47 protein-coding genes (1 of these 47 only partly in view) are annotated in these 57364 nt (G+C 68.8%); 31 read left to right on the forward strand and 16 right to left on the reverse strand.

Features of this window, described 5'->3' with window-relative positions; genetic code table 11:
* Positions 1-70 precede the first annotated feature (70 nt).
* The 6 genes from ACFFJK_RS09570 (at position 71) to ACFFJK_RS09595 (ending at position 6472) form a co-directional block, all read left to right on the forward strand.
* Positions 71-1303 (forward strand): 3-methyl-2-oxobutanoate dehydrogenase (2-methylpropanoyl-transferring) subunit alpha, encoded by a 1233-nt coding sequence (locus ACFFJK_RS09570; RefSeq protein ID WP_379678880.1) that lies wholly within the window; start codon positions 71-73, stop codon positions 1301-1303.
* Between the two features lie 65 nt (positions 1304-1368).
* Positions 1369-2382: an alpha-ketoacid dehydrogenase subunit beta gene (locus ACFFJK_RS09575; RefSeq protein ID WP_446686055.1), complete on the forward strand. Its 1014-nt coding sequence runs from the start codon at positions 1369-1371 to the stop codon at positions 2380-2382.
* 2 nt (positions 2383-2384) lie between these two features.
* A complete protein-coding gene (locus tag ACFFJK_RS09580; protein ID WP_379678881.1) occupies positions 2385-3755 on the forward strand; it encodes a dihydrolipoamide acetyltransferase family protein in 1371 nt (456 codons plus the stop codon).
* Positions 3756-3759: 4 nt separating this feature from the next.
* Positions 3760-5184, forward strand: a complete 1425-nt coding sequence (lpdA, locus tag ACFFJK_RS09585) for a dihydrolipoyl dehydrogenase (protein WP_379678882.1) — start codon at positions 3760-3762, stop codon at positions 5182-5184.
* 215 nt (positions 5185-5399) lie between these two features.
* Positions 5400-5906 carry a porin family protein gene (locus tag ACFFJK_RS09590; protein WP_379678883.1) on the forward strand — a complete coding sequence of 169 codons (507 nt, stop codon included), beginning with the start codon at positions 5400-5402 and terminating at the stop codon, positions 5904-5906.
* 59 nt (positions 5907-5965) lie between these two features.
* Complete coding sequence (locus ACFFJK_RS09595; RefSeq protein WP_379678884.1) at positions 5966-6472, forward strand: outer membrane beta-barrel protein; 507 nt, start codon at positions 5966-5968, stop codon at positions 6470-6472.
* Between the two features lie 100 nt (positions 6473-6572).
* On the opposite strand, the gene ACFFJK_RS09600 is transcribed toward ACFFJK_RS09595, so the two are convergent.
* Positions 6573-7205, reverse strand: coding sequence for a TetR/AcrR family transcriptional regulator (locus tag ACFFJK_RS09600; protein ID WP_379678885.1), 633 nt, complete (start codon positions 7203-7205; stop codon positions 6573-6575).
* Between the two features lie 111 nt (positions 7206-7316).
* On the opposite strand from ACFFJK_RS09600, the gene ACFFJK_RS09605 reads away from it, so the two are divergent.
* From ACFFJK_RS09605 to ACFFJK_RS09620, 4 genes are read left to right on the forward strand one after another with little or no spacing between them, the layout of a single operon-like run.
* Positions 7317-8846 (forward strand): flavin-containing monooxygenase, encoded by a 1530-nt coding sequence (locus ACFFJK_RS09605; RefSeq protein WP_379678886.1) that lies wholly within the window; start codon positions 7317-7319, stop codon positions 8844-8846.
* On the forward strand, positions 8843-9652 hold the full coding sequence (locus ACFFJK_RS09610) for an SDR family NAD(P)-dependent oxidoreductase (RefSeq protein WP_379678887.1): 810 nt from the start codon (positions 8843-8845) through the stop codon (positions 9650-9652). The genes ACFFJK_RS09605 and ACFFJK_RS09610 overlap by 4 nt, the downstream gene beginning before the upstream one ends.
* The gene (locus ACFFJK_RS09615; protein ID WP_379678888.1) at positions 9649-10623 is read left to right on the forward strand and encodes an alpha/beta fold hydrolase; all 975 of its coding nucleotides are present in this window, start codon (positions 9649-9651) and stop codon (positions 10621-10623) included. The genes ACFFJK_RS09610 and ACFFJK_RS09615 overlap by 4 nt, the downstream gene beginning before the upstream one ends.
* A complete protein-coding gene (locus ACFFJK_RS09620; protein WP_379678889.1) occupies positions 10620-11198 on the forward strand; it encodes a GNAT family N-acetyltransferase in 579 nt (192 codons plus the stop codon). Before ACFFJK_RS09615 ends, ACFFJK_RS09620 begins: the two co-directional genes overlap by 4 nt.
* A gap of 15 nt (positions 11199-11213) precedes the next feature.
* Here ACFFJK_RS09620 and ACFFJK_RS09625 read toward each other — a convergent pair whose 3' ends face one another.
* Positions 11214-11642, reverse strand: coding sequence for a hypothetical protein (locus ACFFJK_RS09625; protein WP_379678890.1), 429 nt, complete (start codon positions 11640-11642; stop codon positions 11214-11216).
* Positions 11643-11909: 267 nt separating this feature from the next.
* Between ACFFJK_RS09625 and ACFFJK_RS09630 the strand changes: the two genes are divergently transcribed.
* Positions 11910-14702 (forward strand): sensor domain-containing protein, encoded by a 2793-nt coding sequence (locus ACFFJK_RS09630; RefSeq protein ID WP_379678891.1) that lies wholly within the window; start codon positions 11910-11912, stop codon positions 14700-14702.
* A gap of 45 nt (positions 14703-14747) precedes the next feature.
* Here ACFFJK_RS09630 and ACFFJK_RS09635 read toward each other — a convergent pair whose 3' ends face one another.
* Positions 14748-15389: a PEP-CTERM sorting domain-containing protein gene (locus ACFFJK_RS09635; protein ID WP_379678892.1), complete on the reverse strand. Its 642-nt coding sequence runs from the start codon at positions 15387-15389 to the stop codon at positions 14748-14750.
* Between the two features lie 270 nt (positions 15390-15659).
* Between ACFFJK_RS09635 and ACFFJK_RS09640 the strand changes: the two genes are divergently transcribed.
* Entirely contained in the window at positions 15660-16616 is a 957-nt protein-coding gene (locus tag ACFFJK_RS09640; protein ID WP_379678893.1) for a 2-hydroxyacid dehydrogenase, read from the forward strand.
* Between the two features lie 14 nt (positions 16617-16630).
* Positions 16631-17659 (forward strand): alpha/beta hydrolase, encoded by a 1029-nt coding sequence (locus tag ACFFJK_RS09645; RefSeq protein WP_379678894.1) that lies wholly within the window; start codon positions 16631-16633, stop codon positions 17657-17659.
* Positions 17660-17676: 17 nt separating this feature from the next.
* On the opposite strand, the gene ACFFJK_RS09650 is transcribed toward ACFFJK_RS09645, so the two are convergent.
* From ACFFJK_RS09650 to ACFFJK_RS09680, 7 genes are all read right to left on the reverse strand, one after another.
* Positions 17677-18642, reverse strand: coding sequence for a glycoside hydrolase family 43 protein (locus ACFFJK_RS09650; RefSeq protein ID WP_379678895.1), 966 nt, complete (start codon positions 18640-18642; stop codon positions 17677-17679).
* A gap of 39 nt (positions 18643-18681) precedes the next feature.
* On the reverse strand, positions 18682-21507 hold the full coding sequence (locus ACFFJK_RS09655) for a TonB-dependent receptor (RefSeq protein WP_379678896.1): 2826 nt from the start codon (positions 21505-21507) through the stop codon (positions 18682-18684).
* A gap of 168 nt (positions 21508-21675) precedes the next feature.
* The gene (locus ACFFJK_RS09660) at positions 21676-22692 is read right to left on the reverse strand and encodes a LacI family DNA-binding transcriptional regulator (protein ID WP_379679006.1); all 1017 of its coding nucleotides are present in this window, start codon (positions 22690-22692) and stop codon (positions 21676-21678) included.
* Positions 22693-22738: 46 nt separating this feature from the next.
* Positions 22739-23875, reverse strand: a complete 1137-nt coding sequence (locus ACFFJK_RS09665) for an ABC transporter ATP-binding protein (protein WP_379678897.1) — start codon at positions 23873-23875, stop codon at positions 22739-22741.
* Positions 23876-23915: 40 nt separating this feature from the next.
* The gene (locus ACFFJK_RS09670) at positions 23916-24749 is read right to left on the reverse strand and encodes a carbohydrate ABC transporter permease (RefSeq protein ID WP_379678898.1); all 834 of its coding nucleotides are present in this window, start codon (positions 24747-24749) and stop codon (positions 23916-23918) included.
* Entirely contained in the window at positions 24746-25627 is an 882-nt protein-coding gene (locus ACFFJK_RS09675) for a carbohydrate ABC transporter permease (protein ID WP_379678899.1), read from the reverse strand. The genes ACFFJK_RS09670 and ACFFJK_RS09675 overlap by 4 nt, the downstream gene beginning before the upstream one ends.
* A 9-nt stretch (positions 25628-25636) precedes the next feature.
* The gene (locus tag ACFFJK_RS09680) at positions 25637-26944 is read right to left on the reverse strand and encodes an extracellular solute-binding protein (RefSeq protein ID WP_379678900.1); all 1308 of its coding nucleotides are present in this window, start codon (positions 26942-26944) and stop codon (positions 25637-25639) included.
* 164 nt (positions 26945-27108) lie between these two features.
* Here ACFFJK_RS09680 and ACFFJK_RS09685 point away from each other — a divergent pair, with 164 nt between their 5' ends.
* Complete coding sequence (locus ACFFJK_RS09685) at positions 27109-28158, forward strand: DMT family transporter (RefSeq protein ID WP_379678901.1); 1050 nt, start codon at positions 27109-27111, stop codon at positions 28156-28158.
* Here the strand turns inward: ACFFJK_RS09685 and ACFFJK_RS09690 are convergent.
* Positions 28081-29904: a glycoside hydrolase family 43 protein gene (locus ACFFJK_RS09690; protein ID WP_379678902.1), complete on the reverse strand. Its 1824-nt coding sequence runs from the start codon at positions 29902-29904 to the stop codon at positions 28081-28083. The two genes, ACFFJK_RS09685 and ACFFJK_RS09690, sit on opposite strands and share 78 nt — an antisense overlap.
* 309 nt (positions 29905-30213) lie before the next feature.
* Here ACFFJK_RS09690 and ACFFJK_RS09695 point away from each other — a divergent pair, with 309 nt between their 5' ends.
* The 4 genes from ACFFJK_RS09695 to ACFFJK_RS09710 all read left to right on the forward strand — a co-directional run bounded on the left by ACFFJK_RS09695 (position 30214) and on the right by ACFFJK_RS09710 (position 38483).
* Positions 30214-32463, forward strand: coding sequence for a TonB-dependent receptor (locus ACFFJK_RS09695; RefSeq protein WP_379678903.1), 2250 nt, complete (start codon positions 30214-30216; stop codon positions 32461-32463).
* Between the two features lie 148 nt (positions 32464-32611).
* Positions 32612-33985, forward strand: coding sequence for an oxygenase MpaB family protein (locus ACFFJK_RS09700; RefSeq protein ID WP_379678904.1), 1374 nt, complete (start codon positions 32612-32614; stop codon positions 33983-33985).
* 20 nt (positions 33986-34005) lie between these two features.
* Positions 34006-37524, forward strand: a complete 3519-nt coding sequence (locus tag ACFFJK_RS09705; RefSeq protein WP_379678905.1) for a hybrid sensor histidine kinase/response regulator — start codon at positions 34006-34008, stop codon at positions 37522-37524.
* The gene (locus tag ACFFJK_RS09710; protein WP_379678906.1) at positions 37521-38483 is read left to right on the forward strand and encodes a diguanylate cyclase; all 963 of its coding nucleotides are present in this window, start codon (positions 37521-37523) and stop codon (positions 38481-38483) included. Before ACFFJK_RS09705 ends, ACFFJK_RS09710 begins: the two co-directional genes overlap by 4 nt.
* A gap of 269 nt (positions 38484-38752) precedes the next feature.
* Here the strand turns inward: ACFFJK_RS09710 and ACFFJK_RS09715 are convergent, their stop codons facing one another.
* Positions 38753-39982 carry a hypothetical protein gene (locus tag ACFFJK_RS09715; protein WP_379678907.1) on the reverse strand — a complete coding sequence of 410 codons (1230 nt, stop codon included), beginning with the start codon at positions 39980-39982 and terminating at the stop codon, positions 38753-38755.
* A gap of 90 nt (positions 39983-40072) precedes the next feature.
* The gene (locus ACFFJK_RS09720) at positions 40073-40675 is read right to left on the reverse strand and encodes a DedA family protein (RefSeq protein ID WP_379678908.1); all 603 of its coding nucleotides are present in this window, start codon (positions 40673-40675) and stop codon (positions 40073-40075) included.
* Between the two features lie 166 nt (positions 40676-40841).
* Here ACFFJK_RS09720 and ACFFJK_RS09725 point away from each other — a divergent pair, with 166 nt between their 5' ends.
* Positions 40842-41771: a LysR substrate-binding domain-containing protein gene (locus ACFFJK_RS09725; RefSeq protein ID WP_379678909.1), complete on the forward strand. Its 930-nt coding sequence runs from the start codon at positions 40842-40844 to the stop codon at positions 41769-41771.
* A 55-nt stretch (positions 41772-41826) separates the two neighbouring features.
* Here ACFFJK_RS09725 and ACFFJK_RS09730 read toward each other — a convergent pair whose 3' ends face one another.
* Positions 41827-42528, reverse strand: coding sequence for a pirin family protein (locus tag ACFFJK_RS09730; protein ID WP_379678910.1), 702 nt, complete (start codon positions 42526-42528; stop codon positions 41827-41829).
* 238 nt (positions 42529-42766) lie between these two features.
* Here ACFFJK_RS09730 and ACFFJK_RS09735 point away from each other — a divergent pair, with 238 nt between their 5' ends.
* From ACFFJK_RS09735 to ACFFJK_RS09745, 3 genes are all read left to right on the forward strand, one after another.
* Positions 42767-43288, forward strand: a complete 522-nt coding sequence (locus ACFFJK_RS09735) for an ankyrin repeat domain-containing protein (protein WP_379678911.1) — start codon at positions 42767-42769, stop codon at positions 43286-43288.
* 116 nt (positions 43289-43404) lie between these two features.
* On the forward strand, positions 43405-45288 hold the full coding sequence (locus tag ACFFJK_RS09740) for a putative bifunctional diguanylate cyclase/phosphodiesterase (protein ID WP_379678912.1): 1884 nt from the start codon (positions 43405-43407) through the stop codon (positions 45286-45288).
* An 88-nt stretch (positions 45289-45376) separates the two neighbouring features.
* Complete coding sequence (locus ACFFJK_RS09745) at positions 45377-45856, forward strand: hypothetical protein (protein ID WP_379678913.1); 480 nt, start codon at positions 45377-45379, stop codon at positions 45854-45856.
* Here ACFFJK_RS09745 and ACFFJK_RS09750 read toward each other — a convergent pair whose 3' ends face one another.
* Positions 45857-46372, reverse strand: a complete 516-nt coding sequence (locus ACFFJK_RS09750) for a GNAT family N-acetyltransferase (protein ID WP_379678914.1) — start codon at positions 46370-46372, stop codon at positions 45857-45859.
* A gap of 150 nt (positions 46373-46522) precedes the next feature.
* Between ACFFJK_RS09750 and ACFFJK_RS09755 the strand changes: the two genes are divergently transcribed.
* From ACFFJK_RS09755 to purU, 5 genes are all read left to right on the forward strand, one after another.
* Complete coding sequence (locus tag ACFFJK_RS09755) at positions 46523-47749, forward strand: sensor histidine kinase (protein WP_379678915.1); 1227 nt, start codon at positions 46523-46525, stop codon at positions 47747-47749.
* Positions 47746-48492 (forward strand): LytR/AlgR family response regulator transcription factor, encoded by a 747-nt coding sequence (locus ACFFJK_RS09760; RefSeq protein ID WP_379678916.1) that lies wholly within the window; start codon positions 47746-47748, stop codon positions 48490-48492. The genes ACFFJK_RS09755 and ACFFJK_RS09760 overlap by 4 nt, the downstream gene beginning before the upstream one ends.
* A 121-nt stretch (positions 48493-48613) precedes the next feature.
* Positions 48614-50368: a histidine kinase famiy protein gene (locus tag ACFFJK_RS09765; RefSeq protein ID WP_379678917.1), complete on the forward strand. Its 1755-nt coding sequence runs from the start codon at positions 48614-48616 to the stop codon at positions 50366-50368.
* Between the two features lie 20 nt (positions 50369-50388).
* The gene (locus tag ACFFJK_RS09770; protein WP_379678918.1) at positions 50389-50730 is read left to right on the forward strand and encodes a response regulator; all 342 of its coding nucleotides are present in this window, start codon (positions 50389-50391) and stop codon (positions 50728-50730) included.
* A gap of 199 nt (positions 50731-50929) precedes the next feature.
* Positions 50930-51817, forward strand: a complete 888-nt coding sequence (purU, locus tag ACFFJK_RS09775) for a formyltetrahydrofolate deformylase (RefSeq protein ID WP_379678919.1) — start codon at positions 50930-50932, stop codon at positions 51815-51817.
* Between the two features lie 11 nt (positions 51818-51828).
* Here purU and ACFFJK_RS09780 read toward each other — a convergent pair whose 3' ends face one another.
* Positions 51829-53628, reverse strand: coding sequence for an ABCB family ABC transporter ATP-binding protein/permease (locus ACFFJK_RS09780; RefSeq protein WP_379678920.1), 1800 nt, complete (start codon positions 53626-53628; stop codon positions 51829-51831).
* Between the two features lie 268 nt (positions 53629-53896).
* On the opposite strand from ACFFJK_RS09780, the gene ACFFJK_RS09785 reads away from it, so the two are divergent.
* The 4 genes from ACFFJK_RS09785 to ACFFJK_RS09800 all read left to right on the forward strand — a co-directional run.
* On the forward strand, positions 53897-55078 hold the full coding sequence (locus ACFFJK_RS09785) for a GGDEF domain-containing protein (RefSeq protein ID WP_379678921.1): 1182 nt from the start codon (positions 53897-53899) through the stop codon (positions 55076-55078).
* 162 nt (positions 55079-55240) lie between these two features.
* Positions 55241-55792: a (2Fe-2S)-binding protein gene (locus tag ACFFJK_RS09790; RefSeq protein WP_379678922.1), complete on the forward strand. Its 552-nt coding sequence runs from the start codon at positions 55241-55243 to the stop codon at positions 55790-55792.
* On the forward strand, positions 55789-56829 hold the full coding sequence (locus ACFFJK_RS09795) for an FAD binding domain-containing protein (protein WP_379678923.1): 1041 nt from the start codon (positions 55789-55791) through the stop codon (positions 56827-56829). Before ACFFJK_RS09790 ends, ACFFJK_RS09795 begins: the two co-directional genes overlap by 4 nt.
* Positions 56826-57364, forward strand: partial view of a xanthine dehydrogenase family protein molybdopterin-binding subunit gene (locus ACFFJK_RS09800; RefSeq protein ID WP_379678924.1) — the start only. The gene runs 1780 nt beyond the window's last position; the window shows 539 of its 2319 coding nt (coding positions 1-539); its start codon is at positions 56826-56828; its stop codon lies off the right edge, out of view. The genes ACFFJK_RS09795 and ACFFJK_RS09800 overlap by 4 nt, the downstream gene beginning before the upstream one ends.

Below are 57364 nucleotides of genomic sequence, written 5' to 3' on the forward strand. Positions count from 1 at the left end.
AACGCATCGTGCGCGGGGTCGCAGGTCTCATAATACTTGCCGCAATTCACCTTACAAAGGGGTAGCGTTTATGAGTCAGAGTAAGCCTCTGTCGCTGCATGTACCGGAGCCTACCGGCCGCCCGGGCTGCAAGACCGATTTTTCGTACCTGCAATTGAGTCCCGCCGGGTCCGTCCGGCGTCCGACCGTCGACGTGGCGCCGCTCGACACGAGCGACATCGCGAACGGCCTGATCCGTGTCCTGGACGAGAACGGCGACGCCGTCGGTCCCTGGGCGCCCGAGGTCGATCCCGAGCTGCTGCGCTTCGGGCTGCGCACCATGATGAAAACCCGCATCTTCGACGCGCGCATGGTCATCGCCCAGCGCCAGAAGAAAATGTCGTTCTACATGACCTCGCTCGGCGAGGAAGCCATCGGCACGGCTCAGGCGCTGGCCCTGGAAGATGGCGACATGCACTTCCCGACCTACCGCCAGCAAAGCCTCCTGATCGCCAAGCAGGTGCCGCTGGTCGAGATGATCTGCCAGCTGCTGTCCAACGAGCGCGATCCGCTCAAGGGCCGCCAGCTGCCGGTGATGTACTCGGTGCGCCGCGCCGGTTTCTTCACCATCTCGGGCAACCTCGCCACCCAGTACCCGCAAGCGGTGGGCTGGGCCATGGCATCAAGCATCAAGGGCGACACCAAGATCGCTTCGGCCTGGATCGGCGACGGCGCCACCGCCGAATCCGATTTTTCGACCGCCCTCACCTTTGCCCATGTGTACCGCGCGCCGGTCATCCTCAACGTGGTCAACAACCAGTGGGCGATCTCGACCTTCCAGGCCATTGCCGGCGGCGAGAGCGTCACTTTTGCCACCCGCGGCATCGGCAGCGGCATCGCCTCGCTGCGCGTGGACGGCAACGACTTCCTGGCCGTGCTTTCGGCCTCGCGCTGGGCCGCGGAACGCGCGCGCAGCAACCTCGGCCCGACCCTGATCGAATGGGTCACCTACCGCGCCGGTCCGCACTCGACCTCGGACGACCCCTCGCGCTACCGCCCGGCCGACGACTTCCAGCACTTCCCGCTGGGCGACCCGGTCGCGCGCCTGCGCCGCTACCTGACCAAGCAGGGCTGGTGGTCGGACGAGGAGCACGACAAGGTGCAGGCCGAGCTCGAAGCGGAAGTCCTCGCGGCCCAGAAAGAGGCCGAATCGTACGGCATCCTGGGCGACGAGCGCGCGCCGAGCGCCGCCACGATGTTCGAGGACGTGTACAAGGACATGCCGGCGCACCTGCGCCGGCAGCGCCAGGAACTGGGAGTATGAGCATGGCACGCGACGAGCAAACCATAGACAAGGACAGCGACGGCAAGGGCGGCGACACCGCGACCATGCCGATGACCATGATCCAGGCCCTGCGCTCGGCCATGGACGTGATGATGGAGCGCGACCCGAACGTGGTCGTGTACGGCCAGGACGTCGGCTATTTCGGCGGCGTGTTCCGCGTCACCGACGGCCTGCAGGCCAAGTACGGCAAGTCGCGCGTGTTCGACGCGCCGATTTCCGAAGGCGGCATCGTCGGCACGGCGGTCGGCATGGCCGCCTACGGCTTGCGGCCGGTGGTCGAGATCCAGTTCGCCGATTATTTCTACCCGGCGACCGACCAGATCGTGTCGGAAGCGGCGCGCCTGCGCTACCGCTCGGCCGGCGAATTCACCTCTTCGATGGTGATCCGCATGCCCTGCGGCGGCGGCATCTACGGCGGCCAGACCCACAGCCAAAGCCCGGAAGCCTTCTTCACCCACGTGTGCGGCCTGCGCACCGTGATGCCGTCCAATCCCTACGACGCCAAGGGCCTCCTGATCGCGTCGATCGAGAACGACGACCCGGTGATCTTCCTGGAACCAAAGCGTTTGTATAACGGCCCCTTCGACGGCCACCACGACCGTCCGGTGGTGCCCTGGTCCGGCCACGCCCTCGGCAACGTGCCGACCGGCTACTACAAGGTGGACCTCGACAAGGCGGCGATCGTCCGTCCCGGCAACGACGTGACGGTGCTGGCCTACGGCACCATGGTCTGGGTCTCGGAAGCGGCGGCACGCGAAAGCGGCGTCGACGCCGAAGTCATCGACCTGCGCAGCATCTGGCCGCTCGACCTCGACACCATCGTCAATTCGGTCAAGAAGACCGGACGCTGCGTGATCGTGCACGAGGCGACCCGCACCAGCGGCTTCGGCGCCGAACTGGCGGCCCTGGTGCAGGAACACTGCTTCTACCAGCTGGAGGCGCCGATCGAGCGCGTCACCGGTTGGGATACCCCTTACCCGCATGCGCAGGAATGGGCTTACTTCCCGGGTCCGGACCGCGTTGCGGCCGCCCTGAAACGTGCGATGGAGGGTCGTTGAACATGGGCATTCACGTCATTAAAATGCCGGACCTGGGCGAAGGCATCGCCGAGGTCGAAGTGGTGGCCTGGCACGTGCAGCCGGGCGATACGGTCAAGGAAGACCAGGTGCTGGCCGACGTCATGACCGACAAGGCCACCGTCGAAATCCCCTCGCCGGTCGCGGGCACCATCACCAGCCTGGGCGGCGCTGTCGGGCAGTCGCTGGCCGTGGGCGCGGAGCTGATCCGCCTGGAAGTCGAAGGGGCCGGCAACTTCTCGGGCGAGAAGGCGAAGCAGGAGCCGGCGAAATCGGCCGCGGCCACTGCGCCCGCCGAGGAAGTCGGCGATCCGCAGCTGGAAGCGGTGGCGCAAGCCGAGGCAGCGTCAGGTGCGTCGGCGAAAGCGGCAGCTCCCGCTGCGCCGCCTGTCCCGCCTCCCTCGCCTGCACCGAAGGCGCCGGCACCGCAGCAACGCAGCTACCAGAATGGCCCGGCGCCGATGCGCGCCGAAGGCGACAAGCCGCTGGCCGCGCCGGCCGTGCGCCAGCGCGCCTGGGACCTCGGCATCGAGCTGCAGTTCGTGCACGGCACCGGTCCGGCCGGCCGCATCACCCACGCCGACCTCGACGCCCACGTGGCGGGCCGCCGCGGCGCCGCCCAGGGCGGCGCCAGCGACAACCGCTATGCGAAGCTGGAGGGCGAGCATGCCGCGCCGGTCATCGGCCTGCGCCGCAAGATCGCCGAGAAGATGCAGGAGGCCAAGCGCCAGATCCCGCACTTCACCTATGTGGAAGAGATCGACGTCACCGAACTGGAAGCCTTGCGTGCCCAGCTCAATGCGCGCTACGGCGCCGAGCGCGGCAAGCTGACCTTCCTGCCCTTCCTGATGCGCGCCGTGGTGCTGTCGATCCGCCAGTATCCGATGATGAACGCGCGCTACGACGATGCGAACAACCTGCTGACCCAGTACGAACCGGTCCACCTGGGCATCGCCGCCCAGACCGAGGCCGGCCTGATGGTGCCGGTGGTGCGCCATGCCGAGGCGCGCGATCCCTGGTCGAGCGCGGCGGAAGTCGCACGCCTGGCCGAGGCTGCGCGTACCGGCAAAGCCACGCGCGAGGAGCTGACCGGCTCGACCATCACCATCACCAGCCTGGGTCCGCTGGGCGGGATCGTCACCACCCCGGTCATCAACCGGCCGGAAGTGGCGATCATCGGCACCAACCGCATCGTCGACCGGCCGGTGATCAAGGACGGCGCCATGGTGGCGCGCAAGATGATGAACCTGTCGTCCTCGTTCGACCACCGCGTCATCGACGGCCAGGTGGCGGCCAAGTTCGTGCAGACGATCCGCGGCTATCTCGAAACCCCGGCCACCATCTTCGTGGAGTAAAGGCATGGAGACCCTGCATACGACACTGCTCATCATCGGCGGCGGACCCGGCGGCTACGTGGCCGGCATCCGCGCCGGCCAGCTCGGCGTGCCGACCATCCTGGTCGAAGGTGCTTCGCCCGGCGGCACCTGCCTGAACATCGGTTGCATTCCGTCCAAGGCCCTCATCCACGCGGCCGACGAGTTCTGCAAGGCGCGCAGCTATGCGGCCGAGACCTCGCCGCTGGGCATCACCTTCGGGGCGGCCGCGGCCGAGCCGCGCATCGACCTCGAGCGCACGGTGGCCTGGAAGGACGGCATCGTCAAGAAGCTCACCGGCGGCGTCGGCGCCCTGCTCAAGAAGAACGGCGTCAAGCTGGTCAGCGGCTGGGCCACGATCCTGGACGGCAAGACGGTCGAGGTGCGGCAGGACGGCGAAACCGAGGCATCGGTACGGATCCGCTGCGAGCACATGCTGCTGGCCGCCGGCTCGGTGCCGGTCGAGCTGCCCTTCATGCCATTCGGCGGCCCGGTGGTCTCGAGCACCGAAGCGCTCTCGCCCGGCGAGGTGCCGCAGCGCCTGGTCGTGGTCGGCGCCGGCTACATCGGCCTGGAGCTCGGCACCGCCTACAGGAAGTTGGGAGCGCAAGTGACGGTCGTCGAAGCGGCGGACCGCATCCTGCCCGCCTACGACGCCGACCTGGTCAAGCCGGTGGCCGCAGCCCTGGGACGCCTGGGCGTCGAACTACGCCTGGGCACCTCGGTGCTGGGCATGGACGGCGAGGACGGGCAACAGCGCGTCCGTGTCCGCGACGCCTCCGGCGTCGAAGCCCTGCTGGAAGCGGAGCGCGTGCTGGTGGCCGTTGGCCGCAAGCCGCGCACGCTCGGGTGGGGCCTGGAAAACCTGATGCTCGACATGGATGGCCGCGCCGTCAAGGTCGACAACCAGTGCCGCACCTCGATGCGCAACGTGTGGGCGATCGGCGACCTGGCCGGCGAGCCGATGCTCGCGCACCGGGCGATGGCCCAGGGCGAAATGGTGGCGGAGATCGTGTCCGGCAAGCGCCGCCACTTCGAGCCTGCCGCGATTCCGGCGGTGTGCTTCACCGATCCGGAAATCGTGGTGGTCGGGATGTCCCCGGCGGACGCCGACAAGGCGGGCATGGAAATCGTTACCGCCAACTTCCCGTTCAGCGCCAACGGCCGCGCCATGACCATCGAGAGCACGGATGGCTTCGTGCGGGTGGTGGCCCGCAAGAGCGACCACCGCATCGTCGGCTGGCAGGCCGTGGGCGGCGCGGTGTCGGAGCTGGCGGCCGGCTTCACGCAGTCGATCGAACTCGGCGCCCAGCTCGAGGACATCGCCGGTACCATCCACGCCCACCCGACCCTCGGCGAAGCCGTGCAGGAAGCCGCCCTGCGCGCGCTCGGCCACGCGCTGCACATCTAAGTACCATTCCCCGGCCGCCGTCCGCTCGGACGGCGGCACTTCCCCCTTCCTGCGTTTGCCCTGGCTGCTGCACAGGCAAACAAAACATGCATACATTGTTACAACTGCAAACAATATTTGCAAAATTGTGCCTAGTGCAAAATTGCGATCGACGCAATAATCGCACCGCGCTCGGGAATTACCCCAGTGCATCACTACGATAAAGGCACAACAACATGTTCAAGAAAATCGCAGCCGCAACCGTCCTGATGATCGCGTCGGCCACCACGTTCGCCGCACAACCGAATACCTTCTATGCCGGCGGCGACGTCGGACGTACCAAGTCCGATTTCATCCCCGATCGCGACACCAGCGTCGGCGCCTTCGTCGGCTACAACATCGACCAGACCTTCGCCGTCGAAGCGGGCTACCGCCGCCTGCTCGACCGCGACTACCAATGGCCCGATATCCGCGCCAATACCCGCGTGAACCAGGCGTCGCTGTCGCTGGTGGCCAGCATGCCGGTCGGCGAAAGCTTCAGCGTCTACGGCCGCCTCGGCGCGGCCCGCCTGCAGAACCGCTTCACCAGCAACGAATTCGTCGGCAAGCTCTCGACCACGAAGGCCCTGTACGGCATCGGCGCCGGCTATGCGTTCAGCCCGGCCGTGTCGGCCCGTATCGAAGTGCAGAAGGCGGAAAACGAAGCGACCAACCTGAGCACCGGCCTGTCGTTCCAGTTCTGAATCCCCCGGGAGGCGCGCCTCCTTTCGACATCACCCATTTGACAATCAAGGTTTCAACCATGTTCAAGAACATCGCCGCCGCTGCAGCACTGGTCGTCGCTTCCTCGACCGCTTTCGCCGCCCAGCCGGGCACCTTCTACGCCGGCGGGGACGTCGGCAAGACCAAGCTGGAAAACCAGTCGGGCCGTGCCACCAGCGCAGGCGCATTCATCGGCTACAACTTCCACCAGAACTTCGCGGTCGAAGCCGGTTACCGCCGGCTGGGCGACTACGACTTCCACGCCTTCGGCGTGCACGGCGACGTGAACGTGGACCAGGCGGCCCTGTCGCTGGTCGGCACCCTGCCGCTGAGCAGCGGGTTCAACCTGTTCGGCCGGGTCGGCTACAACCGCCTCGAAGTCGAAGGCAGCGCCAACGGTTACCACGCCAAGGATTCGGTCTCGAAAGCGCTGATCGGCGTCGGTGTCGGCTACGCGTTCACGCCGACCATCTCGGCGCGGATCGAGCTACAGCGTCCGGCCAGCGACACCCACAACGTCAGCGCAGGCGTCGCGTTCCAGTTCTAAGCACTCGCGCGCGACTGCCGACGCGGCTTGCATGGCACGCCGGCAGCTTCGGGAACAGCCCGGTCCATGGACCGGGCTTTTTTCGTGCAGGCAGCCGCGCTCATCGGCGCGGCGCAGACCTGCCCGGCGAGGAAGCGAGCACCATGCCCAGCTTGAGTGCAGATTCGACCACCGCCTCGGTCGGCGGTGTGTAGCCCTGCGCGATCCAGCGCAACGCGATGTGGATGACGCCGCCGACCACGCCGGCCTGCAGCAATTGGTCTTCCTGGGCGCCGGGCGGCGCGACGATGCGCGCCACTTCCTGGCCGATGGCGCGCAAGGCCGCATCGAACGCCTGGTCCACCGCCCGGCTCACGCCGCGGATCTCGACCAGGAACACGCGCGCCGACTGCGGCTCGCGCTGCAGTGCTGTGAAATAAGCATGCAGCATGGCGCGCGAACGGGCAATGCGTCCGCGTCCGGCGCCCTGCGCCGCTTGCCGGATCTCGCCCAGCACCGAAAACGTGACGGCATTGAAGCAGGCGATCAGGAGCGCTTCGCTGTTGGCGAACGACTCGTAGAAGTAGCGTTCGGTCAGGCCCGCCGCCTCGCAGACGGCCTTGACGGTCGCCTGGTGGTAGCCCCGCTCGCCGTACACCGCAATGGCGGCCGCGATCAGGCGCGACCGGCGTTCGGCGCGCCGCTCTTCCTGCGACAGTCCGCGATAGGACCGGGTGGTGAGCTCGGCTTTCATGGCGACATTCTACACAGAAACTTGTCAGCGTAAATTTGACAATGTACAGTGTCAGTCTCAATATCGGTACGCAGTATCGGTATCAACGAAAAACACAACAAACGAGACACCATGCATTCCCCTGCACCTTCATCGGCGGCGGGGCCGGACGATGCGCTGGACGTCCTGATCGTCGGCGCCGGCCTGTCCGGCATCGGCGCGGCGGCGACCCTGCGGCAGCGCTGCCCCGGCAAACGCTTTGCCATTCTCGAGGCGCGCGACGCCATCGGCGGAACCTGGGACCTGTTTCGCTACCCGGGGATCCGCTCCGATTCCGACATGTACACGCTCGGCTACGCCTTCCGCCCCTGGCGCGACCCGAAGGCGATTGCCGACGGACCCGCGATCCGGGCGTATGTCGCCGAGACCGCGCGCGAGCACGGCATCGACGCGCACATCCGCTTTGGCCACCAGCTCACGAAGGCCAGCTGGTGCGGCGCGGCGGCGCTCTGGACCGTGGAAGCCCGGCTGGCCGGCGGCGAGGTCCGCACGCTGCGCACCCGCTTCCTCTACCTGTGCTGCGGCTACTACAGCTATGACCAAGCCTACCGTCCGTGCTTCGAGGGCGAAGAAGCGTTCGCGGGCCGCATCGTGCAGCCGCAGTTCTGGCCCGAAGACCTCGACTACGGCGGCAAGCGCGTGGTCGTCGTCGGCAGCGGCGCCACGGCGGTGACGGTGGTGCCGGCGATGACCGACCGCGCCGCCCACGTGATCATGCTGCAGCGCTCGCCCACCTACGTGGTGGCGCGCCCGTCGCGCTACCGTTTCGCCCAGCGCATGCGCGCGCTGTTCCCGGAGCGGCTGGCCTACGCGCTCACGCGCTGGCGGGTGATCGGCGAAAGCATGTTCCTGTACTGGCTGGCGCGCAGCAAGCCGGAACTGGTCAAGCGGAAGATCGTCGCCATGGCCGGTCGGCAGCTCGGCTCGCGCGAAGCCGCCGCCGCCCATTTCACGCCCGGCTACAAGCCCTGGGACCAGCGCGTCTGCGTGGTGCCCGACGGCGACCTGTTCAAGGCGCTGCGCGCCGGGAAGGCCAGCGTGGTCACCGACCACATCGCGCGCTTCACCCGGCACGGGATCCTGCTGCGGTCGGGGCGCGAGCTGGAGGCGGACGTGGTGGTGATGGCCACCGGCCTCACCTTGCAGCTGTTCGGCGGCGCCAGCCTGGTCGTGGACGGGCGCAGCGTCGATCCGAGCCGCGCCATGTCGTACAAGGGCATGATGCTGAGCGACGTGCCGCACTGCGCGCTGGCATTCGGCTACACGAACGCCTCCTGGACCCTGAAGGCCGACCTGACCGCCGAATGGGTCTGCCGCCTGCTGCGCCACATGGACGCGCATGGACAACGGCTTGCGGTGGCGCCGCGTGACCCCGCGGTGCCGGAAGCGCCCTTCCTCGACTTCAATTCCGGCTACGTGGAACGGGCCCGGCACCTGCTGCCCAAGCAGGGTGCGCGCAAGCCGTGGCACGTGTACCAGAACTACCTGCGCGACCTGTTGACGATCCGCTTCGGGCGCATCGACGATGGCGTGCTGCGCCTGCTGCCGCGCGGTGCCGCACAAACGCATGCGCAGTCGGCTGCGCATGGAGACCGCCCATGAAGCTCGCCAACCGTGTGGCGGTGGTGACCGGCGCCGGCGGCGGCATCGGCCGCGCCATCGCGATTGCCCTGGCGCGGCGCGGCTGCCACCTCGCCCTTGCAGACATCGACGGCGATGCCGCCGCCGACTGCGCCCGCCACGCCCGGGCACTGGGGGTGCGCGCCTCGGTGCACCCGCTCGACGTGGCCGACCGCGCCGCGGTGCGCGCCCTGCCCTCGCAGGTGGACGCGGTCCACAACCGGGTCGACCTGGTGGTCAACAATGCCGGCGTCGCGCTCGGCGGCAGTTTCGAACAGGTCGGCGAGGACGACTTCGACTGGCTGATGGAGATCAACTTCCACGGCGTGGTGCGCATGACGCGCGCCTTCCTGCCGCACCTGCGCCTGAGCAACGACGCGCGCATCGTCAACGTCTCGAGCATCTACGGTATCATTGCGCCGCCCGGCCAGAGCGCCTACGCGGCCAGCAAGTTCGCGGTGCGCGGCTTCAGCCACGCGCTGCGCCACGAGCTGGAAGGCAGCACGGTCGCGGTCAGCGTCGTGCACCCGGGCGGCGTGGCGACCGCGATCGCGAAGAATGCGCGCGCGCCGGCCGGCGCGCCGCCGCACGAGATCGAAAAGGGACGCGCCATCGCCGAGCGCCTGCTGCGCATGGCGCCGGAGCAGGCCGGCGAGATCATCGTGCGCGGCATCGAGCAGCGCCGCGCCCGCATCCTGGTCGGCAGCGACGCGAAGATCGCGGCGCTGCTCGAACGGCTCAGCCCCGTCCACTACTGGCAACTCATCAGGAAAGCGACCGCGCGATGACCACGACCTTGTCGATCCTCTTCGGAGGGCTGCTGCTGTTCATGGGCGCACTGGCACTGTTCAGCTGGCGTACCGCGCGGCGCATCGAGGCCTTCCTGCCGCCGGCGGGGAGCTTCGTCGACGTCGACGGCGCGCGCCTGCATGTCCGCGACGAAGGCAGCGGCCCGGCCCTCCTGATGCTGCACGGCCTCGGGGGAACGATGGCGCACTTCAACTACGGGGCGGTACGCGAGCTGTCGCAGCACTTCCGCGTGGTGACGGTCGACCGCCCCGGCTCCGGCTACTCGACCCGCGCCGGCAGCGCGCCGGCCGACCTGTCGACCCAGGCGCGCGCCATCGCCGCGCTCGTCGAGCGGCTCGGCCTGCACCGGCCGACCGTGGTCGGCCATTCGCTGGGCGGCGCCACGGCCCTCACGCTCGCGCTGGAGCACCCGCACTGCGTGGGCGCCCTGGCCCTGGTCGCGCCCCTGACCCATGCGCCCGGATCGGTCCCGCCGGCCTTCCGCGCGCTGACCATCGAAACCGGGTGGCTGCGCAAGCTGTTCGCCTGGACGCTCGCAGTCCCGGCCAGCATCGCCACCGGCAAGGGCATCCTGGCCGAGGTGTTCGGCCCGGACCCGGTGCCGCGCGACTTCCCGACACGCGGCGGCGGGCTGCTGAGCCTGCGGCCGCAACAGTTCCTGGCCAGCTCGGCCGACCTGCAGGCGCTCGCCGGGCACATGCCGGGGCTGGAACAAGCCTTTGGCCGGCTGCACGTGCCCCTGCACGTGCTGTTCGGCCGCGACGACCGCATCCTCGACTGGCGCGCGAATGGCCGGGCGCTGGTCGACAAGGTACACGGTGCGCGCCTGGAACTGGTCGAGGGCGGCCACATGTTGCCCGTGACGCACCCGGCGCTGACGGCCCGCTTCATCGAGGAATCCGCCGCGACGGCGCAAGGGTGCGCGGGGCGGGAGAAGGCCGGCCGATGAACGCAGTCGCCGTGCTCCGCACCGAGCGGCTGCTGCTGCGTACCTGGGAACCCGGGGACGCCGCCGCTTTCCTCGCGCTCAACCAGGATCCGCGCGTGACCGAATTTCTTCCCGGGCCGCCCAGCATGGAGCAGGTCCATGCCTTCTTCGCCGCCCAGCAGGCACTGTTCGAGCGCAGCGGCGCATGCTATTTCGCCGCGACGGTGGCGGCGACCGGCGAACTGGCCGGCTTCGTCGGGCTGAAGCGCCACGAGGCGCGGCCGCAGGCCGGGCCGGAAGGCGGCCTCATCCCCGCCCTGCCGTTTGCCCCGTGCACCGACATCGGCTGGCGCCTCGGCGCCGCCCACTGGGGCAAAGGGTATGCGCTCGAAGGCGCGCGTGCCTGCGTGGCCTTCGGTTTCGGCTCCCTGGGGCTGCCGGAGATCGTCTCCTTCACGGTGCCGGCCAACCTGCGCTCACGCGCCCTCATGGAAAAGCTGGGCATGCGCGAGGACACCGGGGGCGCGTTCGCGCACCCGGCCCTGCCGCCAGGGCATCCGCTGTCGCGCCACGTGCTGTATCGCTTGCGGCGCTGAAGCTCCCGGCGGCGCTCAGCGCTCCGGCGCCGCCGTACCCTGGTCGTACTGGTCGGGGTCGGTCCCGGTCGTGGGCATCGCGCCGGAACCCTGTTGCTCCATGCCGCCCTGCCGGGCCGCCGGCTGTCCCGACTGCTGGCTGGCCTGCTGGCCCGACTGCCGGTTGCCGGCGGCGTCGCTGCGCTTGCCGATTCCTTCCATTCCGGTCTGCAGCTGCCCCGCGTTCGCGTTGCTGCCGAACGCCTGGTCCGCTTCCTGGTGCGTGGTGTCGCCGGCGAGCAGGTCGTCCGAGCGGCTGGCCGACTGCTGGCTGCCCTGGTCGGGCATGGCCCCGATATCGCCGGTACCGCCGACCCCCATGCTGCCGGCGCTGCTGCTGCCGTCCCGCGTGACCTGGTCGTAGTTGCGCCCCTTGGCGTCCTTGCCTTCGCTTTGCATCGACATGATGGCCTCCTTGTTGTCAGGTGAGCAGGATGCCATCTTGGGCGAACTTGCGGCGCGCGCCAATCAGCCGCGGCCCGCCCTCGCAGGACCGGGCCGTCACGTGCTGCGGCTACCTTGTCCTTCTGTCATTCCGGGCATGGCGATTGCAGCCCAAGTGTCGCAATTTCGCCTCAGGCGCTCAAAGTTTCCATGTGGAAAGGATATACTGGCATCCACGCGCCGAAGCGCATCCCTTACCCGCAGCTAGCGCACCAACCGCCACACATCTTGAACACCACCCTTGCCTCGACCGATGCGCTTGCGCAGCTTGCGGAAGAAAACGCGGCCCTGATCGACAACGCCCTCGACCTGCTGGTCGTGCTCGACCCGGCCGGACGTATCCTGCGCGCGAATGCCGCGGCGCGCGCACTGCTCGGCTACGAGCCGGACCAGTTGGTCGGCCAGCACTACAATGCAATCGTCCACCCGGACCAGCATGACGAGGCCCTCACCATCGAACACAGCCTGCACCGCGAGCATCCGGAACGGGCGAACGTGCGCATGCGCCTGCGGCACCGGGACGGTCGTGTCGTGCTGATGTCGGTTGCGGCGCGCTGGTCCGGGGTCCACGGGCGCATGTTCCTGACGGCGCGCGACATCACCGAGCAGGAGCGCGCGCGCGAAGGCCTGGAGCGCTCGGAAGCGGCCCTCAACAGCATGCTCGAGAGTATTGGCGACGCCTTCTTCGCCATCGACAGCGGCTGGCGCCTGACCTACGCCAACCAGAAGGCCGGCGATTTCGTCGGCGTGACCGCCGCCGCCGCGATCGGCCACCCGCTGCTGGAGATCGCGCCCGACCTGCGGCATTCGTCCTCGCTGCCGCGCTACCAGCGCGCCATGGAGACGCGCCAGCCGGATGCCTTCGAAGTGTTCTGGGAGCCGCGCCAGGTCTGGATCGAGGTCCGCGTGTATCCCAACGGCGACGGCATCTCGGTGTACTTCCATGAGATTACGGCCAAGCGCGAAGCCGAACAGGCGCTACGCAAGAGCGAACAGCGTTTCCGCAAGCTGTTCAACCAGGCGGGCGACGCCATCATGATCGTCGACAGCAAGATGGACATCGTCTCGGTCAACGACCGGGCTTGCGCGCGCTTCGGCTATCGCTACGACGAATTCGTCGGCATGCAGGCGGCCGACGTGTGCCTGGGGCGCGAGCAGGCGCGCGAACTGCTGCCCGGGCTGCGCGCCGGGCATTCGCAGTTGCTGCGCATGCAAAAGCGGTGCAAGGACGGCTCGACCTTCCCGGCGGAAGTGCAGATCTCGCGCTTCGACGACGACGGCGAGGAATTCTTCCTGGCCGTGATCCGCGACCTGAGCGACCGCGAACAAGCCGAGCGCCAGCTGCGCGAGAGCGAGCAACGCTTCCGCGAAGTGATCGAGATGACTCCGGCTGGCTACCTCCTGGCCGGCCGCGACGGCGCCCTCGAAGACGCGAACCCGGCGCTGTGCGCGCTGTCGGGCTACCCGCGCGAGATGCTGCTGGCGCTGCGCCTGGAGCAGCTGTTCGTCTCCTTCCCCTGGGCCAGCCTGCAGGACCCCGACGGCCCCACCGCCGTTCAGGGAATGGAGGCGGTGCTGCGCCACCGCAACGGCTACCAGATCCACGTCCTGTTCAACGGCAGCATCCGGCGCGACGCCGCCGGCCGGGTGCTGTCGCTGACCGGCCTGATGGCCGACATCACGGGGCGCAAGGCGGCCGAGAGCCGCCTGCAGGAGCTGGCGACCCACGACACCCTGACCGGGCTGCCGAACCGGGCGCTGCTCGGCGAGCGCGTGCAGCAGATGCTCGACGCCTGCCCGCATGGCGGCGCGATCGCAGTGATGTTCCTCGACCTCGACCGCTTCAAGGAGGTCAACGACTCGTTCGGCCACGAGATGGGCGACGTGCTGCTGTGCGAGGTCGCGGCGCGCCTGCGCCGCGTGATCCGTCCGAGCGACGTCATTGCCCGCCTCGGTGGCGACGAATTCGTGGTGGTCGCCTACTGCGCCAACGGGCAGGCCGCGGCCGCGCGCATCGCCGACAAGCTGCTCGAGGTGCTGACGGCGCCGGTGACGGTGGGCGGGATCGACGTGATCGCCGGCGCCTCGATCGGCATCAGCATGTATCCGCAGGATGCGCAGACCCGCGAAATGCTGTTCCAGACCGCCGACACCGCCATGTATCGCGCCAAGGGCGCGGGACGCAACCGCTACCGCTTCTTCGAGGCGGAAATGACGGTCGCCACCCAGGTGCGCATGGCGCTCGAGGTGTCGCTGCGCCCGGCGCTGGCGCGCGGCGAGTTCGAGCTGCACTACCAGCCGCGCATCGACCTGGCCGACATGGCCCTGTACGGGATGGAGGCGCTGATCCGCTGGAACCACCCCGAACGGGGCCGCGTCCCGCCGCAGCAGTTCATCGGCATTGCCGAGGAAACCGGCCTGATCGTGGCGATCGGACGCTGGGTCCTGCTCGAAGCCTGCACCCAGACCCGGCGCCTGATGGACGCGTACCGGCGCCAGGTCGTGGTGTCGGTCAACGTCTCGGCACGCCAGCTCGCCCTGCCCGGCTTCGTCGACGAGGTGCGCGAGGTGCTGGCGCGCACCGGCCTGCCGCCCGGCTGCCTGGAGCTGGAACTGACCGAGAGCGCCCTGATCGAGGACATCGAGCGCACCGCCTCGATGCTGCGCGAACTGAAGCGCCTGGGCGTCGCGCTGGCGGTGGACGACTTCGGCACCGGTTACTCGGGCCTGGCCTACCTGCGGCGCTTCCCGATCGACGTGCTCAAGCTGGACCGCTCGTTCGTGCAGCAGCACGACGAGGACGTCTCCACCCTGGGTTTCGTGAAAGCCTTCGTGGACATGGCGCACGCGCTGGACCTGGCAGTGGTCGCGGAAGGCGTCGAAACCGCCGAGATCCTGGAATTCCTGCGCGCCGCCAGGTGCGACCAGGCCCAGGGCTACTACCTGGCGCGGCCGATGCCGCTGGACGACTTGCGCGGAGTGATCGAGGCGCACGGGGCGCCACGGCTGCAGAACAGCTAGCGTCCCCGGGCGCCGCGGCAGCCGCGCCTGCCTCCGAATCGGCTCTTACGTCTGGCGCGAACGCCGCGCACCGATGGCGCCTGCCATCACCAGTCCAGCCAGGACGATTCCCATGGAACCCGGCTCGGGTACCGCGGCTTGGGCGACAAGGCTGTCCAGCCGCGCCGACATCATGACGTAATGCCTATTCGACGGGTTCGTCCAGCTCATGTGGATGCCGCTTTGGGGGAAGGCGGCGAGGCTCAGGACCGAGGGGATCGTGAGGCTTTCCAAGGCAGTTGCCGACTGATCCATGAAGGTCAGGGAAGCGTTGTTGCCGCTATTGGCAAAGAAGGACACCGCATCGTAGCCCCAGATGCCGTTTTCTACCGAGATACCATTGGTCGTGAAGGCATACTGCAGGTCCTTGCCTGTAAAACTGAACTGGACCGAACCCGGGCTCATGAACCAGCCGGTGCTCCATTCGCTGGCTTTCGCCGCATCGTCGAACGACAGCCGGCCCGTGAGCTTGTCCTCGAGACGGATCGATATACCCGGGCTCCAGCTTTCCAGCGGATTAGGATAGGTGTACGTCGTGGCATCGCCGAGCCAGGTGACGCTGGCCGTAAAGTCGTAGGTCTGGACGGCGGCCTGCGCAGTTCCGAATGCGGCGAACCCCAGGGTCAACGCGACAAGCTTGTTTTTCATCGTTTCCTCATTAAGTATTTACAAAGTAATTGTATTTGAACATTGCAATTAATAAAACTTATTTGTGAAAAGGATGACAACACAGCGTTGCCGGACGGCGCATTGCATCCACCCGTACTGGCCTCTGACGGCGAGCAGGCAGGTGTGCCATGCCGATGCCGCCGAAACCGTCGCTTTCACGCCAGCGCACGAGCCGCTGGGGGAAGTCCGCATGGCCCCCGCCGCGAATCGTTGTACGATGTGGCCCTCACATGTTTGCGTGGATGGGCAATGAAACCTGCAATCGCGGTCCTGGGCGCGGTCTGGTCGGACGAAGTGCTGGCTCGACTTGACGAGCAATTTAATTGTCACAAGCTGGCGCGCATGCCGGCAGCGCAGCGCGCGCGCTTCATGGAAACTGATGCCGGGGCCGTGCGGGCGATCCTCACCACCGGCACCGTCGGCATCGATGCCGCGCTCGCGGCCGCTTTCCCCGCGCTCGAGATCGTCTCCGTGCACGGCGCCGGTCTCGACGCGGTCGACCTCGACGGCCTTGCCGCGCGCGGGATCGTGGTCACCAATACGCCCGACGTCCTCACCGACGACGTTGCCGACTTCGCCGTGGGCCTGCTGCTGGCGGCGGTGCGCCGCATTCCCCTGCTCGACCAGTATGTGCGCGCCGGCCACTGGGTGGAGAAGCGCCCGCTCCTTCCCGCGCGCAGCCTGACCGGCAAGGTGGCCGGCATCTACGGGTATGGGCGTATCGGGCAGGCGGTCGGCATGCGCCTGCGCGCCTTCGGCATGCACCTGCGCTACTACCAGCGCAGCGCCGGCCCCGAACCGGCAATGCGGGCAGCGTCCCTGTTGGAGCTGGCGCAGCAGAGCGACGTGCTGGTGGCCTGCACGCCCGGCGGCGCGCAGACGCGCCACGCGCTGGACGCGGCGGTGCTGGCCGCCCTCGGGCCGCAGGGCACCGTGGTCAACATCGCGCGCGGCTCGGTGGTGGACGCGCGGGCGCTGGCCGAGCTTCTGGCCACGGGACGGCTCGGGGCGGCGGCGCTCGACGTGTTCGAAGAAGAACCGGACGTGCCGGCCGCCCTGCTCGCGCTGGACAACGTGGTGCTGACCCCGCATGTCGGCAGTTTCACGGTGGAGGCAAGGCGGGCGATGGCGGAGCTGGCGGTGGCCAATCTTTCGGCCTGGTTCGGCGGCAAGCCGCCGCTCACGCCGGTAGCCCATCCCGCTTGAGGGGAGCCTGGCCGATGCCGATGACGGTCGACAGGCACATGCTGGAAGACGCGCGCCGCTTCAACCGCAAGCTGGCGCTGGCGCCCCGCTTTGGCGTGGGGCAGCGTTTTACCCGCCTCATGCCCGTGCTGGGCCAATCGCTGCTGCGCCTGACCCAGATCGGCGCCGATGCCCGGCTGCGCCGGGCCGGTATCGTCATCGAGCGCCGTGACGCCAAGGGCGGCGATGCATCAGTCCCGGTGCGAATCCTGCGTCCCGGCAATACCGCTGCCGGCGCTGTCCGTGGCGTCGTGCTCGACTTCCACGGTGGCGGCTGGGTGATCGGCAACCCGGAAATGAACGACGCCCTCAATACCGCGATCGTGAAGGAATGCGGCGTCGCCGTGGTATCGGTCGACTACCGCCTCGCCACGCATGCCCCCGTCGCGGCCCTGATGGACGATTGCCTGCTTGCCGCACGCTGGCTGCTGGACGGGGGCCTGCCCGGATATGCCGGGCTGCCCGTGGTGGTGGTGGGCGAATCGGCGGGCGCCCACCTGGCCGCCGCCACCCTGCTGCGGCTCAAGGCATGGCCGGCGCTGCTGGAACGGATCGCGGGCACGGTGCTCTGGTACGGGGTGTACGACCTGGCCGGGAGCGCGAGCGTGCGCGCCGCCGGGCGCGCCACCCTGGTGCTCGACGGCCCGCGCCTGCTGCCCGCCCTGCGCATGCTCACGCCCGGGCTGGACGACGCGACGCGCCGCCAGGCGCCGCTGTCGCCGCTATTCGGCCAGCTGGACGGGATGCCCCCGGCACTGATGTTCACCGGCACGCACGATCCGCTGCGCGACGACACCCTGGCGCTGGCCCGGCGTTGGCAGGCGGCCGCCGATGTCGAGCTCAACGACCTGCCCGAAGCACCGCACGGCTTCATCCACTTTCCGACCGCGATGGCACGCGCCGCCTGCGGCCATGCCCACGGCTGGATCCGGGCACGGGTGGCGCAGGCCGCCGCGCTTGCCGTCCGCTTGCCACGCCACCGGCCGCACCGGCGCACCGGCTGAGGCGCCGGCGGCCCCGCTCAGGTAACCAGGCCAGCCGGCGCGGGCTGGCGCGTGAAGGTCGGCCCGTCGGTCGACGGCCTGTCCCCGTCCCACACCAGCCGGTCGATGCACATGCGGCGGCCCGTCATCGCGGTGTCCCAGGCGTGATACACGATCCAGTCCTGGCTGCCGTCCGGCGAGGTGGTGAAGGAGTTGTGGCCGGGCCCGATGACCTGCCCTGGCCGCGAGCGCATGAGCAGTGCCTCCTGGCTGCCCTCGGGACGCCGGTACGGCCCCAGCGGGTGCTCCGCGATAACGTAGCTGACGCCGTAGTTCTCCTTCTCCCATGCGCCGCCGCTGTAGAAGCAGTAGTACTTGCCGCCGTGTACCAGCACGGAAGCGCCTTCCACCGTGTGCCAGTCGTACACCGCGTCGTACATCGTCCGCCCCTTCTTGAACAGGTGCCAGTCGGCGTGCGGACGCGCCACCGTGCGCGGCTCGCCTGCCAGCCGGTCCATGGCCGGCAGGCGGTCGACCACGATGCCGGTGCCGATGCGGTGGTCGTCTTCGAATTCGAGGAAGTCGACGCAGTAGTACAGGTACCACTGGCCGTCCGTGTCGCGGAACGGATGGGCGTCGATCGAGAACGGCTGGTCCGGGACGAGCAGCACGCCGCAGTCCTGGAACGGCCCGATCGGGTCGTTCGAGACCGCCACGCGCAGCTTGTGGGTCTTGCCTTCGAAATCGCCGCGCGAGTAGTACATCCAGAACTTGCCCTCGCTGTAGGCGACTTCCGGCGCCCAGTAGTGCTCGCCGCCCGGCTCCAGCAGGGCGTAGCCGGCGCGGTGCCAGTCGACCATGTCGTTCGACACCAGCACCGGGAAGCGCCCCCCGCCGGGCCCCTCCGGCGCGGTTCCGTAGGCGTAATACCGCCCCTCGTGCCGCAGCACGAAGGGGTCGGCCATGATCTCCGGATAGACCGGGTTGCAGTAGGTTTTCTGCATGGTTCCTCCTACCTTTCCTGATGCCGTTTCCTCCGTACCTTACATCTGGTAGCGCAGGCTCAGTCCGTAAGTGGTCGGCGAATAGCGGATGTCGCGCGGGCGGATCGGGTCGCCCAGGTAGCTCTCGTAGCGTTCCTTAGTCAGGTTGATCGCGTCGAAGTTCAGCGACAGGTTGGGCGTGAGCGCATAGCCGATGCTCAGGTCGACATAGGTCGAGGCCTTGACGATGCGGTCCTGGCCGAAGCGCGGCTCGGCGATCTGCTCGACATACTTGCCGCGGCGGGTGGCCGCCAGGCGCCCGGTCCAGCCGCCGTATTCGTACAGCAGCGCGAAATTGAAGTTCTGGCGGGCCACGCCGACCAGAGCGGTCGTGGTGTAGGTGCCGCTGTCGAAGGCGGTGCGGGTCTGGTTTTCGCCGTCGATCCAGGTGTAGTTGAATTGCGTGCCCAGGCCGCTCCAGGCGCCCGGCAGGAAGTCGAAGAACTTCTGGATGCCGAACTCGGCGCCGCGCAGCTTGCCCTTGCCCGAATTCTGCGGACGCGTCACGCGGTAGGTCTGGCCGTTGATGCTTTCGGCCTGCTCGAAGGTCTGCAGGTAGCCGTCGATATCGCGGTGAAACAGCGCGATCTGGGCGTAGCCGTTGTTCTGGAAGTAGTACTCGAGGGTCGCGTCGCTGTTGATCGACTCGGTCGGCGACAGGCCCGGGTTGCCCGCGGAGCCGGTGCCAGGCGCGTTCACGGTCGGCGGAATCAGGGACAGGGCAGGATTGAGCTGGGAAAACTCGGGCCGCGTAATGGTCTTGCCGACGCTCAGGTGCGACTGCAGGCGGTCGGTCCAGCTCACCACGGCCGATACATTCGGCAGGAAGTCGGTCCCGTCGCTGTCCTCGCTGATCGGGGTGACGATGTCGCCGATGCGGCGGTTGCCTTCCAGCTTGCGCTCGACCTTGACGAGGCGCCCGCCGACATTGCCGGTCACGCCGACCGTGCCCAGCGCGGCCTTCCAGCGCGCGCCCAGGTGCAGGGTCGCGGTGCGCTCGCGCTGCTCGAACAGGCGCATCGGGTCGTCCGGCACGCGGCCGGCCGGCTGGCCGTAAAAGGCGCGCACCGCATCGGCGTTGTGGATCAGGAAGTCGCGCGACGGCGTGTACCACGGGCCTCCCAGGCGGTCCAGGCCGGGCGAGAGCATCTGGAAATCCCGTCCGAAGGCGGCGACCGGCGACGGGCGCACGCTGCCCGCCGGCAGGTCGCTGGCGCGCTCGCCGCTATGGAAGCTGACGTCGCGGGTAGACAGGCGCACGCCCCCGGTCAGCGCCGTGACGAAGCCGTCGCCGCCCAGGCGGTACACGGCGTCGGTACGGAACTGGGCCTGCTTGCCGCGCGACTCCGCCCAGTTCTGCACCATGCCGCGCAGGACGAATTCGTTCGGATTGCGCAGCGGGTTGGCGCTGGTGCGCGAGGTGACGGCGTTGTAGCCGCCATGGCCGTCGCGCCCATGGGTGTAGACCGCCGAGCTTGCACCGGGGATCTGCTGGTCGACGATCACGGTATCGTTGATGACGTCCGAACGCGTGAAGGCCAGGTTGCTGTCCACCGAGAGCCTGCCTTCGCGGTACTTCAGGCCGAAGTTCGCGAAGTGGGTGTCGGTGCGCTCCTTGACGCCCCAGGTGCTGGTAGCAGTGTACGGATCCCAGTCGTAGGGTCCGCCGAACTGCGCGGCCGGGGTGGTGGCCGACTGGATCGGGCAGACCACGCCCTGCGGCGTGTTGCAGTACGCTCCTTGCGGCGCCAGCACCACGTCCCGCAGGCGCGGCGCCCAGGTGGCGATGTTCAGGATGTAGTCGACTTCGCTGCGGCCGCGGTAATTGGTGCCCAGGTACTGGGCGGTGAACTCGGTGGCCGGGTTGATCTTCCACTGGAAGGCCGCCTGCACGCTGCCGCGTTCGCGGTCGCCCGCGTTGTAGATGCCGCCGATGTTCGGCAGTTCGCCCAGGCGATCCCCGGGGCGCAGCGGCGCGACCGGCTGGTCGTCGTTCAGCCGCGTGGCGGTGCCGTCGGGGCTGACCGAGAAGATGCGGTCGGGCCGGTCCACCCACTGCACCGGCATGGCCCAGTCGTTCCTGTTGTAGGCGACACCGACCAGCACGCCCACCTCGCCGACGTCGGTCTGCCAGCGGTTGCTGAGCAGCACCCCGCCGCCGGGATTGTTCTTTGCCTTGCTCGCCTCGCTGCCCTCGACGTCGCTGCGGCGGTTTTCGAGGTAACCGGTGGCGGTGTAGCCCTTGAAATCGAAGGGCGCGCGCAGGCGCACGTTGACCGCGCCGGCGATGCCGCCCTCGAGCTGGGTGGCGGTGGCCGACTTGTACACGTCCAGGCCGGCGATCGACTGCACCGGCAGGTCCTGGTAGGACAGGCGGCGCCCGGTACCGGTGACGATCTCGTTGCCCTCGATGGTGGTGGCCACGTCCGGCAGGCCGCGGATGATGACGTTGCTGGTCTCGCCCAGGTTGCGCCCCACCTGCACGCCGGCGACGCGCTGCAGCGCGTCGCCGGCCGAGCGGTCGGGGAACTTCCCGATGTCGTCGGCATTGATCGAGTCCACCACCTGTTCGGCGTCGCGCTTGATCTGTTCGGCCGAACGGATGCTGCTGCGCAGGCCGGTCACCTGCACCGTGGCGACGCCGCCGCCGGCCGGCGCCGGGGCCGCCGCGGCCGCGGGTCCGGCGCTGGCGCGGGCGGCTTCTTCGGCCGTGGGCTGGGCGGCGGCCTCGGCGCCTTGCGTAGCGGATTGCGCGCTGGCGAAGCCGATGTGGGCGCAGAGCAGCATGGCGGCGGCGCAGACCGGCCGGACTTGGAAGGTGGTCATCGAGGGTCTCCTGGGGTTCGGCGGCAATGCCAGCGCACGCGGCGCCAGGGCATCGCGGACGGGCTTGCCAATCGTTGAAATCCTTATTAGTCATAATTTATGACCAATATGACAAAACTTATCCGAAATCGGTCCGCCATGTCGCACTCGTGGCGAGCTCGGCAATGGTCAGGAAGGCCTGTACGGACCCACGGAATCGCGCTCCACCAGAGGGCAATCCATCTTCATGCTGGTACGCCGGAGCACGCCGCCGTTGACCTGGGCAATCAGGTTTTCGGCCGCCCAGCGTCCCATTTCGTAGTTTGGCAACAACACTGTCGTCAAGGGCGGCTGGGTGTAGCGCGCGATATCCTGGTCGTCGTAACCCACCACGGACACGTGTTCGGGCACGGACAGTCCGTGTTCGCGTACCGCCTCGAGAGCGCCGACGGCCATCAGGTCGTTGGCGCAGAACAGCGCCGTCGGCGGCTGCGCCAAGCTCAGGAGCCCCAGAGCATGGGCGTGGCCGCTGCTGACCTGCCAGTCGCCCTCGCGCACCAGTTGCGGGTCGAACGGGATGTCGCGCGTCGACAGGGCCTGGCGGTAGCCCTTCAGGCGTTCGGCCGCCGCTTCGATCCAGCCTTCACCGTTGATGAAGCCGATGCGGCGGTGCCCCGCCTCCAGCAGGCGCATGGTCGCGGCATAGCCGCCCAGCACCTCGCTCGGCACCACCGACGAGCACTGCCGCTCGCGGCGATCCTTCGTATAGCAGTTCAGCAGGACGGTCGGCACCTGCGCCAGGGCGGCGGGCACCGTGACGGTGCGCGTGAAGATCGTCGCGTACACCACGCCCAGCAGCGCCGGGCTGGCCAGCAGCCGCGCCAGCACCGCGCCCTCGTAGTCCGGATCGTTGCGGGTGGCGAACACCGACAGCAGGCAGTCGTGCTCCCACGCCCCGTCGCGGGCGCCGTCGATGGTCAGCATCGCGTGCGGGCTGGTGGAGAGCTCGTCGGTGAGATAGACGATCAGGTTGCGCTCCTGCGCGGGCCAGGCGTGGCCATGCCGCTCGACCGGGTAACCCAGCTCGTGCGCGATGCGCAGCACCTTCTTCCTGGTCTCGGCAGAGACCTTGGCGCCGCTCATGTGGTTGATCACCAGCGACACCGTCGATTGCGACACGCCGGCCAGCTTGGCGATGTCGGTCATGGTCGGCCGCTTGCTGCGCCCGCCTCCTCCGGCCGTGCTCACCGGCTCACTCCGGCGGCAGCAGGTGCGGCGCGATGTGCTGCGAAATGCGCGGCAGCGCGGCGCCGTCGGCGTCGAACAGGTGGCCGTGGCCGGGCTCGAACGCGAGCAGCACCCGGTCGCCCGCCCTTGGCCCGGGCTCGTCGGCGCGGCACTTGAGCGCGACCATGTCCGCCACGCCGTCGGCATGGACGTGGACGATGGTGGCGTCGCCCAGGTATTCGACCAGCGCCACGGTGGCCGGGATGCCCCCCTCCTGCGCGCCGGCGCCCGCCAGGCGCAGGTGCTCGGGACGCACGCCCAGCGTCACGGGCGCCCCGGGCGCGGCGCGCGCGGCGTCCGCCGCCACCTGGACCTGGGCGCCGCCGGCCAGGCGCACGTGCACCGCATTGCCCTCTTCCCCGGCAAGCCTTCCCGGCAGGAAGTTCATGCGCGGCGAACCGAGGAAGCCGGCCACGAACAGGTTGGCGGGCCGTTCGTAGAGCGCGAGCGGCGTGCCGGCCTGCTCGATGCGGCCGGCGTTCAGGACCACGATCTTCTGCCCCAGGGTCATCGCCTCGACCTGGTCGTGGGTCACGTAGATCATGGTGGCGCCCAGATCACGGTGCAGGCGCGCCAGCTCGACCCTGGTCTGGCCGCGCAGTGCGGCGTCGAGGTTGGACAGGGGTTCGTCGAACAGGAACACCTCGGGCTTGCGCACGATGGCGCGGCCGATCGCCACGCGCTGGCGCTGGCCCCCGGACAAGGCCTTGGGGCGGCGCTCGAGCAGGTGCCCGATCTGCAGGATCTCCGCCGCGCGCGCGACGCGTTCGGCGATCTCGGCGCGCGGCACGCCGGCCAGCTTGAGCGCAAAGCCCATGTTCTCCGCCACCGTCATGTGCGGGTACAGCGCATAGCTCTGGAATACCATCGCGATGCCGCGCTTGGCCGGTTCGACGTGGGTGCAGTCCCGGCCGCCGATCTCGACCGTGCCGGTGGTGACATCCTCCAGCCCGGCGACGATACGCAACAGGGTCGATTTGCCGCAGCCCGAGGGGCCGACCAGCACCACGAACTCGCCGTCCGCGATGTCGAGGTCGACTCCCTTGATCACCAGGTTGTTGTCGTACTGTTTCGTGATGCCTTGCAGGCGCACAGATGCCATGGAGTCTCCGTTATTGTTCTTGGACGTGCTATCGGCCCGATCAGCCTTTCAGGCCGGTCGCCGCCAGGAAGCCGTGCGTGACGCGGCGCTGGAACAGCACATAGGCCAGCGCCACCGGCAGCGCGCCGAGCAGGGCCGCCGCCATCAACTGGGCGTAGCGCACGCCAAAGGCGTCGTAGGTCTGCGTCAGTCCCAGCGGGATCGTCATCATGTCGTTCGAGGTGACGATGATGAAGGGCCACAGGAAGTTGTTCCACGCGCCGATGAAGGTCACGATCGCCATCGCCCACACGATGTTTCCCGACACCGGCAGGTAGACGCTCCACAGGATGCGCAGCGGGCCGGCGCCGTCCATCACCGCGGCCTCGCGGAAGTCGGCCGGGACGGCGTCGAAGAACTGCTTGAACACGTAGATGACCACCGGCGCCACCACCTGCGGCAGCACGATGCCGGCGTAGCTGTTGATCAGGCCGAGCTGGTTCATCATCCGGAACAGCGGCACCAGCAACGCCTCGAACGGCACCAGGAAGGCCAGCATCGTGATCCCGAACACCAGGGTGCGCCCGCGGAAGCGCAACTGGGAGAACGCGTAGGCCGCCATCAGGCTCAGCGCCATCGTCGCCAAGGTCACCAGCAGCGCCACCAGCGCGCTGTTGAACAGCCAGCGCCCGACGTTGCCGGCCGCGAGCACCTTGGCGAAGGCTTCCAGGGTCCAGTCCTGCGGCAGCCAGTGGAACACGGCCGACACGGTCTCGTGCTCGGGGCGCAAGGCGGTGCTCAGGGCCCACAGCAGCGGCGCCACCCACATCGCCGCCAGCAGCACGGCAGCCGCCGCGCCGATCACGGTCCAGGCCAGGTTCGATCGCGCTTTCATCCGTTCCTCCGGCCCAGCCAGCGCACCAGAGCGGCCTGGGCCAGCGAGAGCGCGATCACGATCGCGACGAAGGCCATCGCGATGGCGGCGGCGTAGCCGGCGTCGCTCTGGGTGAAGGCGGTCTCGTACATGTAGTGCAGGGTCACGCGCGTGGTGTTGAAGGGCCCGCCGGTGGTCAGGATGTAGGTCTGTCCGAACACCTTCATCGAGGCGATCAGCTGCAGCACCAGCGCCATGCCGACCACCGGCCGCAGGGCCGGCCAGGTGATGGCCCGGAACAGCGTGAAGCCGCGCGCCCCGTCCAGGCTTGCGGCCTCGTACAGGTCGGCCGGGATGTTGCGCAACCCGGCCAGGAACATCAGCATGTTGAAGCCGACGGTCCACCAGATGGTACCGATCGCCACCATCGGCATGGCCCAGGTGAGGTCGGCCAGCCAGGCGCGCTGCATCCCGAGCACGTAGTTGACGACGCCGGACGAGGGCTGCAGCATCCAGTCCGCGATCAGGGTCATCACCGAGATCGGCAGCACGTAGGGCAGGAAGAAGGCGCCCTGCAGCCAGCTGCCGGCGCGCGTGAAGCGGTTCACCAGCAGGGCCATGACCAGGCCGAGCGCCGTCAGCGGGACCACGGTCAGCAGGGCGAAGTAGAAGGTGTTGCCGACCGCCGCCCAGAACGACGGGTCCTGCACCAGCGTCGCGTAGTTGTCGATGCCGACGAAGGCGTTGGTGCGCGTCAGGCTGCTCTCCGTGAGGCTCATGTAGAAGGTGTCGAGCGCCGGCAGCAGGAAGAACAACAGGAAGGCCAGCGCGAACGGTGCCAGCAGCAAGGCGGCGGGCAGCGTGTCGCCGCGTTTCACGAGGGTGTCGGTTGCCGGCATGCGGTCCTTTCAGTAGCGCGGCGCGCGCTTGCGGATCATGCGCGCCGCCTCGGTCTCGAACATCCGCAGCGCCTGCGCCGGGGTCAGTTGGGACGACAGCGCGGCCGGCAGGTACTTCGAGGCCATCGCTTCGAGCGGGCCGGCGGCGCCCATGTACCAGGCATCCGGATCGTAGATGACGTGGCGCGGCACGTCCGCATACAGGCGGTTCGGCATCAGGGTCTGGACGGCGGGCGATTCGGCCACCGGGCGGTAAGCGAGCACGTGGCCGCCCTCGGCCCAGCCGAAGGAGTTCCTGCTCACGAAGGCGATGAAGCGCAGCACGGCGCGCGCCTTCTGCGGCGACAGCGGCCGGCCCTCGTTGGCGGGAATCGCGAACGCATGCGAATCGGCCCAGACGCTGTCGTTGCCGTACATGCGCGGCAGCGGCACGATGCCGTACTCGAAGCCGAGGGTGCCGCGTTGGGTGGCGCGCACCATCTCGGGCACTTCCCAGACGCCGTTGATCATGAAACCGGCATTCCCGCCCATGAACTGGCTGGTCGATGCAGGATAATCCAGGCCGGGCTGGGCATAGCCCTGCCGGAACCAGTGGCTGACCCGCGCCAGCGAGTCCACACCGGCGGGACCGTAGGCAAAGCGACCGTTCTCGATCAGTGGCGCGTTGCGCTGGGCCAGCATCGAAATCCACAGGCGCCAGATCGCATACGAACTCTGGCTGCTCTCCATCGTCATGCCGGGCCGGCCGGTGGCCTGGCGTACGGCGCGAAACGCATTCGTCAGCGCGTCGATGCCTTCGATCGGTTTCAACTGTCCCGTTTCGTCCAGCAGGCCGGCATGGCCGACCAGGGTCTTGTTGTAGTACAGGACCAGCGGATGCAGGTCGAGCGGGACCGCGTAGGTACGGCCGCCGTGCTGCGCCTTCTGCCACTGGCGCGGGTAGAAGTCTGCAGGGTCCAGGCCGGCCTCGCGCAACTCGGCGGGCGCGATCGGGCGCAGCACCCCGCCGCCGGCGAGGTTGGTCATGCGCGACAGGTGCACGGTGGCGATGTCCGGGCCGGCGCCGACGACCGAGGAGGTGATCAGCTTGGTGTAGAACGGCTCGCCCCACTTGAGGGTGGTGCTGACGACGCGCACCTCGCGCTGGCTCGCATTGAAGCGTTCGACCAGCGCCGCCATGCGCGCGCCGTCGCCGCCGCTGAGCAGCGTCCACATCCGGACTTCGACCTGCGCGAGGGCAAGCGCGGGGGTGCACAGCACGGCGCACAGTGCAGTCGCGCGCATCGCGCCGGCAAGGCGGGCCAATGTTGGGGCCAAACCTGTCTCCTGGGTTATGTTGTCTTGATGCCTGGTTTTATAAATTAATACTAGCAAATAATTATTATCCGGGGGTGTCCTGATGGCATTCGTGCCGCCGGGGTAGAATCGTCCCTTTTGCGACCGGCGCGGATTGACGACGGGCCGGCGCGGACGGTGTCGATATGTGGATGGGTGTGCTGTGCGGCCTGCTGGCCGGTGCGTTGTGGGGCATGGTGTTCGTCGTGCCGGAACTCCTGCGTGCGTTCTCGCCGCTGGAACTGGCGGTCGGCCGTTACGTGGCCTATGGTGCGATGGCCTTCGTCCTGTTGCTGCCGCGCCTGAAAACCCTGTCCGCCACCCTGGTTCCCAGCGACCATGCGGCACTGCTGCGCCACGCCCTGGCCGGAAACATCGTGTACTACATGCTGCTTGCGGCCGGGGTGAAGCTGGCCGGCGTGGCCCCGACCTCGCTGATCGTGGGGATGCTGCCGGTGGTCGTCACCCTCCTGGGACGCAACGACCACGGCGCGGTGCCGCTGCGCCGGCTGGCCCTGCCGCTGCTGCTGGTCGGGCTTGGTATCGCCTGCATCAACGTCGACACCTTTGTCCATGCCGGCGCGGCCCGGCCTGCGGGGTCAATCGCACTGGGCGTGCTGTGCGCCACGGGCGCACTGCTGTGCTGGAGCTGGTATGCGCTGGACAACGCGCGCTACCTCAAGCGCAACCCGCAGTTCTCGAGCGCGCAATGGTCGGCGCTGTACGGAATGGCCACCGGCCTGATCGCCCTGCTGATCGGGCTTGCTGCTTTGGCCTGGACCTGGGCCTGGAACTGGATGGGCGCCGGAGCCGGCGGGCCTGCCGCCGCTCCCGCCCGCGACTGGACCCTGTTCTGGACCTGCAATGCCCTGCTGGCGCTGGGTGCGTCTGTGATCGGCAACCAGCTCTGGAACGTGGCCAGCCGACGGGTGCCGGTCACGCTGTCGGGCCAGCTGATCCTGTTCGAAACCCTGTTCGCCCTCCTCTACGGCTTCGTGTACCGCGGCCACGGCCCGCGCGCCCTCGAACTGGCTGCGATCGTCCTGCTGGTGGCGGGCGTGACCTGGTCGGTCCGGCTGCACGCCGCGCCGGCCGCCCCACGCGCGCCTGCGCCGCAGTCAGCGCGCGAGCCGCTCGACACTGACCCGCTCGAACGTGACCGCGTGGCCGGCGCCGCCCATCGCCACCAGGCCTAGCTTCGCGCCGCTCCCGAGCTTGTGGGTCCAGGTGCCGCCCCGGACCCATGCCTTGCCGTCCTGCTTCGACCAGGCGGTGTAGCGCTCCTCGCCGCCGCCGTCGCGCAGGATGTCGATCCTGAGCGTGGTCCACTCGCCCGGCGTGCCGACCACCGTGTTGCCATAGCGCGGATAGCCCCTCGGCACGGGGCCCAGTTCCTTGCCGAACTCGACCTGCCGCAGTCCCTGGTATGCCAACTCCACCAGCTTGACGTAGTTGTCGTCGTCGCGCATGACCACGATCCCCGCCTGCACCGGCAGCGCGCAGCAGTCGAGCGGCGCATCCAGGCGGATGCGCGCCTCGACGCGCAGGTCGCCGTCCGGCAGCGCTGCCGCCAGGACCGCCGCGTTGTTGGTGTCGACGTGGAGGTCGGCCTGGCGCGTCGCCATGCGCAGCCCCGGCTGGTTCGTCGCCCAGCTGCCGGCCGCTTCCGGCCGAACCCAGCGCCAGCGCGGATCGAGCCTGCCGCCGTCGAAACGTTCGGTCCACAGCGGTGTGGTGACCGGCGCAGTGGAGGGCGGCACAGCGGGGCCCGGAAGCGCGCCGGTGCGCAGCGGTTCCCTGCTGGTGGCCGGGCGCGGCTGCGCGCTGTCGGACGGTCCCTTGCCGCTGTTGATGACGGGCCAGCCGTCCACCCAGTCGATCCGGTCGAGCAGCAGCGGGCGGCGCGTGAGCTTGTCCTTGACGCTGAAATAGCCGTTGTTGCGGTCGACCGCGTGATAGAAGGTCCACCACTGTCCGGCTTCGTCCTGGAACACGGTGTTGTGCCCGGCGCCGACCCAGCGGTTGCCGTTCTGCTGCAGCACCGGCGTCCCGCCGGCGCGCGCCGCCGCCATGTCGTTGCCGTCCCGGTCCAGGAAGGGGCCTTCGGGACTGGCCGCACGGCCGACATACAGCGCATAACCGGTGAGCGGGCCCCGGCAGCAATCGGTGGCCGAGGCAAACAGGTACCAGTGCTCGCCATGCCTGACCACTTCCGCGCCTTCGTAGCGGCCGCTCGCGGCGATGCGCACCGGATCGCCCTCAACCCGCAGGCCGTCCTGCGACAGGCGCTGCACGAACATGCCGCCGCCGTAGCTGCCGTAGTACAGGAAGCGGTCCCCCTGGCTGTCCTCGACCACGTCGGGATCGAAGGTCCAATGGAAGTTGCAGCCTGCCCCCGCACGGCGCGGGGGCACCACCAGTTGCGCGGCCGGCGTCCACGGGCCGGCGGGCGAGGCGCTGGTAGCCACCCCGATGCCGCTATCCGACGCGCAGCCCTTCTCCGGGCTATGGGCGTCGGCCACGTCGGTGATCGTGAAATACAGGTAGTAGCTGCCGTTCTGGTAGACCGGTTCCGGCGCCCACAGGCCGGCCCGGGGCCCGGCCAGGCCGGCCGGCAGCCGGTCGAAGGCGTCGCGCACGAAATACCAGTTGACCAGGTCCACCGATCGGTACACCGGCATCATCCGGAACTTCCAGCCCTTGCCGTCGCGCTCCTTGCGGCTCACCGGGTCCGTCGTGCAATACATGTACCAGACAGTGGGCGCCGATGTGCGGTCGCGCAGCAGCGCCGGGTCGGCGCAGCTTTCGGCCAGGCTGCCGTCGGCCAGGCGCAGCGGCACGGGATTGGTATAGGTGGCCACAGCGCTGCCGCCGCCGGCAGCGGCGCTCGCCGTGCACGCCAGCAGCAAGGCCGCCAGCCCAGGTCGTAGTGCTCGGGTCATCCGCTCTCCTCGAAGATTGCATCGTTGCGGCCGCCACGAGGCGGCAAGCATCTAGTTGCCGTAAAGATAATCCAAAACGGCAACGTTGCGGCGCACGCGTGGCGCCGGCCTCATGGCAGGAGCGTTGTAGCGGCGCCCCACTTTTGTTCATTTTTTCTTTGTTAAGGTTATAGAGCTATTTCCTAATGTCACTACCTGCTAGACTTCCGGACTGCATCTCCAGCGCAATTGAAGTTGCCCGATTAGAACAAAAACAGGATGCCGCCCCATGCAGGGCGTGCAACGAAAAAAACCAGGGAGCTGTTTCTGATGAAAGCAAAGCAGGGCCGGCCGGCGCGGAAGTTGCTGGCCGTCGCAGTATCGGGTATGTCGTGGAGCCTGGTGCAGGCACAGGACCTGCCCTCCACCACGATCGAGGAGAACGCCGTGCCGGAGGTCGTGGTCACGGCCCAGCGCACCGCCACGCTGGCGTCGCGCACGCCGGTCGCGATGAGCGTCCTAAGCGGCGAAGCGCTGCGCGATATCGGCGCCGACAACCCTGTCTCGCTCGGCCCGCGCCTGCCGAACGTCCACGTGGACCAGGCCTTCTCGGGCCTGCGCGTGACCATCCGCGGCATCAGCAACAACGACACCACCGACAAGGGCGATCCGTCGGCCGCCTTCATGGTCGACGGCGTGTACATCGCGCGCCCGGCTGGTCAGACCGCGAATTTCCTCGATGTCGAGCGCATCGAAGTGCTGCGTGGCCCGCAGGGCACGCTGTACGGCCGTAATACCACCGCCGGCCTGGTCAACGTGATGTCGAACGCGCCGACCGCGCAGCTGGAAGGCCGGGTTGCCGTCGAAGCCGGCACCTATGGCAACCGCAAGCTCGAGGGCGTGGTCAACGTCCCGGTCGGGGATGCGCTGGCCTTGCGCGCAGCCGTCAGCCAGCGCCGCCAGGACCCGTTCCTGAAAAACGGCCAGGGGACTTCCCTCCGTCCCGGCATGGACCGCGACGACCGCGACGCGCGCCTGAGCGCGAAGCTGGCCCTGGGCCGCGACGCGTCGCTGCTGGTGCGCTACGACCACAGCGCAGCCGCGGGCAACAACGACCGCTTCGTCCCCGACACCAACTTCTACACCGGCATCGCGACGGGCGCGCCGGTGTGGCGCGCCGGCACGACCGAGGAGCGTCTGAGCAACCGCTTCCGCCCGGCGAACATCGCGCCGGTGCAGGGCATGCAGGACCGCCGCGCGCGCGGGCTGTCCGCCGACCTGAGCTGGAACCTGGGGCCGGCCACCCTCTATTACCTGGGTTCGCACCGCCGGCTCGACCAGGAGATGGTCAACAACTACTACTACCGTATCTCGCCGGCGATCGCGCTCGGCGTGATCAACACCTACGATGGCGCCAACCGCCAGGATTCGCACGAGCTGCGCATCGCCACCAACGGGGGCGGGCCGCTCAGCGCCCAGGGCGGCCTGTACTATTTTACGGAGGAGTCCGACACCGCGTATGCGTTCCAGGGCCTGCGCCCGGTCGGCCTGCCGCCGTACTATGCCTTCCCGCTGGTGACCGATGCGCGCAGCAAGGCCGTGTTCGGCCAGCTGACCTGGCGCGTGCGCGACGACCTGCGCCTGACAGCCGGCGCACGCCGCACCCAGGACCGGAAGGAACGCGTGGGCTCGACGGACTTCCAGCAGGGTCCGGTGTTCAATCCGGCCACCGACCGCCGCCTGCTGAACGCGGCCGCCCTGGCAACCTCGCGCACTACCTGGCGCCTCGGCATCGAAGGCGACCTGGCACCGGGTACCCTGGCCTATGCCAGCCTGGCGACCGGCTACAAGGCCGGCGCCTTCAACGACGGCTGCGTGGCCGGTACCAGCGCGCGCGGCATCCCCTGCCCCGCGGCCGTGGCCGTCACGCCCGAGTTCCTGTACTACCAGCCGGAAGAGCTGCGCGCCTGGGAAGCGGGCCTGAAGTCGCGCCTGCTGGGCGGGAGGATGAGCGTCAATGCCGCGCTCTTCCACTACGACTATACCAACCTGCAGCTGACGGGCAACGCGATCGTCGCCGGGGCGCCGCGCCTGCTGACCCGCAATGCTGGGGCCGCCCGCAGCCGCGGTGTCGAACTCGACGGCGAGCTGCGCGTGGGCGGCGGGGGGCGCCTGAACTACGGCCTCACCCTGCTCGACGCGCGCTACGTGACCTATGCGCCGGCGCCCGGCGCGAACTGGGCGGGCCGCGAGCTCGACCGCGCGCCGAGCCACGTGTTCAACCTCGGCTATGTGCAGCGCTTCGCCGCGGCCGGCGGCCAGTTGGCCGCAGGCGTGTTCGTACGCGCCAGCGCCGGCTACGTGCTGACCGTGCCGAGCCAGCAGCTGGCCTACGGCGTGCCTTCGCACACCAGCACCGACGCGACCCTGAGCTACCAGCCGCTGGGCGCGAACTGGAGCCTGCTGGCGCGCGTGCGCAACCTCGAGGACAAGGTGCGGCCGACGATCATCGACAGCTTCGGCATGACCACGCCGTCCGCGCCGCGTACCGCCGACCTGCGCCTCGATGTGCGTTTCTGAGAGCCCGGCTTGCGGCGTGCGCAGCACAGGCATGCCGGCAAAGCGCGTCGCCGCCACGCTCGCACCTGACCGCCCGGCCCCGGCCGGGCATCCGCTCCACCACTGAACCCTGTCCGCACCCGCTGTCCACCCTTCCCGAGGAGGTTGTATGAATCGCGATGCCATCCACCCGCAGCTCCCGTCGCTGCGCGCCGACCCGGCAGCCGACGACACGGTCGCCCGCATCCTCGGGGGCGCGTGCGGCCCCCATGCGCTGGCCGAGCGCATCGCCGCGGTCAACCGCGAGATCGTGCGCTGGGAAACCAATGGCGGCCTGCGTTCCTGGCAAGCCGGTGCGGATACCGACCCCCGCATCGCGACGGCCTTGCAGGACTACCTGGCGCAATGCCGGTCGCTCCCGGGCTGGGCCGACCCGATGAAGATGGCGCGCGCCGAGGCGCTGTTCATGGACATGAGCATGCTGTCCTGCACACTGCTGTTCTGTGCCAGCCTGCCGGAATGCTACGTGCTGCCGGACCTGTCGGCCGTGCTCCACGCTGCCGGCCAGCTCGAACAGCACACCGACTACCGCATCCGCTCGACCGCCGCCATGATCTTCCCGGTGATGCTACGCGGCGGCCTGGGCACGCCGGAAGGCGGCGGCGTGGCGCAGGCACTCAAGGTGCGACTGATCCACGCTACCATCCGCCACCTGGTGCTGCGCGGCGCGCCGCCGGCTGCGGGAGCGGGGCTGGCGCCGGCCGCGCTGCCGCCGCTGGCCCCGGCGGGCGGCGGCATGTACCACGCGCTGTACGCCCACGGGTGGGACAGCACGCGCGACGGCCTTCCCTGCAACCAGGAAGAGCTGGCCTATACCCTGCTCACCTTCAGCTACGTGTTCCTGCGCGGCCTGCGCCGGCTCGGCCTGGGCCTGCCGCGCGCCGACGAGGAGGCCTATCTGCACGCCTGGAACGTCCTCGGCCACGTGCTCGGCATCGAGCATGGGTTGATGGCCTGGACGATGGAAGACGCCGAGGCGCGCTTCGCCGGCATCCAGGCCCGCGGCCGCGCCCGCGGGCGCCGGCCCGACCCGCGCCCGGCCCTGGCGGCGGCACTGATGCGAACCATGGAGGAGCAGATCCCGGTGCGTCTGCTGAAGCCCTTCCCGGTCCTGCTTACCCGCCTGCTGTGCGGTCCCGCAGCCAGCGCCGACCTGGGCCTGACTGCGCGCGTGGCACTGGTGCCGCGCCTGCTGTTCGCGGGCGGCTTCGCGGCCATACGCGCCTTCGACACGGCGGTGCGCCTGTTCGTGCCGGGTTTTGCGATCAGCCGCATGCTCACCCGCGTAGCCGGCTACCGGCTCGTGACACGCTTCCTGCTCGACCAGACCCGCCCCCTTCGCCTGCCCGACGCCCTGCTCGGCCAGGTCGACGACGCGGCGCGGGCATGGCGCCATGACCCGCAGGCGCCGCGCTGGCTGAACGGCATCGAGGCGCGCCTGGCCGGACATCCCGCCGGGCCTGCCGCCGGCCACAACGCATGAGCCTTTGCACGGACCGATCCATGAACGCTGCCCTTCGCATCCCTTCCATGCGCCACGCGCTGCGCGGCCTGCTGCTCCTGGTGCTGCTGGCACTCCTGGCGTCGGCCATGGTCCCGTCCGCCGCACGGGCGGCAAGCGCCCCGCTCGAGCTCGAACGCGGCGCCCGCACCATCGACGCCTGGCCGGCCGTCACCCTGCTGGTCGACGAAGGCGCCCGGCTCGACGCGCAAAGCGTGCTGGCGCAATCGCGCCGTTTCTTCCGGCCGACCCTCGCCGCCGGAGTGCTTGGCGTCGACGAGGACCCGACCTGGATGCGCATTCCGTTCCGGGTCGCGCCGGACGCGCCGGGCGACTGGGTGGTGCAGATCGATTTCGGCATTCTCGACTACGTCGAGTTCTACCTGGAGGAGCGCGGCAAGGTGCGCAAGCTGGCCGCCAGCGGGCGGCGCCTCGACGAAACCGGGGCGCTCAAGGGCCGCGTTCCGGCGGTCGCGCTGACGCTGCAGCCCGGCGCCGAGTACACGCTGCTGGTACGGGTGCAGGCAAGGGGCCCCCGTGTGGCGCCGGTGAGCTTCATGCAGCCGGACGCGTTTCACCAGGTGTCGCTGGCGGAGCAGATGCTGCAGGGACTGCTGCTGGGGATCGCCGCCTGCCTGATCGCCTACAGCGCCGGGCAGTGGATCACCATGCGCGAGTCGCTGTACCTGAAGTACGCCATGTATGTGGGCGGCCTGACCCTGTATTCGGTCGTCTGGTTCGGCCTGGGCGAGCAATTCCTGTGGCGCGGCGACGAGTGGCCCAGCAAGCACATGATGGGATTGTCCTCGATGCTGGCGTCCACCGGCGCCTACCTGTTCGTCGAGCAGATCCTGGCCCGGCCGGGCATGGACCGCGGCTTCAGTCGCATGATGAAAGGCGGCGCCGTTCTCTGCACCCTGGCAGGCGTGCTGTGGGCGTTCGACCTGCTCGACCACCGGGTCCTGATCGTCTTTACCGTCACGGTGGGCAGCGCACCGATGTTCCTCGGCCTGCCCGGCGCATGGCGCCGGCTGCGCGCCGGGGACGCAATCGGCGCCTACTTCCTGCTCGGATGGTTCCTGAGCGCCGGCGGCGCCGTGGTGCAGTCCCTGATGGTTGCCGGCAAGTTGCCGGCCAACTTCTGGACCCTGCATTCGCTGCAGCTCGGCGTCACCGTCGACATGCTGCTGTTCCTGCGCATCCTCGGCCTGCGCGGCAAGGCCGCCAGGGAAGCGATGCTGCGCGCGGAGACGGAAGCGCGCATGAAGTCGGCGTTCCTCGCCAACATGAGCCATGAAATCCGCACCCCGATGAACGCCATCATCGGCATGAGCCGGCTGGCGCTGATGGGCGATCCGCCGCCCCGGCTGCGCAACTACCTGGGCAAGATCCTGGGAGCCGGCGAGCACCTGCTGGGCCTGGTCAACGACATTCTCGACTACTCGAAGATGGAGGCAGGCAAGATGGCGATCGAGAAGGTCCCGTTCGCGCTCGACGAGGTGCTCGAGCACCTGTCGAGCGTGACCGGCGTCAAGAGCGATGCCAAGGGCGTGGAGCTGATCTTCCGTGTCGGTCCGGGGGTGCCGCAGCACCTCGTCGGCGATCCGCTGCGCCTCGGCCAGGTACTGGTCAACCTGGCGGGCAATGCCGTCAAGTTCACCGAAAGCGGCGAGATCGTCGTCGCGGTCGAGGCCGCCCAGGCCGGCGCAAGCGCGCCCGGCCAGGTCACGCTCGCCTTTTCCGTCAGCGATACCGGCATCGGCATGACGTCCGAACAGGTGGCCGGCCTGTTCCAGTCCTTCAGCCAGGCCGACAGCTCGACCACGCGCAAGTACGGCGGCACGGGACTGGGGCTGTCGATCTCGCGCCAGCTGGTCGAGCTGATGGGGGGCGAGATCGCAGTCGCCAGCACCCGGGGCGTCGGCAGCCGCTTCAGCTTTACGATTCCGCTCGGGGTCGGCGACGGCCAGGCCGCAGCCGGGCCGGCGCCTTGCTGCGCGCTGCACGACGTGCGCGCCCTGGTGGTGGACGACAGCGCCACTGCGCGCTCGGCGCTCGCCGAAATGCTCGCGGCCCTGGGCGTTCGCACAGACACCGTGGCCTCCGGCGAGGATTGCCTGGCGGCGATGGCGCAGGCCCACGCTGCAACCGACCCCTACGGCATCGTCCTGATGGACTACCTGATGCCGGGACTGGACGGGATCGAGACCATCCGCCGCATCCGCACCAGCGCTCCGGGCCAGACGGCGCCAGCCATCCTGATGGTGTCGGTGTGTACGCGCGATACGGTGCTCGCACAGGAGGGCGACCTGCGGGTCGACGCCTTCCTGCACAAGCCGGTCGGGCCTTCGCTGCTCTATCACAGCCTGCTGCAGGCGCTGCAACCGGACCTGGCGCCACCCGCGGACGCGGCGCCGGCGCTGGCGGCGGCATCCGACATTCCGCGCCTGGACGGCGCGCGCATCCTGCTGGCCGAGGACAATGCCAACAACCGCGAGGTGGCGCTCGACTTCATGGCCGCCGCGCGCATGCAGGTCGATGTCGCCTTCAACGGCCGCGAAGCGCTGCGCATGGCCAGCGCAGGCGACTACGACCTGGTCCTGATGGACATCCAGATGCCCGAGCTCGACGGCCTGGACGCCACCCGTGCGATCCGCAGCGATCCACGCCTGCGCACGCTGCCGGTCGTCGCCATGACCGCCCACGCGCTGCCGGCCGACCGCGTCAAGAGCCTGGCGGCCGGCATGAACGACCACGTCACCAAGCCGATCGACCCCGACCTGCTGTTCTGCACCCTGCTCAAATGGATCGACCCGGCGCGCCTCGCCGGCCGCCCGCTGCCGCCGCGGCGCGACGCATGCGCCGCGCCGGACGAACCCGCCCCGCCGGCCGCCCTGCCACCCGTGCTGGCCACGCTGCCTGCGGTCCCCGGCCTCGACTGGCGCGTGGCGCTGGACCATGTGGATGGGCAACGCAGCCGGCTGGAAAAGCGCGCCAGCAGCTTCGTTCGCGAGTATGCCGACGCCCGGAAGGTCCTGCGCGAGGCACTTGCCGGCGGCGACTATGCGCGTCTCCAGTGCCTGGCCCACAATCTCAAGTCCAGTGCCGCCTACGTGGGCGCGTTTGCGTTGTCCGCCGCCGCGGACCGCGTCGAGCAGGCGCTGCGCGCCGGCACCGTGGAGGGTCTCGGCCGCCTGTTGCCGCCCCTGCTCGACGCCCTCGATGCGGTGCTGGCCGGACTGGCCCGGCTGGCCGGCGCGGGTGGAACCCACCGGGTCCCGGTGCGCACGCCGGCGCAGGTGGCGCAATTGCTGGCACGCTTGCAGGACCACCTGCGCGACGACGACGCGCGCGCCGAATCCGCGCTGTCCGAGCTGGAAGCCCTCCTGCCGGGCAACGCGTATGCCGCAGTCCTGGCACGTATACGGCGCGCCGTGGAGGAGATCGAGTACGCTGCCGCGGTCGAGCCGCTTGCCGTGCTGGCGGCGGAGCTGGAGCAGAAGATGGAGAACGATGCATGAACCCGGTGGAGATGCAGAAGGTCCTGGTGGCCGACGACGACGCGATCAACCGCGAGGTGCTGGGCGAACTGCTCATGCCCGAGTACACCGTGCTGCTGGCGAAGAACGGGGCCCAGACGCTCGAACGCGCCGCGCGCCACGCGCCGGACCTGATCCTGCTCGACGTGATGATGCCCGACATGGACGGCTACGAAGTGCTGCGCCGCCTGCGCGCCGACCCGCAGACCGCGCACATCGCGGTCATCTTCATCTCCGGGCTCGACCGTCCCGAGGACGAGGCCAACGGCCTGAAGATGGGCGCGGCCGACTACATCACCAAGCCCTTCAATGCCACCGTGGTGATGGCGCGCGTGGCGTTGCACCTGCAGGTGGTGCGCCAGCGCCGCATGCTGGAACGGCTGGCCAACGTGGACGGCCTGACCGAACTGGCCAACCGCCGCCGCTTCGACGAGGTCTACGGCATGGAATGGCAGCGCGCCCGGCGTTCCGGCCGTCCGTTGTCGCTCGCCCTGCTCGATATCGACGCCTTCAAGCAGTACAACGACCGCTATGGCCATCCGGCCGGCGACCGGGCGCTGCGCTCGGTGGCACGCACGGCCGGCGCCGCCATGCGCAGGCCGGCCGACCTGGCGGCGCGCTACGGCGGTGAGGAACTGGTGCTCCTGCTTCCGGAAACGGGGGCGCTGGACGCGCGCGAGCTGGTGTCGCACCTGCGCGACGCGGTGGCCGGCCTGGCGATCGCGCACGAGTCCTCGAGCGTGGCACCGGTACTGACCGTCAGCGTGGGTGGTGCAAGCTGGTACCCGGGCAGCGCGGAACAGCCGGCCGAGCTGGTTGAGGCCGCGGACGCCGAGCTGTACCGCGCCAAGCAGGCGGGACGCAACCGCGTGTCCTGGCGTGAAGCGACCGGCAACGACAACTTCCCGGCCTGGCATGCCCCCTGGTCCGGGGCGCTGTAACGGCGCCAGGCATCCCGACGCCATCGATGGCTGGATGATGCAGCCCGACTTCGCATTGCCCGACGAAGTCGACGTCCACCTCGTCTCGCCCGAGGGGCTGCGCCACGTCGCCGGCCTGGACCGGCGCCATCCGGCGCGCGGTCGACGACATCGAATACATCGCTGCGCTGGCGCCATGCGAGGCCGCCGGCGGACGCCGCGACTCACCGCGACCAGCAAGCGCTGACCGAAACACCGGAAGGCGGCCCCGGTGGCGCCGGCGCCTGCACTCAGCCACGGCAGACGAGGCCGAAACGGGTTGCCTCGCACCCGCGCTTGATGCACGCGGTGGCGTGGTAGCCGGCGGCACGGCACAAACGCAGCGTTTCGGACAGCGCTCCCTCGGCAGGCGGCTGGGCGGGCGGCGCGGGCGGCGCAACGGGCCGGGGCGCAGGACGCGCGGGCGCATCGGCCGTGCGTGCCGCCAGGCGCTCGCGCGACTGCTCCGGGTTGCGCTTCGGCGCGGATTTTTCCTCGACCTGGCCAGCCCGGCTGCGTGCCGGCGAACCGTCGGCGGCGACACGCTGCTCCCTTGCACGGCTGGCGGCCGGCGGCTTCGCAGCCTGCTTGCGCGCCCCGTCCGGCGCCGCTACCACCGGCGCGGCACGCGAGGCCGTCCCGTCAGCCGATCCTCGAGTCGCCCCCGGTGCGCTGCCGGCAGCCGCCACGCCTGCGCTTGCGGCCACCACCGCATCGGCGAGCGCCGCACCGGCAGCCGCGGTCCCCGTGGCCGGCAATTCCCCCCCTGGCGCCGGCGCAGGCGCGCCGGGCGCAGGCTGCAGCAGCTTGAGCGGCGGGGGTTCGGCCGGCGCGTCTCCGGCCAGGCTGGTGTCCGGCACGTCCGGCACTACCGGCACCCCGGTGGCCGGCGTGGATGCCGGTCCTGCCGGAGGCGTACTGCCCGCCACTACCGCAAGCGTGGCCTCGACCCTGGTTTCCCGGACCATCCACGTCGCCGCTCCCGCAATGGCGAGGACGGCGGCGGTGCCCACGGTCCAGCCAAGCACCTTGCGGCCCCAGCGGTCCATCCACGGCAGCGGTTCCTCGGCCAGGGGAATCGCCCAGTCCGGCTGGCGGCTGGCGAACGAGGCGACGTCGGGCGCCACCCCGGCGGCCGCGCGGGGCCGCTCCGGCATGGGCGGCGCGCCTGCCGGCGCGTGCGCTTGTGGTTGCGCTTGCGGTTGCGCGAAAGGCGGCACCGGGGGACATGGCGCCCGCGCCGGCTGGGGCGGCACGCTGTCGCGGCTGCGCCACACGCCGGCACGCTGACGCGCCTGCTCCACGGAAGGCGCGACTGGCGCCACCGGGGCCGCGGATGGTGTATGCCGCGGGCCGGGCTGCGGTGCTTGCGCCGCCGGGTCCGCCGGCGCTTGCCGCGGTTCCAGGCCCTTCGGGCGACCCGCGGGTGCCGACAGTCCGGACTGGCTGTCGTCGATGTCTTCCAGCAATCGGTTCTTCATGGACTTGGGCCTGCTATCGAACAGGCGGAGTGTAGCCCAAGCCGGAAAAGCCTGCGTGCTGCCGTGCGGCTGCCACGGCGCCATGCCGCATCAGCCCTTGGCTGGGCGGTGCGTGAAGACACGGTAGAGGTACCAGGCGAGCAGCAGGCCCAGGATCGCCTTCGAGACCGGGTCGACGTAATCGGCCACCCGTTCGTATTGGCTTTCCAACAGGAACCCGGCCGCCGTCAGGACGCCGGTCCAGGCGAGCGAGCCCAAGGTCGAAAAGAACAAGAATTGTCCGAGTGACATGCATGCGAGGCCCGCCGGCACCGAGATCAGCGTGCGGATGGCTGGAATCAGGCGCCCGAACAGCACCACCGAGCGGCCATGGCGGTCGAACGCTGCGATCGATTTGTCGATGTCCTCGGCGCTCACGGTCATCCAGCGGGCATGACGGTCGGCGAATTGCTTCAATCTTTCCTTACCGTATTTCCTCGCGCCGTAGTACCAGGGCAAGGCGCCGGCGATCGAGCCGGCGGTGCCGGCGATCAACACTCCGATCAGGTTCAGGTCGCCGCGCGCCACGACGAAACCGGCGAACGGCATGATGAGCTCCGAAGGAATCGGTGGGAAAATGTTCTCAATGGCCATCAGGGCGAAGACACCGAGGTAGCCGCTACTCTGAAGAAATTCTGTAATGAACTTGAACATGGAAGCCGGGACGAAGTAGATGCGATGTCAGCCTGTACACGGCACCATAACATGTTGTCGTGAACGCATGCGTCCGCCTGGCGCGCCCCAGGGATGGCCGGACTGCGCCAACTCCGGTACCATGCGCGACTGTTACATTGGCAACGGAACAAACAGGGATCCGCAATTGCTCAAGCTCAGCCTGGATGCTCTCGAGATCGTCGACACCATCGCCCGCAAGGGCTCCTTCGCGGGTGCCGCGAAGGAACTGTTCCGGGTTCCCTCGACCATCTCGTACACGGTATCGAAACTCGAGGAAGACCTGGGGGTGCGCCTGTTCGACCGCTTCGGGCCGAAGGTCGTGCTGACGGCCGCCGGCAGGGAGCTGCTGAAGGAAGGCCGTTACCTGCTGCGCGCCGCCGGGGACCTTGAATCGCGCGTACGCCGCGTGGCCTGCGGCTGGGAAACCGAACTGGCGATCGGCATGGACTCGATGCTCGCGCCGGGCGCGCTGCAGCCCGACATCGAGGCCTTCTACGCCGCCGCCGACCAGACCCGCCTGCGCCTGGTGCGCGAAGTGCTGTCGGGGACCTGGGATGCGCTGCTCGACCGCCGCGTCGATGTGCTGCTGGGAGCAGCCGGCGAAGGGCCGTCCGGCGGCGGCTACACGGCCGAGCCGATCGGCTCGATCTCGTTCGTGTTCGCCGTTGCGCCTGTCCACCCGCTGGCGGCAAACCCGCAGCCGCTCGACAAGGCGGATCTCCTGCCCTACCGCGCCGTGGCGGTATCGGACTCGGCGCGCCAGCTCGGCGCGCGCACCGTGGGCCTGGCCTTCGGACAGGAAACGCTGGCGGTCCCGGACATGGAAACCAAGTACGACTTCCAGCTCAAGGGCCTCGGCTTCGGCTTCCTGCCCGAGCCCTGGGCGCGTCCGGCGATCGAGCAGGGGCTGCTGGTGGAAAAGGAGGTCGTGGAACCGAAACCGGACGAAACCTTCTACCTGGCCTGGCGCAGCGGAGAAGAAGGAGCGGCGCTGCGCTGGTGGCTCGAGCGGGCGCGCAAGCACGCCCCCTTTGCCCGCATGGTCGGGCGCCCCTGCGTCGAGGCGCGCGCTTGAAGGGCCCGCGCCGAGTCCGGACAAGCGCACCGAGCAACGCCCGGCGCGCCGGCACTCAGCGCGGCAAATCGAAGACCAGGACTTCCGCCGCCTCGGCCTGCGCCAGCTCCACGGCTGCTTCATCGGTCAGCTTGACGGCATCGCCGCCCGCAAGTGGCACGCCGTTGACGCTGACGCCGCCCCGGATCACGTGGACATAGGCCAGCCGGCCCGGCGCCAGCGGATGGATCAGGGTATCGCCGCCGTTCATGATGGTGGCGTAGATCGACGCATCCTGGCGCATCGAGACCGACCCCTCGCGCCCGTCGTGCGACGCGATCAGGCGCAGGCGGCCCTGTTTCGAGGCGGTGTCGAAGTGCTTCTCCTCATAGCCCGGCGGCTCGCCGCGGCCAGCCGGCTCGATCCAGATCTGCAGGAAGTGCACGCCCTCTTCCTTCGAGTGGTTGTATTCGCTGTGCACCACGCCGCTGCCGGCACTCATGCGCTGCACGTCGCCGTAGCGCAGCACCGAACCGTTGCCCATGCTGTCCTTGTGCTCCAGCGCGCCATCCAGCACATAGGAAATGATTTCCATGTCGCGGTGGCCGTGCGCGTCGAAGCCGCGGCCGGGGGCCACGTGGTCCTCGTTGATCACCCGCAGCGGGCCGAAACCCATGTGCTTCGGGTCATGGTAATGCCCGAACGAGAAGCTGTGCCGTGACTGGAGCCAGCCGAAGCTGGCGGCGCCGCGTTCGTTACTATTGCGCACGTTCAACATGATGTTCTCCTTTTGCGTTGATTCGACCATCGAACGATTCGATTTACATTGAACGCGCGTCCCAGGGAGCGCACGTCGGTGCCGTTCGATGCGATGAAGCCATTATGCGCGCTCCCCACCGGGATGAAAAACGGATAGTTTACCCACCTACCATCGAATTTTTCGAACATTCGCGGCGTGCGCCGCCGGTCGGCCCGGCTATGGTCTAATCAGGATACCGTCAACCCTGGAGCCGACCATGCCATCACCCCGTCCCCATGCCAGCCAGCTCGACGAGAACACGCTGGCTTTCGTACGCAAGGTGTTCCAGTATGCGCGCACCGGGGAAACGGAACCATTGCGGGCATTGCTGGAGCAAGGGCTGCCGCCGAACCTGCGCAATGAACGCGGCGACAGCCTGCTCATGCTCGCCTGCTATCACGGCCACGCGGACACGGCCGGCGTACTGCTCGAACACGGCGCCGACCCGGAACTGATGAACGACGCCGGCCAGACACCGCTTGCCGGTGCAGCCTTCAAGGGCGACCTGGCGGTGGCCACCCTGCTGCTGGAGAAGGGAGCGCAGGTGGATACCGCGGGGCCGAACGGCAAGACCGCGCTCGTGTTCGCCGCCATGTTCAACCGGGTCGACATCGCCCGCCTGTTGCTGGCGCGCGGCGCCAACCCGGCGGTACGCGACGCCGACGGCATCAGCCCCTGGGCGGCCGCGATGCGAATGGGCGCCGCGGACACCGCGGCACTGCTTGCCAGCGCGCCCTGAAGGCCGGCTTGGCTCGGCGGGGCGTTCGTTTGCCTGCATCAACATTGCAAACTGCCAGCGATTCTGGCGTAATACATGTACGGAACACAAGCCTGTTCCGCTACGGAAGGCAAGGAATGGACCGACCCCGCATCCCACTGGATGAAGCGCAGCGCCTTGCCGCGCTGCACGCTACCAAGCTCCTTGGTAGTGCCCCTGAAGAAACTTTTGATCGCATCACCCGTACCGCCGCGCGCCTGCTGGACGTGCCGATCGCGCTCGTCTCGCTGGTCGACAAGGACCGCCAGTGGTTCAAGTCACGCACCGGACTCGATGCCTGTGAAACGCCGCGCGAGATCTCCTTCTGTGCCCATGCCATTACCACCGACGAGCCGTTCGTCGTGCCCGATGCGGCGCAGGATGCGCGATTCTTCGACAATCCGCTGGTGACCGGCTCGCTGCACCTGCGTTTCTATGCGGGCATCCAGTTGTACTCGATCGAGCGCAAGAAGATCGGCACCCTGTGCGTCATCGACCGGCGCCCGCGCCAGATCGGCCCGGCCGAACTGGACGCGCTGCGCGACCTCGCGCGCACGGTCGAGCAGTTGGTGTACCACCGCCAGCTTGCCATCGCCGCGCAGGCGCTCAGCGAACAGCTGCGTGGCGCGGACGCCAGGCCGGAGCGGGCCGCGGAATCCGGCGAACTGGCATGGCTGGTGGCACACGACGTGCTGACCGGGCTGCCCAACCGCCAGGAAATGGTGCGTGCGATCCAGGCCAGCATTGCACGCTGCCGCGAACACGGCCGTCCCGCCCTGGTCGCCTGCCTCAACATCGATCGGTTCAAGCGCTTCAACGAATTGCTCGGCCACCGGGCCGGCGACGAGATCCTGGTGAACATCGCCCGCAGCGTCCAGGCGCTGCTGCGCGAAGGCGACCTGCTGGCACGCTCCGGCAGCGACGAGTTCCTGATCCTGCTGCATGCCCGGAGCGACCACCCCGAGCCGGAACGTGCGCTGGAGCGCATCATGGCGGTGGCCAACCGCGCCATCCCGGCGCCGGGCGGCGAGATCGCCCTCACGTTCAGCATCGGCACCGCGCTGATGCCGAAGGACGGCGACGACGCCGACGCCCTGCTGAACAACGCGGTGACGGCGATGCGCCATGCCAAGGCGCAGGGCCGCGGCGAGATCCAGCCCTATTCGCGGGCGCTGCGCACCGAGAACAGCCGCCGCCTGACGCTGGAGAGCCACCTGCGCCGTGCCCTCGCGCAGGGCGAGCTGTTCGTGCACTACCAGCCGAAGCTGTGCCTGCGCAGCGGGCTCCTTTCCGGATTCGAGGCCCTGGTCCGCTGGCGCCACCCGGAATACGGCGTGATCCCGCCCGACGAATTCATCCCGATCGCCGAAGAGACCGGCCTGATCGTGCCGATCAGCGACTGGGTGATGCGCACCGCGGTTGCCCAGCTGGCCGGATGGCGCGACGAGGGGCTGGCGCTGGCGCCGGTCGCGGTCAACCTGTCGGCGCGCCAGTTCCTGCAAAGCGACGTGATCGCGACGGTGGCCGAACTGCTGCAGACGACCAGCCTGCCGCCGGAACTGCTGGAGCTCGAACTGACCGAAAGCGTGTCGATGGCCGACCCCGAGCGCAGCGTGGTCGTCATGGAGGGACTGGGCAAGCTCGGCGTGATCCTCAGTATCGACGATTTCGGCACCGGCTATTCCAGCTTCGCCTACCTCAAGCGCCTGCCGCTCGACAAGCTCAAGATCGACAAGTCCTTCGTGCAGGACATGGGGCACAGCGCCGAGTCGCTCGCCATCGTGCAGGCGATCGTCGCGATGGCGCACCGCCTGCAGCTGGCCGTGATCGCCGAGGGCGGCGAGACGGCGGAGCAGGTGGCGGCGCTGCGCAAGGCCGATTGCGACCAGCTGCAGGGCTACTTCTATTCGAAGCCGCTGTCGCCGGAAGACTGCGCCGCCTTCATCCGCGAGAACATGGCCCGGGCCGCGGCGACTGCCTGAACCGGCGCCACCGCGCATCCGCGGCATGCGGGGCCCGCGCACGGACCGGTATAATCGCCGGGCTGTGCAACCCTATCGAAGGATGACGATGAAAGCCCTGCCCCTGCTGTCCCTGTCCCTGCTCCTCGCGTCCGGCGCCGTCCCGGCCGCCAACGCCGCCGTGGCCGACCAGGCCATCCTGACATGCCGTGCGCTGGCCGATACCGGCGCCCGCCTGCGCTGCTACGACGCCATCGAGGTCGGCGCACGCCCTGCCGCCGCGGCACCGGCCGGCGCCGCCGCGCCGGCACGCAGCAAGGAAGAGAACTTCGGCATGGAAGCGGTGAAGCAGCGCGAGGAACAGCCGAAGTCGATCACCAGCACCGTCGTCGGCAACTTCGAGGGCTGGGGACCGGGCTCGCAGATCCGCCTGGCCAACGGCCAGGTGTGGCGCATCACCGACGGCAGCGAAGCCGTCCTCCCGCCCACGCGCGACGCCAGGGTCACGATCGAACGCAACATGTTCGGCACGCTGTTCCTGAAGGTGGAAGGGACGAACAGTTCGGCGAAGGTACGCCGGGTCCAGTAATCACCGTTCGAGGGCGCGCGTCATGTAGCGCGCCAGGCCCGGGTAGGTGGCGAGCGCGGCGCGCGCCGCCGGGCAGGCGGCGGCAGCATCGCGGTAGCCCAGCGCTTGCCAGAAGCCCGCCGTATCCTGCACCGACACCAGCGCCGACGATGACATGCCCCGCGTACGCGCCAGTTCCAGCAGGTGGCCGACCAGCGCCCGCGCCAGGCCGCGCCCATGCGCCCGCGGCGCCACCGCCAAGTCGTGCAGGTAGAGCGTGTCGGCATCCGGCGCCACCTCGAACCGCGCGCCGAGCGGCGTGACCGCTCCCGGCCGGCTCGGATAGGCGAACAGGTAGGCGCACAAGCCCGCTTCGTCCTCCGCCACCGCGCAGGTGTCGCCCGCGGCCTGCATCCGTGCCCGCACCACCTTTGCGGGCTCCTGCATGGCAGGCGGATAGCACGCGGCCTGCAGGCCGAGGATGGCCTCGAGGTCGGCGCGGCGCATGGTGCGGATCTGGTGGCGGGACTGGTGCATGACCGATGTCAAAAGGCGGCATGGTAGCACGCCGCCGTTTTCGTCGTTCGTTCCCCCATCCCCGTCGTTCGTCCCGCTCGGCTTCCTTCGATAAGGACCATCTCCTACACTGAGTTCATTGCCGTATAGTATTGAACAAAGGGGGACATCATGTGGCGCAGGCTGGTCGACTGGTATGACGAATTGGAGATGGAACAGATCGCGGTACTCGAACGCCCCGAACTGGCGGAGCAGGTCAGGCCGGGTTGGCGCCGCTGGAACGCCAAGCAACTGGCGGCGATGACGCCGATCGAACGCGAGCGGCTCCGGGCATTCAGTATGGCCTACCGCGGCCCCCGGCTGCACAAGGCGCTCGCCAAGTGGGCAGCCCTGTTCACGCTGCTCGGCGCCCTCGTGCACCTCGCCTTCGGTGCGCCCGGCCTGGTCGCGGCAGTCGTCGCGGCGAATCTGGCCGGCTTCCTCCTGATCAGCGGCGCGATCTCCTTGTGGCTTGCACCCAACCTGATACTGAAGGCCAAGGGCCAGGTCGTCATCGGCGCCGTCGGCGGTACATTGCTGGGTGCTTTCTGCGGATTCGCCGCCTTCATGCTTGCCGACGGAAAGCCGCTCGAATTCATCTACCCGCGCGTGTCGAAACTCCTGGTCGGGGCCATCGTGGGCGGGCTGGTGCTGGCGGTCCCGACGCTGGCGGTCAGCGCCTGGCGCCGGCGCCAGTTGATGGAACAGGCGGCGCAGTTGCAGCGCGAAGCCGAACGCGAACGCATGGCGCGCGAGCTGAGCGAGTCCCGGCTGCGCATGCTGCGCGCGCAGATCGAGCCGCACTTCCTCTTCAACACGCTCGGCGCGGTGCAGCAACTGGCCGCGGACGGGGCTCCGCGCGCCGCCGCCCTCACCGCGGACCTGATCGCTTTCCTGCGTGCCAGCTTCAGCGACATGCGCTGCGAACAGGTAAGCCTGGGCAACGAATTTTTCACCGTTGCATCCTATCTGCGCGTGATGCAGGCCCGGATGGGGGCGCGCCTGCGTTTCGAGGTCTCGCTCCCCGCGCACCTGGAAAGCGCACAGGTGCCGAGCATGATCGTGCTGACCCTGGCCGAGAACGCGATCAAGCACGGGATCGAACCTTCGCTGCGCGGCGGCGAAATCCGCATCAGCGCCGCCGCGCACGACGGCTCCTTGCTTCTGCGCGTCCAGGATACCGGTGTCGGGATGAACACCGCCGCTGATAACGGCACGGGCGACGGCAACGGCCTCGACAACGTGCGCCGCCGCCTGCAACTGGCCTACGGCGAAGCTGCCAGCCTGAGCCTGCGCGATGCCGACCCCGGCCTGGTAGCCGAGCTGAAGATTCCCGTATCGATGAAGGAGCCTGCATGACCCGCGTACTGATCGCCGAGGACGAACCGCTGATGCGCGAGCGGCTGCTGGGGCTGCTGGGTACGCACTGGCCCGAGGCGCAGGTCGTCGTCCAGGCCGAGAACGGCAACGACGCCTGGGACGGCTTCCTGGAGCACGAGCCGGACGTCGCCTTCCTCGACATCCGCATGCCGGGCCTGTCCGGCCTGGAAGTGGCCGAACGCATCGGCGACGGCGCGCACGTGGTGTTCGTCACCGCCTACGACCAGTACGCGGTCGAAGCCTTCGATGCCGGCGCGGTCGACTACCTGCTCAAGCCGGTACAGTCCGACCGCATGGAACGGGCGGTGGCGCGCATCCGTTCCAAGCTCAGCAAACCGCCCGCCGATCTGGGCGACCTGCTGCAGCACCTGAGGACCGCCCTGCCCGGCGCCCGCACCGAAAAAATGAAATGGATCAAGGCGACGGTCGGCCGCCAGATCCGCCTGATCGACGTGGACGAGGTGCTGTTCTTCCAGTCGGATACCAAGTACACCCGCGTGGTGCTGACCGATTCGGAAGCGCTGGTGCGCATCGCGCTGAAGGACCTGCTGGGCGGACTGGACCGCGACCGCTTCTGGCAGATCCACCGCGGGACACTGGTGAACGTGCGCGCCATCGCGGCTGTCGAACGGCTCGATGCGGAGCGCATGCAGGTGCTGCTGCGCGGCTGCGACGAGAAGCTCCCGGTGAGCCGCACGTTCACGCACCTGTTCCGCGACTAAGCTTTCCGCCCTGGCAATTTCGTCAAATTTTTAACCTGTAACATTTCTATTGCTATAATTTGACATCGAAGCCCACCCTTCCAGTCAGGCGCTGGCCTTCATCCAATCCAAGGAGGGCCAGGTGACAACAGGAAGCAGCAAAGAAGAACGGAACCAGCTACCGCAGGACCAGACGTCCGGCCACGGCCAGAGCGCGGGCACGCTCTCCGCCGGCGAGCTCGAAGGCAGCAGCTACAATCCCCTCGGCGATCCCGGCATCCGCCACTGGCAGGCAAGCCAGATTTCGCGACCCGGCTTCGAGGAACGCGGCAACATCTTCTTTGCCGCCATTGAAATGACCCGCATGCCGATGGTGGTGACGGACCCGAACCAGCCGGACAACCCGATCGCCTTCGTCAACCGCGCCTTCCTCGACCTGACCCTGTACGAGGAACATGAAGTCCTCGGCCGCAACTGCCGCTTCCTGCAGGGCGAGCAGACCGACCCGAACACGGTGGAAGAGATCCGCGCCGCCCTGCGCGAGCAGCGCGCGGTGGCCGTGGACATCCTCAACTACAAGGCCGACGGCCGCCCCTTCTGGAACGGCCTGTTCATCGGTCCGGTGTTCGACGAAGCGGGCAAGCTGCTGTACTTCTTCGCTTCGCAGATGGACATCACGCGGCGCCGCGTTTCGGAGCAGTCCTACCTGCAGGCGCAGAAGATGGAAGCGATCGGCCAGCTCACCGCCGGCCTGGCCCACGACTTCAACAACCTGCTGCAAGTCATCGCCGGCAACCTCGAGCTGGCGGCAAGCGACCTGGACGACCGCATCACCGTCGGCCAGGCCATCGACCAGGCGCGCCTGGCAAGCGACAAGGCGGGCAAGCTCACCCAGCAGTTGCTCACCTTCGCGCGCAAGCAGCGGCTCGAGCCCAGGCGCCTGAACCTCAATTCCCTGGTGGTCGAGTTCAGCGAGATGCTGGTGCGCACCCTGGGCGACAAGGTCGACCTGCACCTCGACCTGAAGCCCGGCCTGCCCTCCTGCACGCTGGACCCGACGCACATGGAGATGGCCCTGCTCAACGTCCTGATCAACGCGCGCGACGCCATGCCCAATGGCGGCAAGGTCACGGTCGCCACCTCGATCATGGAAGACGGCGAGCGGCTGGAACGCCTACGCCTGGCGCCGGGACGCTACGTCGTGATCTGCGTGATCGACGAAGGCGAAGGCATGTCGCCGGAAGTCGCCGCGCGCGCCACCGAGCCCTTTTTCACCACCAAGGGCCCCGGCACCGGACTGGGACTGGCGATGGTGCACGGGTTCGTGCAGCAGTCGCACGGGCGGCTCGAGATCGACAGTGCGCCGCAACAGGGCACGACCATCCGCATGATCTTCCCGCAGGCTGCGAAATCGGGCCTCGAGATCATGGGCGAACGCATGGGCAACGGCGCCAGGTGGACGCCCGAGGCGATCCTCGGCAAGAAGACGATCCTGGTCGTGGACGACAGCGAGGAAGTGCGGCAGCTCGCCGAGACGCACTTGCGCGGCTGCGGCTACCGCGTGCTCTCGGCCGCCAGCGGCGAAGCCGCGCTGGAGACGATGGACCGCTATGGCTCGGTCGACCTGCTGTTCACCGACATCATCATGCCCGGCGGGATGAACGGCTTGCGCCTGGCCGAACTGGTGCGCGAGCGCCAGCCGGAAGTGCCCGTGCTGCTCGCCACCGGCTACATCGACGCGCTGCCCGCGACCAAGGACGCCACCGCCGCCTTCCCGATCCTGACCAAGCCTTACCGCCTGAACGAACTCGCTGAGCGTATCCGGCAAGCCTTGAAGGTCGACCGGCGCGCCGGGCCGGGCGCGGACCCGGCGGGCGATTTCCAGCACGAGGGCTGACATTGGCGCATATCCTGCTTGTGGATGACGAGGAAGCGATCGTGTACGTGTTCCGGCGCTACCTCGAACGTGCCGGCTTCCAGGTCACGGCGGCCACGAATCCGGTCGCGGCGGTCGCCGCAGCCGGCGCCGGAGCGTTCGACCTGCTGGTGACCGACTACCGCATGCCCGGCCTGTCCGGCAGCGAGCTGGTCGCGCGCCTGCGCGTGGCCAACCCGGGACTGCCGGCCCTGGTCGTGACCGCCTACGGCGCGGAGGTGGCGCTGGCGGAGGCCAACGTGCGGGTGATGAACAAGCCGCTGTCCCCTGCCGACCTGGTCGAAGCGGTGCGGCAGGCGCTGGTCCAGGCGGTTGCGCCCTGAGCCAGCCGGGCTTTCCCCGTAGCGTGCGCGTCTTGACGGGACCGGTCTCATCAAGCATGCTATCTGATTGACAACGTCTGCTTCGTCCACGAGGCTTGCACGGCGGCGCCAGCGGCAAGCGGTCAACCACCGCAACGCCCTCGCTCCCCCGCGCAAATGCGCAGGCGGCCACCCATTCGCGCAAGTACAGGACGACCGCATGACCCCCAATCCACTGCCGCACGCCCCCACCGAGTACATCCTCAACGCCAGTTGCCGCGCCGGCATCGGCATCGTCGCCGCCGTCGCCAGCTTCCTGGCCAGCCGCGACTGCTACATCTGCGCGCTGGAGCAGTTCGACGACGACTCGACCGAGCGCTTCTATATGCGCGCCGTGTTCCGCCGCCAGGCGGGCTCGCCTGCCATCGACGAGCTCCGCGAGCAGTTCGCGAGCGCTGTCGCCGCCCCCCTGCAAATGCAGTGGAAGATCCACGACCCGGTCGACCCGGTCAAGACCGTGATCATGGTCTCGAAGGACGACCATTGCCTCGACGACCTGCTGTACCGCCGCCGCAACGGCGAGCTCAACATGGCCATCACGGCCGTGGTCTCGAACCACCTGGACCTGCGCCCGATGGTCGAGCGCGAGGGCATCCGCTTCATTTTCCTGCCGGTGAACAAGGACAACAAGGCGCAACAGGAAGCGCGGCTGCTGGAAGTGGTCGAGGAGACCCGCGCCGAGCTGGTGATCCTGGCGCGCTACATGCAGATCCTGTCGGACGAGCTGGCGCGCCGCCTGAGCGGGCGCTGCATCAACATCCACCACTCCTTCCTGCCCGGCTTCAAGGGCGCCAAGCCCTACCACCAGGCGTTCGACCGCGGCGTCAAGCTGATCGGCGCCACCGCGCACTACGTCACGCCGGACCTGGACGAAGGCCCGATCATCGAGCAGATGGTGACCCGGGTCGACCACAACTTCCGGCCCGAGCAGCTGGTGCGGGTCGGGCGCGACAACGAGTGCATGGCGCTGGCGGCGGCGGTCAAGTTCCACATCGAGCGCCGCGTTTTCCTTCACGGGAACAAGACGATCGTCTTCCGCGGCCCCTGAGCGCCGTGACCTCAGCCTGAACTGTCCTCGTCCATCCGCTGCTGCAGCAGCCACAGCCGCGCATACATGCCCCTGCGCCGCAGCAGCTCGGCATGGGTGCCCTGCTCCACCACCCGTCCCCGGTCCATGACCACGATCGCGTGCGCGCCAACGATGGTCGACAGCCGGTGCGCAATGATCAGCGTGGTACGGTTGTGCGACAACCGTTCGAGCTCCTGCGTGATCGCATGCTCCGAATCCGAGTCGAGTGCGGAGGTCGCTTCGTCGAATATCAGGATCGGCGGATTCTTGAGCACGGCGCGGGCGATCGCGATGCGCTGCTTCTCTCCGCCCGACAGGTTCACGCCGCGCTCGCCCACCGGCGTGTCGTAGCCCTGCGGCCAGGAGTCGATCAAGTCGTGCACGTGGGCGGCGCGGCAGGCGGCGACCACTTCCTCGCGCGTACAGCCGATGCGGCCGTAGGCGATGTTGTTGCCGATCGTGTCGTTGAACAGCGCCGTCTCCTGCGGGACCACGCCGATGGCCTGGCGCACGCTCGACGCCCTGGCGTGGCGGATGTCCTGCCCGTCCACCAGGATGCGGCCACTCCCCGGGTCGTAGTAGCGCAGTAGCAGGCGCGCCAGCGTCGACTTGCCGGAGCCGCTGCGTCCGACCACGGCCAGCGTGGTGCCCGGCGCGATGCGCAGGTTGACGCCGTCCAGCACCGGGCGCGTGGGTTCGTAAGCGAAGCTGACGTTCTCGAACACGACTTCGCCCGGTCCGGCGCGCAGCAGCGGCGCACCGGGCGGATCCTCGATCTCGGGCCGCTCGCGCAACAGTTCGAACAACCGCTCGGCATTCACCCAGGCGTCGCGCGCCTCGCGGTATACGAAACCGAGGGCGTTCAGCGGCAGGCAGACCTGCAGCGCGTAGGCATTGATCAGCACCAGGTCACCCACGCTCATGCTGCGCGCCATCACGGCCTGCCCGGCCAGCAGCATGATGGACGCCACGCCCAACGCGATGACCGCGCTCTGTCCCACGTGGAGCAGGAACAGCGCGCGCTGGTTGCCCGCGCCCGCCTCGCGCCAGTCGCGCATGATGCCGGCGAAGCGCTCGGACTCCAGGGCCTCGTTGGTAAAGGGCTTGACGGTATCGTAGTTGATCAGGCTGTCGGCCAGGCGCCCCTTGGCCTTGGAGTCGAGCTTGTTCACGCGGCGCTGGTATACCACGCGCCGCGCCGTGAACACCAGCGTGAAGCCGGCGTAGACCAGGAAGGTCGCCAGGATGATGGCGGCGAAGCCCGCTTCGTAGCGGCTGAGCATGATCGCCAGCACCAGGCCGATCTCCACCAGGGTCGGCACGATGGTGAACAGGCCGACCCCCAGCAGGAAGGCGATGCCGCTGGTGCCGCGGTCGATGTCCGGCAGCAGGCTGCCGAGCTTGCGGCGCGCGTGGAAGCGCGGGCCGAGTGCGTGCAGGTGCGCGAAGGTCTTCTGCGCATAGGCCGAGACCGCCGCCAGCGTGACGCGCACGAACAGCAGGTCGCGCCATTCGTTGAACAGGGTCGAGGAAAATCGCAGCAGCGCGTAGCCGGCCAGCAGATAGATCGGCAGCCGGGCCGGCAACTCGGCTACCGAGAATGCGTCGATGATCCGCTTGAGCAGCAGCGGCACCGCCACCGTGGCCAGCTTGGCCACCAGCAGCAGCACGACCGCCGCCGCGATGCGCCAGCGGTGGCGGGCGAGCACCTGCCACAGCTCGGCGCCGATGCGCGAAGCCGATCCGCCGGTTGCCGTCCTGCCGGTCTCTCCCTTGCCCGTATCCGCCATGTTCTCGCGCCCGCCTGAAATCGCCTGCTCGCCCGGAAAGATGGAGGTTGGACCGGGGGACGGCGGGGTCGTTCGATATCCACGCCGGGATCGTGATGGATCCCGCCGGAACGGCAGGAACGGAAGGTACCCGGTCGCAAAGACGGGCAGCGCAACGAGTAGTTGCCAGATAGTTACATTTCGTGAGCCTTTACAGCATGTTGCGATGCCACAATTCGTGGACGCCGCATTCCTTTCGCCGCGCCTTTCGCTTTATGGACAGATACCCGTGGCCCGCCCCCTTAGCCCTGACGCCCTCGCCATCGACCCGCTGGTTGGCGAATTCGACGACCGACGTACCGAAACCGCCTACCTCGGCCAACATCTCGCGCGCACCCGGACGCAGCTGGCCTGCACCCTGCTGTTCTGCAGCCTGTACTTCCTGGGGTTTTTCGCCACCGACGTCGCCGCCCTCGGGCTGGTGCCGGAAACGGCCCTGCTGCTGGGTACGCGCCTGCTGGTCGCCGTCACTGCCGGCGCTTGCGCCTGGCTCGCCTACCGGCACCCGATCACCATCGGCGCCGCCCGGCTTGCCGCCAGCGTGGCCGAGGTGGTCGCGCTGGCCTGCTTCATGGTGATCGCGGTGCACCGCCCCGACGAGTTCCATTGGCATGCGATGTCGCTCGCCATCATGCTGCTGGTGATCTACCTCTACATTCCCAACCGGCTGGGCTATGCACTGGCCATCGCGGCCGCATCCACGGCCGCCTTCCTGTTACTGGTGCTGGCGGTGGCGGACATGCGTTTTCCGGACATGCTGACCCTGGGCATGCTGCTGGCCCTGGTCAACACCTTCGGCGCGCTCGCGGCGCGGCGCTACAACCTGGTGGCGCGGGAAGAGTTCCGGGCGCGGGTGGTGCTGGAGAACGCGGCCCAGCGCGACCACCTGAGCGGCTGCTACAACCGCCGCTACCTGCACGAGCACCTGCTGGGCGCCGCATCGCCATTGTTGCGCGACGGCCAGCCCGTCTGCGTGATCCTGTGCGACATCGACCATTTCAAGCGCATCAACGACACCCACGGCCATGCGGCCGGCGACGCGGTCCTGCTGGCGTTTGCCTCGCTGCTCAGGACCGTCGCGCGCGACGGCATCGACAGTGTGGTGCGCTATGGCGGCGAGGAGTTCCTGGTGATCCTGCCCGGCACCGGCCTGGCGGCCGGGACCCACCTGGCCGAATGGCTGCGCGGCCGTTTCGGCAACACGCCGGCCTACGCCGGCCCGGATGGCGTGCCGATCCACACGACCGCCAGTTTCGGCGTGGCGAGCAGCAGCGCCGGCTCGCTCGCCGGGCTGATCGACGCCGCCGACAAACTGATGTATGCGGCGAAGCGCAACGGCCGGAACCGCGTCGAGTCGCTCGCGCTGCCGATGCCCGGCGCGCAAGCCGCGCCGCTGTCCAGGGCCGCCTGAGCTGCGCGCTCCGTGGAACGATCGTGGAGCGCATCGCCATGCCCGGGCAAGGGCGAAGACCCTGCCCATGGACAGGTACCGATCCGATCGTACGTGTGTGAACTAACCGAACGGCAGCTGGCAGACGGTTAAAGTAGTGGCTTCGCTCATGAAAGGACGGCCATGGACCTGCACCAGGAATACCCGATCCGGCTGCGCATCAATGGACAGGACCGCGATTTCACGGTCCCGTCCTGGGTGACGCTGCTCGACCTGCTGCGCGAACGCGCGCTTCTCACCGGCACCAAGAAAGGCTGCGACCATGGCCAGTGCGGCGCCTGCACCGTCCTGCTCGACGGCAAGCGCATCAACTCCTGCCTGACGCTGGCCGTCATGCAGGACGGCCGCGAGGTAACGACCATCGAAGGCCTGGCCGACGGCGACGCCCTGCATCCGCTGCAGCAGGCCTTCATCGCCTGCGATGCCTTCCAGTGCGGTTACTGCACGCCCGGCCAGATCTGTTCGGCCGCCGGGCTGATCGCGGAAGGCCAGGCCAGGAGCGCCGACGACGTGCGCGAACTCATGAGCGGCAACGTCTGCCGCTGTGGCGCCTACCCGCAGATCGCGCAGGCGGTGATGCAGGTGATGGGGATCGACGGCAGGCCTGGCGAAAACGCCGGCAAAGCCGCGGGCGATAGCGCCGAGCCGTTCACCACCGGTCCGGTGCTCGCATGAACCCGTTCACCTTTTCCCGACCCGGCGACATCGAGGCAGCGCTGGCGGCACTGGCGGACCCGGGAAGCGTGGGCGCGCGGCCGGTCGCGGGCGGCACCAACCTGCTCGACCTGATGAAGGAAGGCGTGATGCGCCCCGGCCGGCTGGTCGACATCAACGCGCTCGGACTGGACCGCATCGAGGACGCGCCGGACGGCGGCCTGCGCCTTGGCGCCCTGGCCCGCAACGCCGACACCGCCTACGACGAGCGCGTGCGCAGCCGCTACCCCCTGCTCAGCGCGGCAATCCTGGCCGGCGCCTCGCCCCAACTGCGCAACATGGCGAGCAACGGCGGCAACCTGCTCCAGCGCACCCGCTGCTATTACTTCTACGACCTCGGCACGCCGTGCAACAAGCGCACGCCCGGCTCAGGCTGCCCGGCCAGGGAAGGCCTGAACCGCCAGCTGGCCATCCTCGGCACCAGCGAACAGTGCATTGCCACGCACCCGTCCGACATGTGCGTCGCGCTGCGCGCGCTCGACGCCGTCGTGCACGTGCGCTCGACAAGCGGCGAGCGCGACATCCCCTTTGCCGACTTCCACCGCCTGCCTGGCGATCGTCCGGATCTCGACAGCACGCTGGAACCGGGCGAACTGATCACCCACATCGACCTGCCGGACGCCGGCCGATTCGCCGCGCACTGTGCCTATATCAAGGTGCGCGATCGCCTGTCCTATGCGTTCGCGCTGGTGTCGGTGGCGGCCGCCCTCGACCTCGACGGCGGGCCGGGCGGCACCATCCGTGCCGCCCGCATCGCCCTCGGCGGCGTCGCCCACAAGCCCTGGCGCGTCGAGGCGGCCGAGGCGGCGCTCGCAGGCCAGCCGGCGACCGAGGCAAGCTTCAGCGCCGCCGCCGACATCGTCCTGCACGGCGCCCGGGGCTACGGCCAGAACGATTTCAAGCTGGCGCTCGCGCACAACACCATCATCCAGGCCCTGAGCGCCGCCGCGCGCGGCGCCGGGCAAGCAAGCGGAGAACAGCGGGGAGAACCGACATGACCGACCTGATTCCAGAACTGCGCACGCCGAGTGCTCCGGAAGGCACCGGCCGCGTCAAGAGCGGCATGCCGGTCTCGCGCGTGGACGGCCGCGCCAAGGTGACCGGCCAGGCGCAGTACGCCGCCGAGATCCATGCGCCGGGCCTGCGTTACGGCGTGGTGGCGAGCAGCACCATCGCCCGGGGCCGCATCACCGCCATCGATACCGCCGGGGCGCTGGCCGTTCCCGGCGTGGTGGCCGTGCTCACGCACCTGAACCGGCCGAAGGTGCGCGGCTTCGACCTGGCCTACAAGGACATGACCGCACCGGGCGGCTCGCCCTTCCGTCCGCTCTACAGCGACCAGGTCTTCTACAGCGGCCAGCCGGTGGCGCTGGTGGTGGCCGATACCTTCGAGGCGGCGCGCCACGCGGCCCAGCTGGTGCGGGTGAGCTACCAGGAAGAAGCGCACGAGACCAACCTGCTGGCCTCGCTCGACCAGGCCTACAAGCCGCGTCCGCTCAAGGCCGGCTTCACGCCACCCAGCTCGACGGGCGA

Source organism: Massilia consociata (genome assembly GCF_042432755.1).
Lineage (GTDB): Bacteria > Pseudomonadota > Gammaproteobacteria > Burkholderiales > Burkholderiaceae_D > Telluria > Telluria consociata.

Excerpts from the sequence above, each read along its gene's own strand:
- ACFFJK_RS09570 (WP_379678880.1), top strand. The coding sequence starts at position 71 with ATGAGTCAGAGTAAGCCTCTGTCGCTGCATGTACCGGAGCCTACCGGC.
- ACFFJK_RS09575 (WP_446686055.1), top strand. The coding sequence starts at position 1,369 with ATGCCGATGACCATGATCCAGGCCCTGCGCTCGGCCATGGACGTGATG.
- ACFFJK_RS09580 (WP_379678881.1), top strand. The coding sequence starts at position 2,385 with ATGGGCATTCACGTCATTAAAATGCCGGACCTGGGCGAAGGCATCGCC.
- lpdA (WP_379678882.1), top strand. The coding sequence starts at position 3,760 with ATGGAGACCCTGCATACGACACTGCTCATCATCGGCGGCGGACCCGGC.
- ACFFJK_RS09590 (WP_379678883.1), top strand. The coding sequence starts at position 5,400 with ATGTTCAAGAAAATCGCAGCCGCAACCGTCCTGATGATCGCGTCGGCC.
- ACFFJK_RS09595 (WP_379678884.1), top strand. The coding sequence starts at position 5,966 with ATGTTCAAGAACATCGCCGCCGCTGCAGCACTGGTCGTCGCTTCCTCG.
- ACFFJK_RS09600 (WP_379678885.1), bottom strand. The coding sequence starts at position 7,205 with ATGAAAGCCGAGCTCACCACCCGGTCCTATCGCGGACTGTCGCAGGAA.
- ACFFJK_RS09605 (WP_379678886.1), top strand. The coding sequence starts at position 7,317 with ATGCATTCCCCTGCACCTTCATCGGCGGCGGGGCCGGACGATGCGCTG.
- ACFFJK_RS09610 (WP_379678887.1), top strand. The coding sequence starts at position 8,843 with ATGAAGCTCGCCAACCGTGTGGCGGTGGTGACCGGCGCCGGCGGCGGC.
- ACFFJK_RS09615 (WP_379678888.1), top strand. The coding sequence starts at position 9,649 with ATGACCACGACCTTGTCGATCCTCTTCGGAGGGCTGCTGCTGTTCATG.
- ACFFJK_RS09620 (WP_379678889.1), top strand. The coding sequence starts at position 10,620 with ATGAACGCAGTCGCCGTGCTCCGCACCGAGCGGCTGCTGCTGCGTACC.
- ACFFJK_RS09625 (WP_379678890.1), bottom strand. The coding sequence starts at position 11,642 with ATGTCGATGCAAAGCGAAGGCAAGGACGCCAAGGGGCGCAACTACGAC.
- ACFFJK_RS09635 (WP_379678892.1), bottom strand. The coding sequence starts at position 15,389 with ATGAAAAACAAGCTTGTCGCGTTGACCCTGGGGTTCGCCGCATTCGGA.
- ACFFJK_RS09640 (WP_379678893.1), top strand. The coding sequence starts at position 15,660 with ATGAAACCTGCAATCGCGGTCCTGGGCGCGGTCTGGTCGGACGAAGTG.
- ACFFJK_RS09645 (WP_379678894.1), top strand. The coding sequence starts at position 16,631 with ATGCCGATGACGGTCGACAGGCACATGCTGGAAGACGCGCGCCGCTTC.
- ACFFJK_RS09650 (WP_379678895.1), bottom strand. The coding sequence starts at position 18,642 with ATGCAGAAAACCTACTGCAACCCGGTCTATCCGGAGATCATGGCCGAC.
- ACFFJK_RS09655 (WP_379678896.1), bottom strand. The coding sequence starts at position 21,507 with ATGACCACCTTCCAAGTCCGGCCGGTCTGCGCCGCCGCCATGCTGCTC.
- ACFFJK_RS09660 (WP_379679006.1), bottom strand. The coding sequence starts at position 22,692 with ATGACCGACATCGCCAAGCTGGCCGGCGTGTCGCAATCGACGGTGTCG.
- ACFFJK_RS09665 (WP_379678897.1), bottom strand. The coding sequence starts at position 23,875 with ATGGCATCTGTGCGCCTGCAAGGCATCACGAAACAGTACGACAACAAC.
- ACFFJK_RS09670 (WP_379678898.1), bottom strand. The coding sequence starts at position 24,749 with ATGAAAGCGCGATCGAACCTGGCCTGGACCGTGATCGGCGCGGCGGCT.
- ACFFJK_RS09675 (WP_379678899.1), bottom strand. The coding sequence starts at position 25,627 with ATGCCGGCAACCGACACCCTCGTGAAACGCGGCGACACGCTGCCCGCC.
- ACFFJK_RS09685 (WP_379678901.1), top strand. The coding sequence starts at position 27,109 with ATGTGGATGGGTGTGCTGTGCGGCCTGCTGGCCGGTGCGTTGTGGGGC.
- ACFFJK_RS09690 (WP_379678902.1), bottom strand. The coding sequence starts at position 29,904 with ATGACCCGAGCACTACGACCTGGGCTGGCGGCCTTGCTGCTGGCGTGC.
- ACFFJK_RS09695 (WP_379678903.1), top strand. The coding sequence starts at position 30,214 with ATGAAAGCAAAGCAGGGCCGGCCGGCGCGGAAGTTGCTGGCCGTCGCA.
- ACFFJK_RS09700 (WP_379678904.1), top strand. The coding sequence starts at position 32,612 with ATGAATCGCGATGCCATCCACCCGCAGCTCCCGTCGCTGCGCGCCGAC.
- ACFFJK_RS09705 (WP_379678905.1), top strand. The coding sequence starts at position 34,006 with ATGAACGCTGCCCTTCGCATCCCTTCCATGCGCCACGCGCTGCGCGGC.
- ACFFJK_RS09710 (WP_379678906.1), top strand. The coding sequence starts at position 37,521 with ATGAACCCGGTGGAGATGCAGAAGGTCCTGGTGGCCGACGACGACGCG.
- ACFFJK_RS09715 (WP_379678907.1), bottom strand. The coding sequence starts at position 39,982 with ATGAAGAACCGATTGCTGGAAGACATCGACGACAGCCAGTCCGGACTG.
- ACFFJK_RS09720 (WP_379678908.1), bottom strand. The coding sequence starts at position 40,675 with ATGTTCAAGTTCATTACAGAATTTCTTCAGAGTAGCGGCTACCTCGGT.
- ACFFJK_RS09730 (WP_379678910.1), bottom strand. The coding sequence starts at position 42,528 with ATGTTGAACGTGCGCAATAGTAACGAACGCGGCGCCGCCAGCTTCGGC.
- ACFFJK_RS09735 (WP_379678911.1), top strand. The coding sequence starts at position 42,767 with ATGCCATCACCCCGTCCCCATGCCAGCCAGCTCGACGAGAACACGCTG.
- ACFFJK_RS09740 (WP_379678912.1), top strand. The coding sequence starts at position 43,405 with ATGGACCGACCCCGCATCCCACTGGATGAAGCGCAGCGCCTTGCCGCG.
- ACFFJK_RS09745 (WP_379678913.1), top strand. The coding sequence starts at position 45,377 with ATGAAAGCCCTGCCCCTGCTGTCCCTGTCCCTGCTCCTCGCGTCCGGC.
- ACFFJK_RS09750 (WP_379678914.1), bottom strand. The coding sequence starts at position 46,372 with ATGCACCAGTCCCGCCACCAGATCCGCACCATGCGCCGCGCCGACCTC.
- ACFFJK_RS09755 (WP_379678915.1), top strand. The coding sequence starts at position 46,523 with ATGTGGCGCAGGCTGGTCGACTGGTATGACGAATTGGAGATGGAACAG.
- ACFFJK_RS09760 (WP_379678916.1), top strand. The coding sequence starts at position 47,746 with ATGACCCGCGTACTGATCGCCGAGGACGAACCGCTGATGCGCGAGCGG.
- purU (WP_379678919.1), top strand. The coding sequence starts at position 50,930 with ATGACCCCCAATCCACTGCCGCACGCCCCCACCGAGTACATCCTCAAC.
- ACFFJK_RS09780 (WP_379678920.1), bottom strand. The coding sequence starts at position 53,628 with ATGGCGGATACGGGCAAGGGAGAGACCGGCAGGACGGCAACCGGCGGA.
- ACFFJK_RS09790 (WP_379678922.1), top strand. The coding sequence starts at position 55,241 with ATGGACCTGCACCAGGAATACCCGATCCGGCTGCGCATCAATGGACAG.
- ACFFJK_RS09795 (WP_379678923.1), top strand. The coding sequence starts at position 55,789 with ATGAACCCGTTCACCTTTTCCCGACCCGGCGACATCGAGGCAGCGCTG.